General features: G+C 63.3%; 28 protein-coding genes (1 of these 28 running past the window's edge). 15 read left to right on the top strand and 13 right to left on the bottom strand.

All coding sequences use genetic code 11. The annotated features are described in order from the left end of the window. Window positions 1-181 precede the first annotated feature (181 nt). Window positions 182-889 (top strand): hypothetical protein, encoded by a 708-nt coding sequence (locus tag ACFULV_RS27915; RefSeq protein WP_378661729.1) that lies wholly within the window; start codon window positions 182-184, stop codon window positions 887-889. A gap of 15 nt (window positions 890-904) precedes the next feature. Here ACFULV_RS27915 and ACFULV_RS27910 read toward each other — a convergent pair whose 3' ends face one another. Further along, window positions 905-2455, bottom strand: coding sequence for a CBS domain-containing protein (locus ACFULV_RS27910; RefSeq protein WP_378661726.1), 1551 nt, complete (start codon window positions 2453-2455; stop codon window positions 905-907). Window positions 2456-2473: 18 nt separating this feature from the next. Beyond that, window positions 2474-4435: a UvrD-helicase domain-containing protein gene (locus ACFULV_RS27905; protein ID WP_378661723.1), complete on the bottom strand. Its 1962-nt coding sequence runs from the start codon at window positions 4433-4435 to the stop codon at window positions 2474-2476. Between the two features lie 245 nt (window positions 4436-4680). Between ACFULV_RS27905 and ACFULV_RS27900 the strand changes: the two genes are divergently transcribed. Both ACFULV_RS27900 and ACFULV_RS27895 read left to right on the top strand, forming a co-directional pair. Next, window positions 4681-5649, top strand: a complete 969-nt coding sequence (locus ACFULV_RS27900; protein WP_378661721.1) for a hypothetical protein — start codon at window positions 4681-4683, stop codon at window positions 5647-5649. Between the two features lie 102 nt (window positions 5650-5751). Then, window positions 5752-7128: a DoxX family protein gene (locus ACFULV_RS27895; RefSeq protein ID WP_378661718.1), complete on the top strand. Its 1377-nt coding sequence runs from the start codon at window positions 5752-5754 to the stop codon at window positions 7126-7128. Between the two features lie 31 nt (window positions 7129-7159). Here the strand turns inward: ACFULV_RS27895 and ACFULV_RS27890 are convergent, their stop codons facing one another. Both ACFULV_RS27890 and ACFULV_RS27885 read right to left on the bottom strand, forming a co-directional pair. Next, window positions 7160-7432 (bottom strand): MoaD/ThiS family protein, encoded by a 273-nt coding sequence (locus ACFULV_RS27890; protein ID WP_378636379.1) that lies wholly within the window; start codon window positions 7430-7432, stop codon window positions 7160-7162. A 4-nt stretch (window positions 7433-7436) separates the two neighbouring features. Then, window positions 7437-8534: a WD40/YVTN/BNR-like repeat-containing protein gene (locus ACFULV_RS27885; RefSeq protein WP_378661716.1), complete on the bottom strand. Its 1098-nt coding sequence runs from the start codon at window positions 8532-8534 to the stop codon at window positions 7437-7439. Between the two features lie 185 nt (window positions 8535-8719). Between ACFULV_RS27885 and ACFULV_RS27880 the strand changes: the two genes are divergently transcribed. Beyond that, window positions 8720-10054 (top strand): hypothetical protein, encoded by a 1335-nt coding sequence (locus ACFULV_RS27880; protein ID WP_378661713.1) that lies wholly within the window; start codon window positions 8720-8722, stop codon window positions 10052-10054. 41 nt (window positions 10055-10095) lie between these two features. Further along, window positions 10096-10935, top strand: coding sequence for an EamA family transporter (locus tag ACFULV_RS27875; RefSeq protein ID WP_378661711.1), 840 nt, complete (start codon window positions 10096-10098; stop codon window positions 10933-10935). Here the strand turns inward: ACFULV_RS27875 and ACFULV_RS27870 are convergent. Then, the gene (locus tag ACFULV_RS27870; protein WP_378661709.1) at window positions 10880-11587 is read right to left on the bottom strand and encodes a phosphoribosylanthranilate isomerase; all 708 of its coding nucleotides are present in this window, start codon (window positions 11585-11587) and stop codon (window positions 10880-10882) included. The two genes, ACFULV_RS27875 and ACFULV_RS27870, sit on opposite strands and share 56 nt — an antisense overlap. A 1061-nt stretch (window positions 11588-12648) precedes the next feature. Between ACFULV_RS27870 and argS the strand changes: the two genes are divergently transcribed. Continuing rightward, on the top strand, window positions 12649-14265 hold the full coding sequence (argS, locus tag ACFULV_RS27865; protein WP_378661706.1) for an arginine--tRNA ligase: 1617 nt from the start codon (window positions 12649-12651) through the stop codon (window positions 14263-14265). Window positions 14266-14275: 10 nt separating this feature from the next. Here the strand turns inward: argS and ACFULV_RS27860 are convergent, their stop codons facing one another. Both ACFULV_RS27860 and ACFULV_RS27855 read right to left on the bottom strand, forming a co-directional pair. Then, window positions 14276-14656: a hypothetical protein gene (locus ACFULV_RS27860; protein WP_378661703.1), complete on the bottom strand. Its 381-nt coding sequence runs from the start codon at window positions 14654-14656 to the stop codon at window positions 14276-14278. Window positions 14657-14678: 22 nt separating this feature from the next. Next, window positions 14679-15233, bottom strand: coding sequence for a DUF3558 domain-containing protein (locus ACFULV_RS27855; protein WP_378661700.1), 555 nt, complete (start codon window positions 15231-15233; stop codon window positions 14679-14681). Between the two features lie 487 nt (window positions 15234-15720). Between ACFULV_RS27855 and ACFULV_RS27850 the strand changes: the two genes are divergently transcribed. The 9 genes from ACFULV_RS27850 (at window position 15721) to ACFULV_RS27810 (ending at window position 31873) form a co-directional block, all read left to right on the top strand. Continuing rightward, window positions 15721-16095 (top strand): type VII secretion target, encoded by a 375-nt coding sequence (locus ACFULV_RS27850; protein WP_378661698.1) that lies wholly within the window; start codon window positions 15721-15723, stop codon window positions 16093-16095. After that, entirely contained in the window at window positions 16095-20615 is a 4521-nt protein-coding gene (locus tag ACFULV_RS27845) for an RHS repeat-associated core domain-containing protein (RefSeq protein WP_378661695.1), read from the top strand. The genes ACFULV_RS27850 and ACFULV_RS27845 overlap by 1 nt, the downstream gene beginning before the upstream one ends. 7 nt (window positions 20616-20622) lie before the next feature. Beyond that, window positions 20623-20898 carry a DUF6959 family protein gene (locus ACFULV_RS27840; RefSeq protein WP_378661693.1) on the top strand — a complete coding sequence of 92 codons (276 nt, stop codon included), beginning with the start codon at window positions 20623-20625 and terminating at the stop codon, window positions 20896-20898. Between the two features lie 958 nt (window positions 20899-21856). Next, on the top strand, window positions 21857-22819 hold the full coding sequence (locus tag ACFULV_RS27835) for an ADP-ribosylglycohydrolase family protein (protein WP_378661690.1): 963 nt from the start codon (window positions 21857-21859) through the stop codon (window positions 22817-22819). Between the two features lie 415 nt (window positions 22820-23234). After that, window positions 23235-24731, top strand: coding sequence for a DUF2397 domain-containing protein (locus ACFULV_RS27830; RefSeq protein ID WP_378661687.1), 1497 nt, complete (start codon window positions 23235-23237; stop codon window positions 24729-24731). Beyond that, a complete protein-coding gene (locus ACFULV_RS27825) occupies window positions 24728-25882 on the top strand; it encodes a TIGR02678 family protein (RefSeq protein WP_378661685.1) in 1155 nt (384 codons plus the stop codon). The genes ACFULV_RS27830 and ACFULV_RS27825 overlap by 4 nt, the downstream gene beginning before the upstream one ends. Window positions 25883-25892: 10 nt before the next feature. Then, the gene (locus ACFULV_RS27820) at window positions 25893-30020 is read left to right on the top strand and encodes a TIGR02680 family protein (RefSeq protein WP_378661682.1); all 4128 of its coding nucleotides are present in this window, start codon (window positions 25893-25895) and stop codon (window positions 30018-30020) included. After that, the gene (locus ACFULV_RS27815) at window positions 29972-31240 is read left to right on the top strand and encodes a TIGR02679 domain-containing protein (RefSeq protein ID WP_378661740.1); all 1269 of its coding nucleotides are present in this window, start codon (window positions 29972-29974) and stop codon (window positions 31238-31240) included. Before ACFULV_RS27820 ends, ACFULV_RS27815 begins: the two co-directional genes overlap by 49 nt. Window positions 31241-31297: 57 nt before the next feature. Next, the gene (locus ACFULV_RS27810; RefSeq protein WP_378661680.1) at window positions 31298-31873 is read left to right on the top strand and encodes a Uma2 family endonuclease; all 576 of its coding nucleotides are present in this window, start codon (window positions 31298-31300) and stop codon (window positions 31871-31873) included. A gap of 358 nt (window positions 31874-32231) precedes the next feature. On the opposite strand, the gene ACFULV_RS27805 is transcribed toward ACFULV_RS27810, so the two are convergent. The 6 genes in view from ACFULV_RS27805 to ACFULV_RS27780 are tightly spaced (each overlapping or abutting the next) and all read right to left on the bottom strand, a layout consistent with a single transcriptional unit that may run on beyond the window. After that, window positions 32232-34337 (bottom strand): DEAD/DEAH box helicase, encoded by a 2106-nt coding sequence (locus ACFULV_RS27805; RefSeq protein WP_378661677.1) that lies wholly within the window; start codon window positions 34335-34337, stop codon window positions 32232-32234. Further along, a complete protein-coding gene (brxD, locus tag ACFULV_RS27800; protein ID WP_378661674.1) occupies window positions 34338-35633 on the bottom strand; it encodes a BREX system ATP-binding protein BrxD in 1296 nt (431 codons plus the stop codon). Continuing rightward, on the bottom strand, window positions 35630-38422 hold the full coding sequence (pglZ, locus tag ACFULV_RS27795) for a BREX-2 system phosphatase PglZ (RefSeq protein ID WP_378661671.1): 2793 nt from the start codon (window positions 38420-38422) through the stop codon (window positions 35630-35632). Before pglZ ends, brxD begins: the two co-directional genes overlap by 4 nt. Continuing rightward, the gene (locus ACFULV_RS27790; protein ID WP_378661668.1) at window positions 38419-42168 is read right to left on the bottom strand and encodes a phage resistance protein; all 3750 of its coding nucleotides are present in this window, start codon (window positions 42166-42168) and stop codon (window positions 38419-38421) included. The genes pglZ and ACFULV_RS27790 overlap by 4 nt, the downstream gene beginning before the upstream one ends. Beyond that, entirely contained in the window at window positions 42168-45773 is a 3606-nt protein-coding gene (pglX, locus tag ACFULV_RS27785) for a BREX-2 system adenine-specific DNA-methyltransferase PglX (RefSeq protein WP_378661665.1), read from the bottom strand. The genes ACFULV_RS27790 and pglX overlap by 1 nt, the downstream gene beginning before the upstream one ends. Further along, a protein-coding gene (locus tag ACFULV_RS27780) for a protein kinase (RefSeq protein WP_378661662.1) crosses the window boundary here: on the bottom strand, window positions 45773-46522 show its final stretch. Its footprint extends 3363 nt past the window's final position; the window shows 750 of its 4113 coding nt (coding positions 3364-4113); its start codon lies beyond the right edge, outside the window; it ends in the stop codon at window positions 45773-45775. Before ACFULV_RS27780 ends, pglX begins: the two co-directional genes overlap by 1 nt.

The raw sequence follows: 46522 nt of genomic DNA, 5'->3' as shown, positions 1-46522 counted from the left end.
TGCGCCGATGGTACTGCACTCGACAGGGTGTGGGAGAGTAGGACACTGCCGGAACATCATTGCGAAAGGCCCTCCAACTTCGGTTGGAGGGCCTTCTGCGTTTTCCAGCAGGCGGTCCCCGCGGTTCGGTCAATCTTGGCTTCTCCCAACCTGTCTGGCCGTCTGGGACTAGCCTGTGCGTGTGAGTGCAGAACTCCCGCCCAACGAGGGCGAGCCGAAGGCGCACGTCCATGGTCGTGCCAGCCTCGATGCGCAGCATCGCAGCGCACAGAACGAGTCGTACACCCGTCAAGTGCGTTCCAGTACCAACTTCGGTGTGTGGCGACGTGATGCCGAAGTGAGCAGTAAGGGTACGAAGGAGAAGCGCCGCACCGTCCAATTAGTGGTGGCCGGTGGGTTTCTCGTCGCGGGGGTCGTCGGCGCAGCACTGGTCTTCATGGCGTTTCAACCCGACGCCAACGGAGATGCCCCGGTGAAGGGCGGTTCCGTGACATCGGTCGCCCAACCGGCCGCGCCGGTCGATGTCACCACGACGGTCGTACCTACCGCGGTGAAACCGACTGCGAGTGTGACGATCTCGGCGCGCACGCCGACAGCGATGCTGTCTCAACCGTGTCCCGCCGACACCGTCTGCTGGTGGGGTATGCCCGACTTCAAAGACTTGCTTCATTCGTTGCCGCACGGTGAAGTGCCGGCGATCGGTCCGGACAGCTGCCTGGAGCTGGGCGTAGCCAGTCTGGGTCCGAGAGGCGCCGGCTCTATCGTCAATGGCAGTAGTGTCCCGCAAACGTTCTGGGAGAACGGTGACTGCAGTGGGCAGTCGTTCGTGCTGAAGCCTGGGGAGCAACTGGCAAAGCTGCCGACATTCCCATTCTCCGTCAGCGGGTAGCGGCCGGCCCTGTGCTCAGGGATTGGGTTCGGCGGTGCGCAGGAGTTGCAGCAGGCCGTGCACTGCGGCCTCCTGCCCCGCCGACAGCGGATCAGTGGCGAAGTGCATCAACTCGTTCCGTACATCGCGCACCTGCTCCACCAGCTCCAGGACCTGACTTTGATCGAGGCGCCACCCGAGCTTGCGCCAGCGAACCGGGTCGCGCAGCAGGTACACGTAGCCACCGAAGGTCAGGTGCGCCGCTTCGGTGGTGTGGGCGCGCCTGTTCTTGGGGGCCGCGGCTTTGATGTCGTCGGGATCGAGATGATCGTTGGCCGCGCGACGCAGCCGGTTCTCTGCCTCCTCGATCAGCACGAAAGGCTTTGCCAGCATGCCGAATTGGTAGGTGAGATCCGATGCGGTGAGGATGCCTGTCACCCGAGCGCGATCAGGGCTGCGCACGAAGATGAAACCGTTGGCGTAGATGGCGTCGATCTGGTCGAGCAACGGAGCGTCGTGGTCGACGACGACGGCGGGCACGGTCGCCTCGGCCAGGGTCGGGTGGTCACCGGAGATATGGGCTCGGCCGATCGATTCCCAGGTGATCGCACCGTGATAGGTCCCGTCGTGGTCGATGACGGCGAGTTGCGAGAACTGATGACGCACCATGGTCGTCTTCGCCACCGTAAGGCTCACGTGCGAGGGCACCGACGTCAGCGCCGCGGGCAGATCCCCCAGCCGACGGGTCATCGGTTCCGGATCGGAGACGTTCTCCACCGCGCTGGAATCCCGTTGCCGGACTTCGCTGTCCACCGCGTGATCGGTAACGGTGCCGGGTTCGGCATCGAGCGGCACGATGGTGACGATGTCGCTGAGCGCACCCTCGGTGAACGGCGGGCGGGTGGTGAGTCCGTTCTCGGCGAGGGCGGATTTGATCACCTCGATCGCGGCCGCGGTACGCCGCTCGAACTGCCAGTGCTCGAGCAGACTGCGGATGGTGAGTTGACGGGGATTGCCCGCAGCATGGGAACTCGCCTCGGCGAGCAGTTGGACCGAATCGGTGGCCACCTCGTCACTGTCGAATCCGGGATCCGTCCCGAACTCGGCCAGATGGGCGATGCGAGCGGCCGCATGATTGCGGTGGATCCCGCAGACGGTGAGCAACGAACCGAGACTGGCGCGCAGGTCGGGTCGCAACGCCTCCCACACGATGTCGGTTCGCAGCCAGTCGACCTTCCTGACCTGGCGGAATTCCTCGGGCTCGGTCTCGCGATATTCGTACTGGCCGACCACCCGTCCGATCGCGACATAGCCGGTTTGCAGCTTCAGTGGCATGACAACCAGGTCGTCGTTCGCGATGTCGGTGCCGAATTTCCAGAGTTGCCCAGCCCAGTTGCCGACCACATTGGGTGTAGCGAGGGGATACTTCTCGCGCAGTGCTGCCTTGAGCTCTTCCCAGGTGCGATAGCGGCTGAGGTCGCCCATTTCATCCCAGCCGATGATGGCCAGGCCCTCGTCGAGCGCGCGGTGTTCGCGCTGGCCGTCGCGGCCCGACCGGATGAGCCACGCGCGCGGGTTGTCGTACACAGTTCTGATCCTCCCAGTTCAGTCCGACAGGTAGGCGACCCAGAGATAGTCGCGGGCGCGGCTGGTGGCGACCAGTAGCTGCCTGGCGAGCATCTCGGCTCGATCCCTGGCGCCGCCGGACAGCGCGTCCAGGTCGGTCGGTGGTTCCTCGGTGATATGAAAGACGGCGGCGAAGTCCATCCCTTTCGCGCGGCGTACCGTGCCGACTTTGACCGGTTCGATCTGCGAGCCGTCGTAGTTCTCCAGCGAGACAGCCTTGATGCCCGCCCGGCGCAGCACCCGCAGGTATCGCGTGACCTCGCTCGGCCAGTTGACGATCACGGCGATCTCGGCACCCGGCGGCAGGTGTGCGTCACGGAGCACGCGGGGGAGTAGCCCGTCGATGTCGCGACGGGGGACGCGAACGTCGGCTGCCCGACCGTCCGGCAGCGTGGGATCGCTGTCACGAAGGATGACGCCGGCGCCGCCATCGAGATCATCGACGGTGTTGCCCGCCTTGATACGTTGTGAATACCGCAGCACCGCTTCGCGATTGCGGTAGTTCTTCCGCAGCACGCGACCACGCCCACCGGCGAGCGGGATCCCGGCCTCGGACAGGGTGCAACCCCCGGCGTAGACCTGCTGCTGTCCGTCGCCGACCAGCAGCAGCTGTGCGTCGGGACCACCGCCCGCTATCTGATGCACCAGCTGCAGTTGCCGGAGAGTGAAGTCCTGCACTTCGTCGACGACGACCATGGCGTACGCCTCGGTGCTGTCGAGCGGACGGGCTCGAAGTTCGTCGACGGCGAGCGAGATGACATCGTTGAAATCGTGGGCATGCCGCGCGTCCAGGACTTCCTGGTAGGGCTGATACCAGTGTTCCCAGACGAATTGACGGCGGGTCGATCGCAGGCTGATTCCCTCGCGACCCACCCGCTGCACGCGCTTGTACGACTCCAGATCGGTGATCCCGCGGCCCTTGATGACCCGATTGATCTCGTCCTGCCAGTAGCCGTGGTCGGTCCCCTCGACCCGCCCCAACACTCCGCGGGCACCTTGCCACGATTTGGCGAACGCGGCATCGACGGCTTTGTCGTTCAACCGGAATACGACATCACGGCGGTCCAGGAACGCCATCGCCCACGCGTGCAGCCCGGTGAACTCGGCGCGCCCGGCGGCGTGTGGCGCGATCTGCGCGAAGCCTCGCTCATGGTAGGTGGGCAGGCTCTTGACGAACGTCGTGAAGAGCAGTCGCCCGGGGTTGCGCTTGGCGAAGTGCGCCATTCGTTGCAACGCGACGACCGACTTTCCGGTGCCCGCCGGACCGCTGAACCGGGCAGGGCCGGTGAAGGTGGCGTGGACGAGCGGCACCTGATCGGGGTCGAGGAACGTCATCCAGTCGCTGAACGGTCTGGCAAGCGCGGAGGACCTCGCGTCCTCGCGGAGGTCGTCCTGGTCGAATAGACTACCGGCATCGATGGTTTCGGCTTCGGGGGCATCGGCGGCACAGAGGTACCGATGCGTGGGGAGCTTCTCCGCAGCGGTCGCCGCGAGCTCGCTGACCCGTTCAGCGCGCATCCGCTTCTCACGACGTGCCAGCGTCTCGACGAAACCGGCCTCGTCGACGACGAGATAGCGGCCGTCCGAGGTAGCCCGCGCGCCGCGCGGCATGAGCAGTACGACATCGACGGAATGCGGTACGAACTGGGCGCCACCGACAACGAGCCTAGCGAAGGTTCGCTCGGCCTCGCAGCGGATCTTCAGGACCTCGGCCGAGCTGGGCAGCGTGTCGGTGAAGACGAGTGCGAAAACGCCCGTGCGCCCCAGTGCGTACGCCGCGATCCGATCGGGCACGGGCGAACCGCTGTCCACGAGCAGATGCCAGCCACGCACCGTGAGCAGTCCTGCCAGGAACCGACGCTGCCCCGGTGTCAACTGTCGCTGTTCGGCGAGTGTGCGCTCCGCCCACCGTGCTACCCGCTCGCGATGAATATTCGGCATCGATCCCCCTCCGGATGCGCGGCTCCGCGCAGCTGTTGGAGCCGTAATGCGTTGAGTACCAACATAGTTGACATCGGCTGTGAAGGCAGGTGGATCGGAGCCCGCACGGGGACGGGGTTTCCCGCTGATCTATTGCGCTGTCGTGAGTCTCGGCCCGACCGCGGTCATGCGATCGACGTATTTCCAGAGGTGTGCTCCGTCGTGCAAAGCTGTCCGGTTCGATTCCGTACGAGGGGATTTCATTCATGCAACGTCATCTGGCACCTGTCGCCGTCTTGGCCGTTCTGGCCGGTGTAACCGGGTGCGGGAGCGTCGATTCGCCGACGACACCAGCCGCCACATCCGCGGCTGGTTCCGCGCCGACATCAGGTCTCGGCACACCGTTCGCGTTCACCGACGCGTCCACGGGGGCGAAGGTAGGCACCATCACGTTCACCGAAGTAGCCCTCGCGCCCGCTGACTGCGTGACCGATCTGGGTGCGGGCCGCGTCGCGTTGGCGGTTCGCGCCCAGATCGAGAGCATCGGCACCAGCCGGCTGTCGCGACCCGACCAGTGGCTGCTCAGCACCGTGGACCGCGCCGGGATCACCCAGCGGACCGAGCACGCCATCCTCACCGACGCCTGTTTCGACGCGTTCACCTACAGCGCGTCGCCTAAACCGGGAACCACAGTCGAGGGCTGGTCCGTGGTCCAAGCATTACCCGAAATCGTCGCGCTGCAGTTCGTTCCGCTGGTCCAGGACGAAAGCGCCCCGATGAACGCGCCGCGCTTCGTCACCCCCGCACCGGCGAAAGTCACCATTGCGCTCGCGACCGCTCCGGCACCCGTCACCGCCCTGGCACCCGCCGCAGCGACCACTACGCCCTCGGCCGCCGCTCCATTTCCCGCCACGACCCCGGAGCTCGCGCCCGAAAGCACCACTACCGCAGTGCCTACCACGGTGCCCACACCGAAGAAGACGACGCCCGCAGTCGGTGTCGCGTGCACCCCGCCCGGCGACGACTACGCCACCGCGGCTGACGGAAGCACCCTCAAATGCACCAAAGCAGGGGGCCCGAGCGCGAAATGGGTGCAATCAGTGCCCCTGCTCGGTACTCGCACTCCTGGTGCACCCTGCGAGGTGGGCTCGGGTGTAGCGACATCGCCCGACGGTGAGGAGATGTTCTGCCTCGGCGAGGGACCCGACACCAATGTGTGGACCGTTGTGAATTGACGCCTGACCCGAATGCTCGGGGCAACGACTTTGCTGGATTTCCGAGTCACGCCTGCTGCCATAGCGTCTCACCCGCACGGCTTTCGACCGTAGGAGTGACGGATGGTTTCAGGGGTGTTGGCTCAGCGGGAGCCCGAGGTCGATGGCATCGAGCGGGAGGCTGTGGAGCGGTGGCACCCGGCGGTCCGTGTGCTCTTCCGGTTCGGGTTCATCGTTGTCGGTATCGGGATGGCGGGGGTGTGGCTGCTGCACGCGCTGCTGCGCACCCTCGGTGTGCCGCAGGAGATGGTGAGCGAGGTCGCCGAATGGATGGCATTGCATCCGCTCACCGATTGGGTCGGCACTCAGATCTTCGATGTACCCATCGATTACACGGTCACCGGTAGCGGAGACACAGCGGCGAAATGGGTGGCTGTTTTCACCCTGCTCCTGGTTGCCGTGCCGGTGACCGCCGTCTGGTCGGTCCTCGACCGGCGCCGCCCGAACTACACGCGACTGTATGAGTGGTTCCGGCTGCTGTTGCGAATCTCCCTGGCGAGCGCTCTTTTGCTGTACGGGATGATCAAGGTGCTGCCGTCGCAGATGTCGTTCAATCTCGAGCGATTGGTCGAACCGTTCGGTCATATGAGCCCGATGGCGGTGCTGTGGGCCCAGTCGTCGCTGTCGGAGCCGTATGAGATGGCACTGGGTGCGGCGGAAGTCGTCGCGGCGCTTCTTCTCATCCTGCCGGTGACCGCGGGGATCGGGTCTGTTCTTGCTGTCATTGTGGCGTTGCAGGTACTCCTGATGAATCTGACGTTCGATGTGCCGGTGAAGCTGTTTGCCCTGCAATTGTTCTTGTACGCAACAGTATTGGCCGCGCCTGATGTGATCCGGGTCGGTCGGGCCCTGCTCGGCCGCGCCGTCGTAGCTCGAACGTCGACACCCTTGCTGTCCACTGCGCGTGGCAACCGAATCCTGCTGACAGTCCAGGTGCTGATGGGAGTGTGGCTGCTCGGTGCCACGACCGTCGAGGCATACGACGGCTGGCACACCTACGGCAACGCACGGCCCAAGTCGCCGCTCTACGGTATCTGGAACGTCACCGAGTACTCGATCGCGGGGGAGCAGGTGCCCGCACTGGTCGACTTCCGCGAAGCACCGTCCAGCAGCGGAATGCCGAGTGCCACCGAACGATTCCGCCGCATCATCTTCGATATCCCCCAGGGCATGACCGTGCAGCGGCTGGATGATTCACTGGTCTCCTTCCCCGCTCGGGTCGACACCGACCAGCACACCATCACGCTGTCGAAAGACACGGGGCATCAATGGAAGCTCGCGACGTTCAGTTATGCGCAGCCACAATCGGATCGGTTGATTCTGGAGGGCGTACTCGGCGGACGTCCGGTACGAATGCAGCTGGATCAGGTCGACCTCGCGCAGTTCCCGGCTGTATCGCGCGGGTTCCATTGGGTGCAGGCAACGCCCTATTTCCGGTAGCAGGATTCATTGCACTCCAATGGAATAGGTCTCATCCGCCGGCAACCGACGGGATGATCATCACCTCGGTACGTGCGCCGACAGCGGTGTCCTGGCCGTCGAGGAGACGGCATTCGTCACCGTCGATATAGAAGTTCACGTACCGGCGCAGAACCCCGCGTTCATCGCGGAGACGGCGCTCCAAACCGGGTGATCGTTCGCGCAGCGCATCGAGGACCTGTTGCAGAGTCGCACCGTCGACATCGAGTTCCTTGGCGCCGTCGACATAGGTGCGGAGCATGGAGGGCAGGCAGACGCGAGCCATCGCGCTATCCGATGACCGCGGCGCGCACGCACAGCACGTCGGGCAGCTTGTCGGCCACGAGCCGCCAATGGTCGCCTTCGTCCGCGCTGCAATACACCTCGCCGTTGCGGGTGCCGAAATAGATGCCGGTCGGTTCGGCATCGTCGGCGCACATGGCATCGCGCATGACCGCAGCCCAGAACGGGACCTCGGGGAGGCCGTCGTTCAGCTTCGACCACGTCTCGCCGCCGTCCGCACTGCGATACACCGCGCAGACCGCATCGGGCGGAAAGCGGAAGCGATCCATATCCGCCACCAGCGGGAAGGTGTAGATCACCCCCGGCTTACGCGGATGCGCGACGATCGGAAAGCCGAAATTGGACGGCGGTAACCCACCGTCGATCGACTGCCAGCTCACCCCCGCGTCGGTGCTCCTGAACACCCCACCGTGGTTCTGCAAATACATCGTGCTCGGCGACTCGGCATCGAGAGCGACCTTGTGCACGCACTGCCCCCATTCCGGCAACTCGCCGGGCATGAAGTCCGCGGTGACACCCTTGTTCGTCGGCGTCCACGATTCCCCGCCGTCGGAAGTCTGATAGACCCCGCCAGTGGACATGGCCACCGCGAGTCGCTGAGTATCGACCGGATGCGGCAGCACAGTGTGGAGGGCCAACCCGCCGCCGCCCGGCTCCCACCGTGGCCGATGGGGATGGTCCCACAACCCCCTGACCAGCTCGAACGTCCGGCCACGATCAGTCGACCGGAACAATGCAGACGGCTCGACACCCGCGTACACCACATCCGGCTCGGCCTCGGTAGCAGGCGCGATCTGCCACACGCCACCCAACGCAGCCCCGGTGTCCTCGGGAAACGCCAGCGGCGCGTCATCCGGCTCGCTCCACGTCTCCCCGAGATCATCACTGACCACCAACGTGGGCCCGAAATGACTGTTCAACACCCCGGCGAGCACCCGCGGCGTCCCCCGCCGGGTATCAATCGCCAAGGCCTTCACATCCGCCACCGGAAACTGCGGCGGCGACACGGTCCAACTGGCCCGCCCATCCCGGCTACGAGCCAAAAACAAACCCTTACGTGTTCCGATCCCGAGCAGCACGTCCATCGCGAACCTCCGGTTGGTCACCCGCAACGCCGATATGCGTGACACTACGCCGCCCCACCGACAGGACCTGCGGATTCCCAGAGCGTTCGCCACGGTGTTCGTGAACTCCTCGGGCGTCTGGGAGCATCTAGTAAGTGAAAGAACCTGGGCTGGAATGGGTTCGACACAGATCGGTAGGTGGGGACATGTCCAATCTCGATGAACGCATGAGACTGGCGGTCGAATGGTTCGAGCGTTACCAATTCTCTGATGGCGCGGGCGGGGCCGGCTGGGGCTGGGTCCATGACGTGCCGCCGAATCCGCAGAACACCGCGGAGGTGGTGTGCGCGCTGACTGCGGCAGGCATTCCCGTTCCCCGGGCCGACGAGGTGCTGCATCTGGTACGTCGGCAGATGATCGTGCCGCCCACCGCGGGTGCGGGGGAGTTCACGGGGCCGATCGATATCGCGTGGCAACTGCGGGCGATGCACTGCCTCGGGGTGGCCGACGACGATTCCGACGTCCGCGAGTGCATCAGGACGTTGATCCAGGAACAGGATGCCGAATCGGGCGGGTACCGGATGTCCGGATCTGTCGGCCCGGTGTCTCTGACCGCGACGACCGCCGCCATGCACGCACTCGCCCCGTACGCGGCCGACGACGTGGAAGTGGCGCGGGCGACGCTGCGCGGCGTGACCTTTCTGGCGCTGACGATGCTATCCGACGACGTCCGCGCCGAACCGCTGTACTCGGCGGCACACATCGCCACGGTGCTGGCCCGTCCCGAGTACGCGTCGGTGGGCGGCAGGCGGGCGCGGCGGGCATCCGAGCTGGCGATCGAACGGATGCTCGACGGGCTCGCCAGTGGTGCCAACTGCAATGGGGACGAGCATTTCCTGCGTGGCGATGTCGCCCATATCTGGACCCACCTCGGGCTGCATGCGGCAGTCGGTGCCGTGCTGGTCGCCGATGGCACGTTGATCTTTCATCCTGCGGTCCGGGCGGCGTTGACTGCGTTGTTCGATTTGCAGGTGATGACTCAGCAACTGCCGAGTCGCGGCGGATTCCGGACATCGAGCGAGGGGTTCATCACCGCGTACTCGACGACCCTGGCCGTCGAGGCCATGGTGCACGCGCGAACCGCGGTCGCCGAAACCGTCAACCCGGGAAGGGTTTTCGACCTGATCTGTCAGGTCGACGGCGCGCACCACAGCGATGGTCGGGTGGTGACCGAATGGGGGTCACGTCGGCTGGTGATGAACAGCCATGCCGGCTTCGCGATGTTCGTATTGGCATTGGCCGCCGGACTGACGATCGTGGGGCTCGGAGCCCTGTTGAAGGCGGGCTTGGCCGAGGAGGCCCCGCTCCCTGAGCGTGCTGCCGCGGGTGGCTTGATCGTGTGGGGCACCTTCGTACTCGCGTTCGGCACACTCGCCTGGCTGACCAGCCGATTCCCCAACTTCTCCCAGCGGGCTATTGCGGCGGGCGTCTTCGGCGGGTTCACTGCTGTGGTGCTGCCTATCGTGACCTACATTTTTTGACCGCAGTCCGGTCATCGCTCACACGATCGTCGCCGTGGATCATGCTCGCGGCGACCTTCGTGTGGGGCATGTCGAGTGCCGCGCTGGCGGCGCTCGAGGGTTCCCTCGCCTCCTCGGCGCTGGTCGCCGCCGGGGGCGGAGTGACCTTGCTCCTCGTCGCGGGCGCACGCCGCCAAGGTCCGATTCGAACATTGCTGGAGTCGCCCGGCCTCTATGTGCGATTGGGCGCGCTCGAGGCAGCCAACTTGCTGCTGTTCGTCGCAGCGTTGAAATGCGGACCGTTACCCGTGGTGGTGGCGTTGCACCTGATCGCGCCGTTGCTGTTGCTCGCCGCCGAGATAGTCCGCGGGCGGCGCCGACCGACGGTGCTCGTCGGCGTCGAATTCGTGCTGGTCGGTGCCGCGGTGGCAGTGGCGGTACCGGGCAGCTCGGCTGAAATCGGTATGGACAGAGCGCTGTTGGGCTGTGTCCTCGCGGTCGGTAGCGCGGTGTGTGTCGCGCTGCTGGTCAGCCTCATCGCCCGGGAGTCGGCACAGCGACCGACGATCGCGTCGGCGGGATGGCAGTTGGTGGTGGCCAGTGTGCTCGGCGGCGGACTGATCCTGACCGATCCACCGGACGCTCGGACCGCCGGATCGCTCATCCTAGTCGGGGCGCTACTGCTCGGACCGGGTTTCTGCCTCTATTGGCTGGGCCTGCGGGGCCTGGACGCGACGACGGCGAGCATCATCGGGCTCAACGAAGCCGTTTTCGCGGCCGTGGTGAGTGCGATCTTCACCAATACACCGATCACGCTGGGGGCGGTGATCGGCGGAGCGCTGGTGCTCAGTGCTGTTGTGCTGGACGACAAGTCGAGGCGAGCTCCCGGGTCGCGGCTTTGACGAATTCAGCACATGCCGCCTTGGACTTGTTGCCGCCGGCGTCGTCGACGCCGGTATTGACGTCCACACCATAGGGCTGCACGAGGTCGATTGCCTGACCGACGTTGTCCGGGGTGAGACCACCGGCCAACGCCACATCCTTGCGCCCGGCCATCGCCTCGACGATCTTCTTGCTGATGTTCCAGTCGTGCGTTTGCCCGGTTCCCCCGAGACGGCTGGGCGTGCGCGAGTCCAGAAGGATGACGTCGCAATACTTGGCGACATCCTCGACGGCGGAGAAAACGCCCTCGTCGGTGACATGTACCGCCCGCAGGATCTCGCGATTGCCCCTGTGCTCGTACACCTTTCGCAAGTTGGCTCGATTCACCAAGCCGTGCACCTGGATAGCCTCGACATCGACCGTCTGCGCAAGCTGCAAAATCGCGTCAGCGTCTTCGAGGTGGGTGACCAGCACACGCTTCACCGAGTGGGCGCCGACTCGGCTCGATACCTGCGCGGACAAGGCCGCCGCATTCTCCGGTGTGAGCGCGTCCTCGCTGAAGTGCGTGATGCCAGAGATGAACCCCACGGCATCGGGCCGAGCACTCAACGCCGCAGCGAGGTCGAGTTCGGACCTGATACCACAGATCTTCACCTGGACGCGTTTTTCCATATGGTCAACCCTAGTATCAAGGTGCTTCATGGGTGGGGTACGGAGGGTCTGGTCACAGTAGATGCGGTCTCGCAGATACACAGCGGGGCGCAAATCTGTTGGCTGTTCTTCCTCGTCCCAGAGGTATGGACTATGGAACGGGCGCAGCGATTTTATCGACAGCTCCTCACTGCTCCGCTCGACATTGCTCTACCGATTTCACAGCGATGCATTCCATCCACTTGCGTTGAACCTCACCAGAAGTCGGTGCCTCACCACACTGTGTGCCGCACCGCCGATAACCCGGGACCGGAGAGCCATCGGGGTAGGTGCAGTTGGTTCCTTGCGCATCACACTGGTAGTCGCGACCATGCGGGTCTTCGTTAGCGGTGGGCTGTGGACAGCGTGGATCCCCGACTACGTACGACTGATCGCTGTAAATCGCGGTGCCGTTCTCGCAATACAAGAAGGTCGGCTCTGATTGCTGGATCGCGGGTGAGGATGCGGGCGGTGCTGGTGAGGCGTGCGGGGTCAACTCAGCCGAAGGGGTCGGGGTGGTGGTTTCTGGGAGGTGGGTCGACGACGTCGCCGCAGCGGGCCCCTCGGACAAAGGCGCGGACGCCGTCGTACTCGGCGATACCGACCCGCTAGGTGCGGTCGGCGGCGGGTTGCCGTCGCATCCGGCCAACGCCAGTGTGGCCGCGGCAATCAGTCCGACAGCGAACCGAACAGCAGTGACGGTCATCAGCACACCTTTCTGGAAGCGTTGGTCCTCGCAGGTCAGCGTACGTCTGTCGGTGGTATGTGCTTGCTCCTGCCGGCTTCCCGACCATCGCTCATTGAAGGGGAGACGCGATCGGCTGAGTCGCGGCCGATATTCCGCTTGATGTGCTTGGGACAATGAGTTCACCATCCACGCGAAAGGAACCCAAGGTGAGCTCTGCCGGTGTTGTGCCGCTGCTCGGACGTGTCGCTGCCGCTGTGTCGGAGGCGATCGCCCGAGTCCGTCCGGAAGCGGCGGATGCGGACCCGGTAGTGCGACGTTCCGATCGCGCCGATTCCAATCCAATGCCGCGCTGCCGTTGGCGAAGCGGGTCGGTATCCCGCCGACGAAGCTCGGCGCTGAGCTCGTCACTCAGATCGATCTCGCCGATGGTGTGATCGCTGATGTACAAGTGTCAGGCCCAGGGTTCTTGAACATCACCCTGGCCGATACAGCGGTGTGGCAATCCGTCGCAGCGCGCCTGGCCGATGACCGGCTCGGAGTCCCCACCACCGAGGACGGGCAACGGGTCGTCATCGACTACTCGGCGCCGAACGTGGCGAAGGAAATGCACGTCGGACACCTGCGGACCACCATCATCGGTGACAGTCTGGCCCGGGTCTTCGGGTTCCTCGGCGCCGATGTCATCCGTGCGAACCACCTGGGCGACTGGGGTACACAGTTCGGCATGCTCATCCAATACATCGACGAGCACCCCGAATCTCCTTGGCATACAGAGGAACTCGATAAAGACACCAGCTCGGTGTCGGCGCTGGACAGCCTGTACAAGGCGGCCAGGAAACAATTCGACTCGGATTCAGGCTTTGCGGACCGGGCCAGGACTCGTGTGGTTGCCCTGCAAGCCGGTGACCCTGCAACGCTGGCCCGTTGGCGGGAGATCGTCGCGGAGTCCGAGAAGGCATTCGGCGCGATCTACGACCGGCTCGGTGTGCTGCTCACTCCGGACGACTACTTCGGAGAGTCGTTCTACAACGACAAGCTCGCCGACACCGTCACCGAATTGCTGGACAAGGGCGTCGCGGTCGAGAGTGACGGTGCGGTCGTCGTGCTGTCCGAACAGGTCAAGGGCCCCGATGATCAGCCGGCGGTCCTGATGGTCCGTAAACGCGACGGTGGCTACGGCTACGACAGCACCGACCTGGCCACCATCCGGTACCGCATCACCTCACTGCACGCCGACCGACTGCTGTATGTCACCGACTCGCGGCAGGCTCTGCATTTCCAGCTGGTATTCGAAGCGGCACGGCGGGCAGGCTGGCTCACCGAGGCGATCGAGGTCGCTCACGTCGCCTACGGCACCATCCTCGGGCCGGACGGCAAACCGTTCAAAACCCGTGCGGGCGGGACGGTCCGGTTGATGGACCTGCTCGATGAAGCTGTCGGGCGTGCACGTGCGGTGGTCGCCGAGAAGAACTCGGACCTGTCGTCTGCCGAGCTCGACGCGATCGCCGAGCAGGCGGGAACCGGTGCGGTGAAGTATGCGGATCTATCGACATCGAGGGTCAAGGACTACACCTTCGACCCGGACCGCATGACCACGCTCAACGGCAACACCGGTGTCTACCTGCAGTATGCCCACGCTCGGGTCTGCTCGATCCTGCGCAAAGCCGAGGCCGTAACCCCGGCGGTCGCGGATATCGCCGGTCGAATGGAACCAGCCGAGCGGGACCTCGCTTTGTGTCTCGACGGCTACGGGACTGTCCTCGCCGAGGTGGCCGACACGTTGGAGCCACACCGGCTGGCGGGTTATCTCTACGAACTTGCCCGTGCCTACACCAGCTTCTACGACTCGTGTCCGGTCCTCGCTGCTGACGAACCGATACGTTCGAACCGAATCGCGTTGTGCCAGTTGACTGCCCGCACCCTGGAACTCGGTTTGGGGCAGTTGGGAATCGCTGCACCGCAGCGAATGTGACCTGCCTGGATCAGTAGCCGTTGCCCAACGCGTCCGTTGCTTGCGCTTGGGCTATTTGCTGGTCCTCGTACTTCTTCACCGAGATCTCGATGGTGTCGCGGATCAGTTCGAGTACAGCGATGTGTTCTTCGAAGGCCGTTTTGAAATCTCGTTCTCCGCCAATGGCTTTCATGCCGAGCATCTTCGCCAGCTCGTCGGCCGCGGTGAAGCGCCCGAGACCGGTCACGGTTGCCACGTGCTGAAGTTCATTCTTCAGTGTGTTGAAGAGGTCGATCTGCCTGTTGCTCGCATCACGGCAGCTCGTCGCGACCGAAGGATCGAGGTATAGACGGCCTGCTTTCGCCTCCTCGTTCAGATACTGCCAGCGGGACTTCTCATCATTCGAAGCCACGACACCCCCTTGCTCACAGAAGTCATTTGGGAAAGAGCGGAACGATCGCTTCTGCGATCGGCTGAAGCCGTTCGCATGGCGGTACTGACTTCGCTTTGGTGCCGGTGTTGAGGAGGTCCAGCTGTGCGAATCCGGTGGATGTCGGGAAAACGATCGAACAGTCTTCGTTCGCTTTGTAGTGGCTCTGTCGGAACTGCACACCATTGCGGCCAGCGATCACAACGTCTTTGAACTCGATGTTGGTGGGCTTGGCTCGTACCTCGTCGACGGTTCGGATCGTCGAGAACACGCCGATTCCGAAGCCGGACGGGAAGTTCGCATCGTCCCAGGAACAGATCTTCCACCCTGGCTCTTCAGCACCCAGGATGCCTGAACGTTTCGACGCAACGTCCAACCCCAAGCTGGTCAGCATCGAATCCGGGACTTGACTGCACGGGTCCCACAGCGCAGCGGTAGCAGCCGCCGGGTCGGCAGTACTCGGCTGAGCATTCCCGCTCTCTGTGCTGGAACACCCAGCCGCTGCAAGCACCCCACACAGCACCGCGCTCACCAACACAGACCGTCGCCGCACGAGCATCCTCCGTCTTCCCCGATCACCGAGCCACACCGTCCGGCCGAGCCCGCACCAACCCGCGGCCGCCCGCATGCTCCCCGCACCCGGCCACCCCGTCGCTCCGCACAGCCTACGACACCATTCCACCCGATTCACCTCACCGCCCCCGCCCCATGAAACCTCCGCAACTCCAACGAGTTCCGCCGTGCGCGGGTGCTACCAACCCTCGACAACAACCCACGGCGACGCCCGACGGTCACGAGTCACGCGGTCAGACGTTGATCCTCACCACCCCGCCGCATCACACTCAATCATCACTGAGATGGCACTGCTCTACACCCTTAGACGCACCGAAGCCCCTTCCGGTTCCATCGATTTCACCGCACGGACCAACCCTGTCGTATCCGCTACGCTCGGCGATTGGCACTGCGTGCCGCAGGTCTGACGTACCGGTATTTCCGGTGGATGGGACCTGTTCGATCAGGTTCGACATCGCAGGTCGCGGGCAGCTATGCCCGCGGTCCTGGGGTGGTATCACACGAGGGGCGGGGCATCGAATATGACAAGCGCGGGCGGGGAACTCAGCATCTCCCCGGACAAGATCAAGTCCCACGCCACCAACGTCACCTCAGCCGGTTCGGGGTTGACCGAAGCACTCGAAGCAGCCCAGGCGGTCTCGGCGCCCTCGGATGCGTTCGGGAAATTGTGTGCCTTCCTCGGGCCGTTGTTCGTTGATTCGGTCGAAACCGATGGCATCGATGCGATCCAGGCCGCCATCGATGCCTTCGGTGACACCAGCTCGAACCTGACCGCGGTCGCGGACGCGTTCACGACCCGTGACACCACTAACGCCGCAGCGCTCAAGACTCAAGAGTCCGGTCTGTAATGGCCGCCAATCCGTTGATCGCTGCGAAGGAAGACACCACCGACTGGTCCACCGGGATCAGTTTGGTCAGCTCGGTCACCGATCTGTCCGATGCGATCTCGGGTGGTTCCTGGATCGAGGTGGGTCTCGGTGTCGTCGGTCTCGGTGCCGAAGCGGTTTCGTTGGTCGTCGACCCCCTCGGGACGTTGGCCGGTTACGGCGTGGGCTGGCTGATCGAACACTGCCAACCATTGCAGGATGCTTTGGATTGGATCGCGGGTGACCCTGCGCAGATCGAGGCTTATGCCAAGACCTGGGACAACGTCGCCGCCCGGATCAGCGAGGTAGCGACCGCCCAGAACGCTGCGGTCACTGCCGATGTCGCGGACTGGACCGGTCAAACCGCCACCGCCTACAAGTCAGCGGCGTCGAACACCACGAACCTGCTCACCGCGGCCAACACCGCCGCGACCGCGGCAGCTTCGGCGATCCGCATGGCCGGGGGGATCGTCGCCGCGGTCCGTGAAACCGTGCGTGACCTGGTAGCCCAAACCGTTGGTCGCCTTGCGGTGTGGGCGGCGGAGTTGGTGTTCTCGGTTGGTTTGGCGACCCCGCTGGTCGCGGTCCAAGCCACCGCTTACATCGCGAAAACTGTCGCGACGATTTCGAAGTTGTTTTCGAAGTTGGCTAAGACGATGTCGAAGCTGAAGCCGTTGCTCAAGCAGTTGAAGTCGGCGTTCGGTGATATCGCGAAGGCGTTCAAGAAGACCCCGTCGAAGACCTCGAAGAACGCCGACACCACCACCACGAGCCCCGCGGCCGCGAAGAACACCGATACCTCGACAACACCGTCGACTACGAAACAGCCTGACACGCCCACGAATCCGTCAAGCACACCCGATACGCCTGCGAAGAGCCCTAGCCCGGGCGACACAGTCCCGGCCACCACTCCCGATCTCAACGCGAAGAAGCCGGAGTCGCCGTCCAAGACCAACGACGGCGCCCCGGAGAAAGCTCGTATCGGCGATCCCGCGACCACCCAGGACGCGAAAGGCACTTGTGGGCGCATCGAGCCGGTCGATATGGCGACGGGGGAGTACTTTGTCCCGATCGTCGACCTCGAATTGCCTGGAGTTCTCCCCATTGTTTTGTGGCGGCGCCACCGGTCCAACTACCGCTATGGCCGTTGGTTTGGTCCATCTTGGTCGACGTTCCTGGACATGCGACTGGTCGTAGATCATTCCGGAGTCACTTTCATCGCCGAAGATGGCATGCTTCTGTCCTACCCGCACACCACGCCAGGCGCGCAGGTCGTGCCGGTGCACGGTGACCACCCGTGGCCGTTGACCCTCTCCGTAAATGGTGGATACCGAATCTACGATCCTGAACGCGAAATAACTTGGCATTTCGCTGCCGTGGATCCTGAAGCTGAGGCACTCGGCGACTTCCCGATCACTGGCATCTCAGACCGCCACGACAACTGGATCCGCCACCACTACGACCACAGCCGGAATCCTAGCCACATCAGCTCATCTGGCGGATATCAGCTCACGTTCACCGTCGATGACGGCCGCGTAACTTCGATCACCGTCGACGGCACCAACGAAGTCGGCGGCCGAGTATCCACGCTGCTACGTGAATTCGCCTACCAAGCCGGTGATCTCGTCGCTGTTACAAACAGTGTCGGGGCGAATACTCACTACACGTACGATCGCGCCCACCGAATGCTCACCTGGCGTGATCCGGATAATACGCAATTCACCAACACCTATGACAACCTCGGCCGGATTGTCCGTCAAGAAGGCACAGACGGGATCCTCAACGCCACAGTCTCTTACGAAACACTGCCCAACGGCTGGGGAACCCGTACCCACGTCATTAACTCCACCGGCGCATCATGGTCCTACGAATTCGATTCCCACAAGCGGCTACTCGTAGAGACCGACCCTTACGGGGCAGCGACACGAACCGACTACGCTGACCCCGTCAGTCGACAACCGCACCGGATCATCGCCTCCGACCTCGCCACTACGGTCTACTATCGCAGCGAGGACGACAATCTCGTTCGCATTCAACGCCCGGACCGCCGATCGATCACGATCGACTACGTCGCTCGCAACCGCCCGAGCACGATCACCAACGCTGATGGTGCGGTCACTTGTTATGAGTATGACGGGGCCGGAAATGTTGTAGCCATCATCGATCCAGACGAAGTCGTGGTGCGCCGGGCATACCATCCCAACGGTGCGGTCGAGCGATTCGTCGAACCAGGCGGCGCAACGACGGTAATCGACGTCGACACGGCAGGCCAGCCGATCCGGCTGACCGACGCGAACGGCAACATCACTGTCATCACGCGCGATCACTTCGGTCGACCGATGACCATCACGGATCCGTTGGGTAACACCACTCGCTATACATGGTCACCAGAAGGGAACCTGCTCTCTCGGGTCGATGCCGACGGGTACGGAGAGAGCTGGTCGTGGAATGGCGACGGAAAACTATTGGAGCATTCCGATCGTGCTGCCAAGGTCCAGCGCTACACGTACGGCCCGTTCGGCCTCCTCCAAACCCACATTGCACCCGACGGTGCCGTCACTCACTACACCTGGGACACCGAAGAACGGCCGGTCTCAATCGCCAACCCGATCGGACAATCATGGTCGTATTTCTATGACAAAGTCGGCCGGGTGTCATCGGAAACTGACTACAACAACTCGACCATTGAATACCGCCACACCAGTACCGGCCTGATTGACACAATTACCCCGGCAACCGGGATACCCCGCTATCACACATACAATGAACTCGGCCAGCTGATCGGCATACGGGCGGAATCAGGCGAACATGTCACCTACACATACTCCCTGGCCGGACACCTTACTACCGCGACGAGTGGGGGACAGGCGAACACCCACACCCTCCGCTACACCCACACTTCCGGTGGACGCGTCCTGAGTGAGCAGCTCGACGGCCGTCTACCGACCTCGTACCGATACGACCGACACGGAAGATACGTCGGCCGCACCAATCCCAGCGGCAAAACTACTGACTGGGTTCATGACAGAGGCAACCGTGTCAAGGCTCTCGCTACAGCTGGCCGCACGATCGACTTCACCCACGACCCACTCGGCCGTCAGACTGGTTGGCGAGTGGGAGCATTCGAACACACCCAGACGTATAATTCTGTCGGCCAGGTCGTCGCGCGCACACTATCCCTCGCCGGGGCCCCAATCGAAGGTAATCGTCACGACGAATACATCTGGCGCGCAGACGGGTACATCACCCAACACAACACCTTTCGTGGCCAGAGCAGCAGTGCTGTTTCCCGAACGTACGATCTCGATCCGGTTGGCCGAGTTACCGCACTGACATCCAACGGAACTAGAACGCAGCGCTTCGGATACGACCAACTCAGCAACATCACATCAGTTGGCGATGCCGATCTCACATCCCCGTCCTCTATTCCAGTCAATAGCGAGGGCGTGCAACATGAGTACGATAGAAATTTGTTGACTCGGCGCGGCCGCACGAGATACCACTACGACGCTGCCGGACGGCTGGTCCGGAAAAGTACTAGTCGGATATCCCGAAAACCCTCACTCTGGCATTTCCGATACAATGCCTTCGATCAACTCACCGATGTTTTCACGGCAGACCAACAGTGGTGGCGGTATTCCTACGATGCTCACGGTAGGCGTGCAACAAAGACCTTGCTGGCGGACGAAAAATCGGTAATCAAGCTCCACGAATACACCTGGGATCGCTCCCTTCTCGTCGAAGAATCAACACCGACATCGATCAGCTCCTGGGATTACCAGCCGGATACATACACTCCTGTCTCTGAAACCATTATCCCCATAGGCCAGGTTGACCAAGGTTGGCATTTTCACGCGATAGCCACTGACATCGTTGGTACTCCTACTGAAATGGTCGATGTGGAGCGGAATGAAATTTCTGCATCCGCGGAAGTCGACCTTTGGGGAAGGACTCAATGGTCAGGTATGGGCGGAACTTCAATCCGATTTCCTGGTCAGCAGTTCGATGATGAAACTGGGCTACATTACAACTATCAACGCTACTACGACCCAACGTCCGGCAGATACCTGACCCAGGACCCTCTGGGATTGCAGCCGGCGCCCAATCCCAATACTTATCCCCACAATCCAACCAGCTGGATCGACCCGCTGGGGCTTTCCTGTTCAACTGCGGGCGGAGGTTCGCAGTCTGAACCTCGACCACCCTCTTTTGGCAACGGCGGACATATTGACAATATTTCGCCAAACGATGCTCGCAGAATTCAGAATGCGGCAAATTCGAGAGGCGTCGAGATCAACGTTGTCGGTAGTCGGGCTGCAGGAACTGCGGGTGGATATTCCGACTGGGACTATGTGATATCTGATATCAATTCGCGGACGAGGAGTAGGATACAAGGGTCGCTGCCGCAGGGATCTCACGAGTTGGGCGTAGGGCGCAGGGTTGATATATTTACCGGAGGCCTTGTTGAGGGCGCACCGTACGTAACCTTCTATCCGAACTGAGGATCAAATGACGCATTCCGCTGAGATCATCGAAACGCAGGGTGATTTTTCCCTGGTGAAGTGGGCGGGTCGAAAGTTTCCCGGATTTCTTCTGCAGGGTGATTCCTTGAGTATTATCGTGTCCGATCTTCGCGAAGTTGAAGAACTCCTTTCTGGTGATGACATCGAAGAAGCTAAATTCGTCGCTCATGAATTGCTTTTGCAATTTTCCGCAATGCAGAATTCATATGAGGATATGATGAAGAAAGCTGGCCTACAGCTTCCCTATGCGCCGCGTGACTGAATGGTGATATGAGATTGTTAAGTCTCCCAGATCGAACGGGCATTCCGGGACTGGCTCGCGTCAATGGCACCGGTTTTTCGTTCCTCGGTGAGGATGCGGCCGGACGGGACGAATCTTGTTCACGGAATCCCTTGTGTGCAGTGTCATTGGCTCTTCTGTGCGTGAGAGGACTGTCGTGGCAACGTTTCTGGTCCAGGCGCATCATGCGAGCCTCGGAGGCGGGTCGTACGTGAACGACGAGCAGATCTTTGCGAGCGGAGTGCGGCAGATCTCATCAGCGATAGTGCGATCGGCGACTACGCAGTCGGCCCAGATGCGGTTGGCAAGTACGTCGAACGGCTCATAGTTACCGCGGCGCTCGCGGGTCATGATGAGTGCATTCGGTTGCTCGGTACGGCATTGCTTGACCTCGGGTGGTTGGCACGGGGGAGGACTGACGCCAGCGTGGTGGATACAGCGGCGGGCGTTCTCTTAGCCCGGAAGCAGGTGCTGGGGTGAACGATGTTTGGGGAGATCCGCACAGTCGCAGGCCGGTACGGCTGTTGGGAGCGTGAGCGCCGAACTTGCCGAGCCTATGGTCGATCTGATTGCCTGATGGCTGATTGGCTGCCATCCCTGTGCTGGCCGGCTTGTTGGGACTGTAAGGACATCCGTATGAGCACACGGCGTCACTACTGCCGGGACTCCGAACGTACCGAAGACGAAGCTGGGGGTCGGTGCCGACGGCGTATGGCGACGAACAAATGGCTAGGCGGCGTAGATTGAGGCTAGCCGAGAACGACGCGCCGGTTGCCCACTGCGATAGCGAAGTCTTCTGGCTGCCACTGATGGTCCCCGAGTGTTCGATCCCATCGACAATCCGATCATCATCCCCTGGTAACACGGTGTCCGCGTACATCGCGATAAGTACAGTTCAGCTGGCCTGTGCAGCCGGACCCGGAGGTTTGTCGATACCGTGATGGGATGGAGAGGGCGTTCGGAACCCGCCATCGGTCGTGTCGAACTGATGCTCGATTCGCTCGATGGGCTCTCTGTCGGCGATGCGCTGGGGGCGCAGTTCTTCATAATGGGCAGGTCGCTCCCGAATCTTCGGTCGGGCAGCCCTCCACCAGGGCCATGGGACTGGACCGACGACACCGAGATGGCTTGCGGCCTCGTCGCGGAACTGCGCCGCCACCAGCGCACCGACCAGGATCGGCTGGCCGCGGGTTTCGCGCGCCGCTTCTCTCCGGAGCGTGACTACGGGCACGCGACGGTCACGACGCTTCGACGTATTCGCAACGGCACGCACTGGCGAGAGGCAGCCGCAGCGGCGTTCGAAGGTCAGGGTTCGTGCGGCAACGGTGCGGCCATGCGGGTCGCCCCGCTAGGTGCGTACTACTGCGACGATCCACAACGGGTTGTCACCGAAGCAGTTCGGTCGGCACAGGTAACCCACATGCACCCCGAAGGAGTGATCGGCGCGGTCGCGGTGGCGATCGCTGCGGGGCAGGCCGCTCACGCCCGCCGCACCCAAAACGTACCCACTGCACTGGAATTCCTCACCGCTGTCCTGGACCGTCTCGAACACGGCGAGACGACGCGCGGCGTCCGTCTTGCTCGTGCTCTGCTCGGCGCAACCATCGCCGAGGCCGCATACGAACTGGGCAACGGATCCCGGGTGACGGCACAAGACACGGTGCCGTTCGGATTGTGGTCCGCTGCTACAAATTTGAACGACTACCCGGCAGCCATCACCGCCTGCATCGAAGCGGACGGCGACATCGATACCACTTGCGCGATTGTTGGGGGAATCGTCGCCGCTTACACCGGCGCCGCAACTGGAACCGGGTTGCCCGAGGCGTGGCTCGCCGCCCGCGAACCGTTGCCGACCTGGCTTACGTCGATCAGCCCGTCGCGCCGCCGACTTCGAGGTATGTGAGCTGGTTCGCCATTCGCGGCGACAGCGGCTACTTCTATTTCCATCGCGGCGAAGATACTGCTGTCGGAGGAAGTATTCGATTTCCGCCAACGTGGTCGTCGGCGTCGCCAGTGCATCAAGGTATGTTCCGTGCAACCGATCGCCCAATTGGCCGACGCTATAACGGGATTGGGCCCGGGTTCCTGGCCGGGTCGACGACGCTGACGACTCCTCGACTCCTCGATTTCGATCGATGTTTGGTGTATGCATGAGGTTGCCCGGATGACTGGAAGTGGCTGCTGCGCAGCAGAAAAGCCTGGTTGGAGTCGATCCTGTCGACGGGGAGGACCAATGAGTCGACAATCGAACTTTCGCCGCCTGTCAGTGGTCCACTCTACGGTGACGCCAACAGCAACCCACCTGGATTAGGTTCGCCATGTCGAGTTCCACACCTGCGCATCTAGATCTCTTCCGCTACCTCTCCGCCGAGGAGCGAGGCGAATACGTCGCGATCATGACGCGATTCACGGCGTCCCTCCTGGCGGACATGTCGGCGACCACCGCGGCCGAGCAACTCGCTCGTGACGGCGTACTGCTCGACCCGGATGTCGTCGAGTCGCGGTGCCGGCAGTTGGTGCGGTGGGGAAATCTGGTGCCGTCGTTGCGTGATGCCCGGGTGACCACAGTGCAGGACTACCTGCGGGCGCGCTCGCGGTACCAGGTGTCGAGTCTCGGCGGTCGGGTCCATCGCAGCGCCGTGGAAATCATGGAGGCCGCCGATGGCGCACGGGAGGTCGCGCGGGAACTCCTCGGCGAGATCGCCGAATCGCTGTTGGAAGTCGTGAACATCGTCGGGCTCCCGAGGTCCCCGGATCGAGCCGATCGGTTGGCCGGCATCGTGACGACGATCTTCAACAATCAGCGGCTCTTCACTGCCAGTGTCACAGACTTCTACGCCTACCTAGCCGGAGTGCTGAGCCGCTTCGACCTACAAGGAGCGGAGTACGCACAGTTCAAGGGACTGCTGCTGGACTATGTCGACCTGATCACCGCGGATGTGAACCGGCACGCACCGTTGATCGCGCACAGGCTTACAGCGGTGTCGAAGAATCTGGATGAGATTCTGGCCGTGCTGGATTCGGTGCCCCGGTTGGATCTGGGCGATCTCGCAGCAGTAGAACGTTCAGGCGGTCGCAGCCGTTCGGACTGGGAGCAATTGCGGCAGTGGTACACCGGCTCAGGTCAGGATTCGGGCCCGGCACAGCTGCGTGCCGCCGCCGGTCAGGCGTTGGGCCAGCTGCTTGTCAACGCCAAGCGAATGCTGCACCCCTCCTCGACGGGCTTCTCCCGGCGTGCCGATCTGTTGCGACTGGCGGGTTGGCTCAATCAGTCCGGAGACAGCGAAGCCCATCGGATCTTCGCCGCAGCGTTCGGTGCCTGGTCGACACGGCATCTGTCACTCGGGCCGGAAGAACCCGACCCCAGGATCGGACCAATGACTTCTTGGGCCGCTTCGGACTCCATCGACGTGCCGGTTTCGTTGCGGGAGAGAGGTACTCGGGCCGTGAAGGGGCGCTCGGCCCGAGTACCCGATATCAGTGCCGACCGAGCGATGGTCGAAGCCGCCGTTCGTGTCGAAGCGGCGCGCAATGCCGAGGTGTCCGCTGAACTCGCCGCTGCGGGACAACTTGACGGTGGGAACTTGTCGCCACACGCCCGAACCGTGCTGCTGGACGAACTCGCCCGCCTCCTTGCGGCAACACCGGACCCTGCAGCGCCCGGGTCCATCATGAATCATGATCTCGGCGTGATTCTGCACGCGACACCGGGAGGTTCGACGACGGTTACCTCGACCGACGGCTCCCTGGTTGTTCATGGGTATCAGCTCAGGTTTAGTCCGGTCGACGAGATTCCGTGGGAGCAGGCCCAATGACCAGCTCGGACAGAACCCTTGCCACCAGCAGGCAGGATGCCGCAGAGATCCGCGAGGCAGCGCGGATCTTGCTGCGGACGCCGATCGTCACTGTCGCGCGATCACCGGAGTCGATGTCGGTAATTCGCAAGCACGCGGCGACCCTTCGAAAATTGTTCGCTACCAACGTCGGATACCACCTCGTGGTCGAGGCAAGTTTCGCGCGGCTGGCGAAATCGCCGCCGGAACACAGTGCCGCGCAGCGAGTGGTGAATCGTCGCAACGGGACCCCGTTCGGTGCCAGGGGCTACACGCTTCTCGCCCTCGCGTGCAGTGCACTGCTAGCTCCTGGGGTAGGCGAGCAGATCCTGCTGTCGGCTCTTGTCACCCAAATGCGCACCGATGCGGCCCAGCAAGAGATCCCGTTGTCGGACAGTATCGCCGATCGTCGACTGGTGGTCGCAGCCTTAGCGGTGCTGCTCGAGTGGGGCGTCTTGACCGAGGTGGACGGCACTGTTGCGCAGTGGGGCGAGTCGGCGGAGGAAGCGCTGCTCACGATCTGTCGTCCGCTGCTGCCGCACCTGCTGACGCGACCGATCGGCTCAGGTGCCGACCGCCACGATTTGTTGACACCGGAGCCGGACTCGCCTCGTCGCAGGTTGAGGCGCCGTCTGGTGGAGGAACCAGTTGTCCTGCGGTCCGATCTCGATCCCGACGAGCTCGACGTTCTTTCCCGTGAGCGGTCCGAGCTGACTCGAATGTTGGGTGACGCGTTTGGTTTGGTACTCGAGGTCCGCGCGGAAGGTGCACTGGGATATGACCCGGCGGCATCGTTGTCGGATATCGAGTTCCCAGGGACGGGAAGTGCCAAGCAGGCTGCCTTGCTCCTGATCGGCGCGTTACTCGACCTAATGGACGACAGCACCGCAGGCAGCATGGAATTCGCCTGGCCGGTGGTCGATTCCGTACTTGCCGATCTGGTCCGCGCATACGGGCGCGCCTGGAGATCCGAATATGCCGACGCGCCGGAGGTACTGCGCGATGACACCGTTGCGCTCCTGACGGCGTTGCGACTGGCCGAATCGACACCGGATGTTCTCGTACTGAATGCCGCCGCCGCCCGCTACCGCCCACAGCCCAAAGCCGTTGGCACACAACTGACTTTCGACTGAGGGGAATTCGATGACCACAACCGGTTCGAAGGATTTCGAGAACCGCTGGCGGATGTCTCGCGCGGGCATGGTGAATGTTTGGCACTACATCGACACCGAGTTCACGCTCTCCGGCGGACGCCTGATCCTGCGTGGCTCGAACGGCTCCGGCAAATCCCGGGCGTTGGAGATGCTGTTGCCTTTCCTGCTCGACGCCGACCGCCGCCGCATGGATGCGACTGGTTCGCAAAAGGTCAGTCTCGACGAACTCATGCACACCGGAATCGGGAACCAGACCAACCGGGTGGGCTACCTCTGGCTCGAACTGTCCAGGCCCGGAGCATTTCTCACTCTGGGCGCGCACATTCGATACAGCGCGTCTGCCAAACGCAGCGAGGTCAACTACTTCACCACCGAGCGGCGCGTCGGGCACGACCTGAACCTTGTCGCCGACAACCGGGAACCGCTGGCGCGTGATCAACTCGCCGAGCTGGTCGGTGCGCACCGACTCGGCGATGCCGAGCAGCATCGGGAGGCCGTCCGCACCAGGGTGTTCGGCCTGCACGGAGAATTCGGCCGGGACCGGTTCACCGGCCTCATGCAATTGCTGCACACTTTGCGGTCCCCGGACGTCGGCAATCGCATCGACGAGGGCAAGTTGCCGCAGATCCTCTCTGATGCGTTGCCACCGCTGAGCGAGCAGATGCTGGAAGCCGCTGGTGACCGCCTCGATGATTTGTCCGAGACCAGGCTGGCTCAATCGCGACTGTCGGACACGCTCGAACACGCACGGGAATTCCATGACGTGTACCGGCGGTATGCGGCAACGACGCTCACCGCGGGTGCTGCTTCTCTGGAGGGGGTGATCGACGCGGTCGACGGGGCGGTTGGTGCCCATAGGGATCGAATCACCGAGGCTGCCGAGCTGGCCGGTGAGCAGACTTCAGTCAATCAGCAGATCAGCGAACTAACCGAAGAGCGGGACACCCTGAAGGGTGCTATCGAGGTCCTGAGCGATCGTCCTGAATTGGCCGACGCTGACGATCTGAAGTTGCGGGATGAGCAGGTTCTGTTGCTGCGCAGAATCGCCGACACGGCCTTGGTTGATGCGGAGCGTGCGCGCGGAGCCGAGCAGGCCCTGGTCGAGTCCGTTGAGCGGGGGTTGGGAGCGGTTGACACCGCGGTCCGTGAAGCTGTGTCCCTGCTGAGTGCCGCGAAGGACGGTCTAGTCGACATCGGACTGACCACTGGTGAACTGCCCGACACCTTCAATTGCGATCGGGCCACTGCCGGTGCCGTAACGGCTGTGGTGATGGATTCCTTGGATGGTCCGCCGGTATCGATCACCCGACCGAGCCTGCCTGCTTGGACACTGGAGCCGTCTGACCTGTCACATGCGGCTGAATCCGCGAGGCGGTCCGCGGAGGCGGCATACCAGCGTGGGCGCCTCGTCGAGCGTCGAATAGCCGAGGCCCGCCGGCTCGACTCGACGCTGGCACGGGTGCTGGACCAGGAGAATCGAGCAGAGGAAGCGGAAGGGGCCGCTGAATCCCAGCGAAATGGCGCGACCCGAAGCGCGCAGGAGCGTGACGAACTGGCGATCGATCTGAATAGACGCTGGCGAGAATGGGTTTCGGCACCTGACACGACGCGCATCATTCCGGGGGCCGCATGGCCACCGGCAGTGTCGGAGGTGCTGACTGTCGATCTCGAAGCGCTCTGTGGGGATTCGGAATCCGATGACGTTCTCGACGAACTCGATGCCGCACCTGAGCGTGCCGCCATACCGGTCAGAGAAGAACTAGCTGTTCAGAGCCGGGGCTTGGTTGACGAGCAGCGTGCCGACGATCTCCGCCGAGTCGACCTGTCCACTCGCCGCGGTGAGCTACTGGACGAGCACGACCCCGAACCTCCGGTTGGGCCGTTGCACCGTGTGCACTCCGGAGTTCCGCTGTGGTCTGCCGTCGACTTCCAACCACATCTCACCGCCGAGGAACGCGCTGGAATCGAAGCCGCGCTGCTCGCCTCCGGGTTACTCACTGCGACAGTCGCACTGGACGCTACGGTCCAGGCCGAAGACGGCGAGATTCTGCTGACACCGATCGAGACGGTCGCCAACTCACCGTTGTCGACGGCACTGTGCCCTGATCCTGCGGCCGATGTTCCCTCCGACCTGATCGCGTCGATTCTGGCCCGTGTCGGTCTTCACGATCAAAATAGCCGGGCCACGATCGGCACCGATGGCAGCTGGCAAAACGGATCTCTGTCCGGACGCCACACGCAACCCAAGGCGCTCTACATCGGTGGTGCCGCGCGCGCCGCGAACCGCGAGGCAGAACTCGCGCACATCGAAATCCAACTCGATGAGCTCACAACTGCGGCGGAGGACCGCAAGGCGGCCCACGCCGAGATAAACCGGCGCAGGGGCGAACTCGATTCACACCTCGCGACTGCTCCACGTACACGCAAGCTGGCTTTGCAAAGGCAGGCCGCACGGCTGGCGGAGCGACGCGCGGCTGAAGCTGAGGAGGACGCACACACGCAACGGCGCACGGCAACCGAAGCTCGGGCGGGATGGAGCAAGGAATTTCAGACACACAGCAGACAGTGTGACAGTGCCGGTCTGCCCGTTGCGGTCGAGCAGCTGGCGGCCATCGAAAAGCAATGCCGAAACGCTGAGCAATCCTGCCGCGCACTGGAAAAGTCGATCCAGGAGACAATCAAAGTGGCCAACCGCCTCATTGGCCTGCCTGAACAACACGCCGACGCGCAGACTCAGCGGGAAACAGCGGAACTCGAGGCAGAGAGTCGGCGGCGCGATTGGGTGAGGGATGCCAGCGATGTCGCCGCTCGACATGCGGCGCTCGACCTCTCGGTGCGGGAAATTCTCGACGAGCTGGGTCGTAGCAAGAAGGCACAGAAAAATACCATGACCAAGCTCGACGATCTCGGTCGTAGGAAGACCAGCCTAATCTCGAAGTGCACCTTGGCCGAACATAATCGCGACCTGGCCGAAGAAGAAGTGCGCCATCGAATTGACGAGTTGCGCACGACTGGAATCGCTTTCGACGCCCGACTTCGGTTGCCCGGTCTGGCGGCGGCAGCTTCGGAGGTCGATGTGGAGCGCGTCGCTGACGTTACGGACCGGGAGCGCATCCGCGGGGTCATTCGCGTAGCGCGAACCGCGTGGAAAGTGTCGAAGCCTGTCGGGCTCAATCAGCTGATCGCCGCGCTCAGGCGTTTCGAGACGGGGGTGAGCGGGCAGCTCGACGTCACCCATCATGTGGAATCGGACGTCTACCTCGTGCACATCGAAGGTGCGGAGGAGCACCACGATTGCACAGCGGTCCTCAATTATCTGATCCGTCGTGACGAGCAGGGCAGGGCCGCGTTGTCCGAACGGGAGCGAAAGGTGTTCACCGAGTTCGTACTCGGTGGCGTCGCCGACGAGCTCCGCCGGCGGGTCGAGCAGGCCGACGCGTTGATGAAAGCGATGGATGGCAGCCTTGCAGGTGTTCGGACCAGCCATGGCATCGGTGTCTCGATCGCATGGTCACTCGACACGGCCGACCCCGAGCTGCAGCGTCTGATCGGACTGGTCAAGACAAACGACGCTGTTCGTTCCGATGACGGTGACGAGGAACTTGTCGCTTTGATTCGCCACCGCGTCGAACAGCTGCACGCCGCGGACTCGTCGGTCGGCTACACCGCGCATCTTCGGACGGCCCTCGACTATCGCGTATGGCACGCCGTCGAGGTGACCATCCTCGGCCCCGAGTCCAACCAACGACGCCGAATCTCCAAGCGCGCCAAAATTTCCCAAGGTGAGACACGCTTCGTGTCCTACGTGGCGTTGTTCGCCGCGGCTGACGGCTTCCTGTCCGGTCTACCGTCGAGTGATCAAGCGCTGCGGCTGGTCCTGCTCGATGATGCTTTCGCCAAGGTCGACGAGCGTGCGATCGGTGAGCTGATGGGCCTGCTTGTGCGTATGGACATCGATTTCGTGATGACCGGGCATGCGCTGTGGGGGACCGTGCCGGAGGTGCCTGCGCTCGACATCTACGAAATTCGCCGCATCGGTGGTAGCGCGGTGATCCCCACTTGGATCCAATGGAATGGACGGAAGAAGACCTTCATGCAGGTGGTGCGACCCGCATGACTATGCCGGAGAAGACCCGGCAGTACCTGTCCGACCCAGCTTTGGCCGACCTGTGGATACGGGTACGAAGGCGGTTGGAAACCACCGGGCACAAGATCGCGGGAACGGTGACTGTCAACTTGGATGATGAGGCCGCACAGCGACTCTCAGGCCTCCTCGGGCAGCGTACGCTCGCGGGTCGCCGAAGGTTGCGGCTCGATGATCTCGACGCGGCACTACGAAACAGCGCTGCCCGCAGTGGGCTGGTTCCAGTCGTCGCCCAACTCACCGGTGGTTCGTTGCGGGATCGTCCGTCGGAGCGGTTGGCGCGCGGCGATACGTTGCAACAATTGTGGTGCGATGTCGAAACGTCACTGTCCGACAATGGTTTCGGTGCAGCGGCCTGGGCGCGGTCATGGGTCGAATGGTTGCACCATTCCACGTTGTTGGTTCGCGGTGGCGATCATGCCGTAGCCGAGTTCGACATCGCGGCCCGGGCGCTCGCGATTGTGTTGGCGGACCCACGATCCCGGCGGATGCTCGGTGAGTTGGCGAACACTGTCGGTGGCTCCTCGCACGCCCTCGATTCGGACCAGCTCGCCGGTCGGATGGCTGTGCGGGGCTTGAGTTTCGCGCTCGATATCGAGGATCCCGAGACGCCGCGAGACCGCATCGAACTGTGGGAACAAGTAGATGTGTCGGTGGACAGGATCTCGGGGACGGTTCTCACCTGGGGGTTCCGTCCGCCGGGCAACGACCCATGGTCCAGGATGATGAATGTTCGGGCGGATCTGGGCTTGATCAGCCACCTGACCTTGGCGGAGCTGGCGGTCGCGCCGCACCGGTTGGTTCCAGCCACAGCGACCATAAGCGGGTGCGAGAACCCTCAGGTGCTGCAGCGCATCGCCGAATCCGGCATCGCTCGGCCAGCGGTGTGTTTCAGCGGGAATCCGTCGTCGGCTGGTCAGCTCCTGGCCGAACGAGTGCGTCTCCGATACCACGGCGATTTCGATTGGCCTGGGGTAGCGATCGCCGGTCGCCTGATCGCCGCAGGCGCCGAGCCGTGGCGAATGGGTGCCGAGGACTATCTGCGCGCAGTATCCTCAGGCATCCCGCGTATTCCGCTCAGTGGTCGCCCCGTGATGACGTCGTGGGATCTTGGTTTACAGGTTGAAATGGAGCATGCCGACCAGGCGGTCCATGAGGAGTCGGTGATGGACGAGCTGTTGGGCGACCTCTAGACTTGCGGGGATCGGTTGAGGCACTCACAGGTCGGCCCGAGCGGAAGGAGCGTTTCATTGAGCACCGCGATTCCGCAGTGGATGTACCCGCCGCGCGACAGCGGCTGGGAAGCCGATGATCTCGATCTACTGCCTCCCGAAGCCCCCCGCCACACCGAGCTGCTCGATGGAGCGTTGATCTTCAACATGTCCCCTCAGCGGAGTTGGCACGACCGAGTGATTCGCAGGCTCACCGCCGCGTTGGAGCTGGTAGTGCCCCCGGAGCGGACTGTCGAAGCGCAGATGACCATAAAATTGAACAATCGGAGTCGGCCTGAGCCGGACATCATTGCTGCGCGTGTCCCCTACTCCCCGGACCGCACGCGCTTCCTGCCCGAGGAAGTCGAACTGGTTGTCGAGATTGTCTCGGCAGAGTCCGAAGACCGGGATCGGCGCTACAAGCCCCGTCTGTACGCCGAGGCAGACCTACGGCATTTCTGGCGTATCGAGGACGAAGCGGGACAGCCGGTAGTGCACACCTACGAACTCGATGACACAACCGGCTTCTACGTGGCCACCGGTGTGTACCGCGATCGTCTGACCGTTACCGTCCCGGTCATGCTGGACATCCGTTTGGCCGACCTTACGCGCTGAGGAACGACCATCCCGCCAGGCCGTTGGCCGGTCTCGAAGCCGATGTTGTCACCAATGCTGTCCACCGGGTCGAGCGTCCTCGACGCTGCCCACTACCACGACCGACGCACTACTTGCCTTCGCTGTCTGATCCCACTCCGCGTAGCGATCTTCACCTCCGCGCCGCCGCCGCGGTCATTCGGTAGCATCGCGGCATCGACACCTCGCGGCGGAATGTGGGACTGATCGCAAATGCTGCGCGAGTATGGAACAATATGTCGAGCTATTCGCACGAATAGATTTTGAAAAGTCATCTGTGCCAGGTGGTTTGGCCCGGCGGGGGAGCGGACCTCGGCTAAGTGCTGGATGGCACAGCCAGTCATGCTTGCGCGACTGCGTTGATCTCAGCCTTCTCACTCAGCACTACCAGCGCTCCTTCGGCATCCGACATCCGCGCGCCGAGTGTCGCGCAGGCAAGAGGCTCGGGAAGTGCCGCCGAGAACTTCAATCCGCGTAGCGCGTTCGCGTCCACACCAGGTAACGGCCGGTAATCGGACGTCCGGAGCTTATTCAGCCCTGCGTGAATATCGGCAACCGTGAGATCCGGGTGAAGGCGGAGTGACTCGGGGGCGATTCGCTGGCGAGACGGCACCAGCTCGGGTGCCCATGCCGCAATGGTCCGGTTGACCCTTGTTCCGGCCCAAGTCCACCATCGCCAATCATCTCGATGGTCTCGGGCGATGACAAATGCATCGTCGATGATGTGGTTGCTTCGTTGTAGTCGCAGGTCATCGAGGGTTGACGATGCGCGTTTGGTGAGCGTTACGCCTAACGGCCGAGCGCCGAGGAGCACCTCCCTGATCCCGCGGGTAACGGCGAATGAAGCCCCGTCAGGAGCGGAACTCCACTTAGCGCGACCGGGCGCCTCAGTCGTTTCGACGTAAACCTGTCGCCGTTTCCAGTCTATGTGGGTGACCTTCCACGATCGACCGGCTAGCAGTAGGATTCGTGGCCCACTGACATCGTCGGTCAGGACACTGGTTTCTACGAAGCCGACCTCCTGTCGTCCTGCGAGCACGGTGAACTCCGGAGCGGCGGTGAACACTGCAAGTAGGTCCATGAAATGTCTGCGGCCGAAATGCTTCTCTGCTTCGGGGCCGATGAATGCGGTGCCGGCGTCGTGTTCGAGGAAGCCTTCGGTGAGTAGGTGGTCGAAGATCTGTTGTCCGTCGTTCCCGAACAATGGAAGGGCTCCCCACGCCTGCTGCCAGTGTCGAAGCGGCACCCGGCGAGTCTGAAGTGCAGCCGCGAGCAATTGTTGGGCGGCAATATGTCGTGGTTCAGGCGTAGCGATTACGGGCTCGACCCAACCCGACGACCAGCAATGCAGTATTCCGAGTATGTCGAGGACGGCTTGGTCGGTGACACCGAGGAACAAGCAGTTGCGAGTTGTTCCAGCGCGGCGTCCGGTGCGTCCGAGCCGCTGAAGGAACGACGAGACAGTTCGCGGCGCATTGATCTGAATGACTCGATCCAGATCGCCTACATCGATGCCCAGTTCGAGAGTGGAGGTGGCCACGATTACGCAATCCCGAGCCTCCGCGAACGCCTGCTCCGATTCACGACGCTCAGTGGCCGACAGTGACGAATGCGAAATGAAGGTGGTGATACCACGATGTCGTAATTGGGTGCCCAGCTCCTCGGCGAGGCGCCGGGAATCTACGAACACCAAGCGCTTTTCACCTGCATGCAGCGCAGAAATTACTTTCGCTGCGTTTTCTACGCTTCCCACCGAATCGACGGTGATATCAGGGATCGCATTGCTGCCCGACACTGCGGGAGAAATGACGCGGCCATGCCCGGGGGATCCCCCCTGCAGCCAGCTCAGCAGCTCATCTGGGTTGCCTACAGTGGCCGACATACCGACTCGCTGCAACCGTCGCCCCATAAGGGTTTCGAGTCGCGCGAGTACTGCCAGCAGGTGCCATCCGCGGTCGTCCCCGGCGAATGCGTGCACCTCGTCCACCACGACAGACCGGACCCCCCCGAGCAGTTCGCTCGCGTCGACGCTTTCGGACACCAGCATCGACTCGAGTGATTCGGGAGTGGTGAGTAAGACGTCAGGTCGATCGAGCTTGATACGCCCGCGCACGGATTGGCTCACATCACCGTGCCAGATCATTGCGGAGCGGCCGACCCATTCGGCGTACTCGGCCAACCTTGGCTGCAGGTTGTTGAGCAACGCCTTCAAGGGGCAGAGGTACAGGACCGAGATTCCAGTCCATCGCTCGGTTTGCATGCGTGTGAGCAACGGGAATATCGCGGCTTCAGTCTTGCCGCCAGCCGTGGGCGCGAGCAGAACGGCGTCCCCGCCGCTGGCGATAGTCTCGACAGACTCGTCCTGGAGCGGCCGCAGTCCGGGCCACCCGAGCGTGTTGACGATGTGGTGCTGCAGCGCAGGATCGAGCCGGTCGAAGCCGCTCACCTAGAGCTCCACGTCGTCGGCGCTGACCGCAGCACGTTCGGTATCGGTGAGTTCCGTAGTCGCGACAGTCAGCGCGTAATGCTTGCGCGGATCGAAGTCGGGGAACTGATCCACTCGGTCGAGAACGTCGAGAACCAGCTTCTTCAAGAACAACCGCGGCGAGATACCGACTTGCCCACCGAGTTTTCCGGCGACGGCCGAGGCAAGATCGCGGAGGTAGACATCGTCGACCAGCACCCGAATCCGCTCGGGAGCGGACGCCCCGTCCGCGTACACCGTCCGAACGCGCATACCCACCTCCACGAGTCGGTCGAGATCGAAGCCTGCCAAGCGAACCTGCGGCGCACGAGGGTTGTCGAACCGGGCGTCGGTGGTGAAGTCGGTATGTAGCCGCTGCGCGAGCGGCGGCAGTGACTGGATCCCGAGCCGACCGTCGAAGAATGCCGGGGTACCGGTGATGAGCAGATACAGGCCGGGGTAGCGACCGGAGTCGAGTTCATCGATCCACTGCCGCAGCGCATTGAGTGCTTTGGCTCGACTGTCCGAACGCATCCGCTGTAGTGTCTCGACTTCGTCGATCACCAAGAGCAGACCTGGATGCCGTGCGCCGTCCAATACCGCGAGCAGCCCCTGCAGGAACCCCATCGCCAGGAAGTGGTCGACCTCCTGCCGTACCCCGGCCGCCCGCTTGGCGGCGGCACCCACGTGTGGTTGTCCGCCGAGCCACGCGACCAAGGCGTCGGCGGTCGCCGCATCGCCGTCGGCGAGGGCGGCGCGGTAGGCGCGCAGCACCATCGGATACACCGGAGTCGCCGAGGCGACGGTCGCGAGGCGCTGCTCGAGCAAGGCATCGACCTGCGCGGTGGTCGCCTCGTCCACACCGGCCGCTGCAGCCGCGTCTTCCTCGACGCCGAACAGCCAGGCGTCGAGCACATTTCGGAATGCCGAGGGCGCGAATGCCGCGGTACGGAGTGATTCGGTGGTTCGTCGATACACCGTTTCGAGCTTGTGCAGCGGGGTTTCGAGTTCGCTGATCTGTACCTCGGCGACGGCGAGCCCGCGGCGCATCGCCCGCTGTTGAAGCCATCGCGCGAAGAACGTCTTGCCGGAGCCGTACTCACCACGCACGGCCTTGAACATCGACCCGCCTGCCGCGACGGCGTCGAGATCCTCGTCGACGGTCGGTGCGAACCGGTCGATGCCGACGGCGAGCACGTCGAGGCTCCCGGCAGGGACGGTTCCCTGTCGCAGTGCCTGCAGAATCTCGCGCCGCCGCACCGGCGAAAGTCCCGTCACGGCGCCACTCCGTACTGTTCGAACATCAACCCGGATTCGAGCTCGACCTCGATCCCGGTGTCGGACAGCACTACCACACCATCGGTGTTGAGTACCTGCGCGAGGACGGCGATCGCGGCACGTGCGCGCGTGGCCTTGACCCCGAGGACCTCGGCCGCGCGACTCGACGGCATTCGATTGTTGCTGTCGATGAGCTCCTGCAGGAGCCCGCCGATCGTCGCTTTCGTGAACTTCGGCCGGAACAGCTGATACTGCTGTTTGAACAGTTCGCTGCCGAGCAACTCGGCGACCCGATCCCGTTCGGCAGGCGCCGGCTTAGTTGCTCTCGTCGGCGTGCCCACCTCGAACAGTCCGTCGGTGTGGGCAGCCGAATTCGGCGAGGCGGCCGGTTTCGGGCGCTTCACTGGCTTGCTCGTCACCGGAGCCGGAGTCGGTTCGGTGATCAGGCGCTCGGCCTCCCACCACGCAGGCTGCTGCGGCGGGACCACCTCGAGCCCGAGATGCTGGGGCACCGAGCCGTTCACCAGGATTGTCACCGGGATCACCACCTCGGCCGGCGCCGCGCCACCGTGATAGCCCGCTTTCATGCCGGTGTAGCGAAGCTGTTCGTCCACGGCGAGGATCGCGCGATGGTTCCCGGACAGCACGCGGTTGCCGGTGACGTGCACCTCGTCTTCGCGCGCCTCCTGATCGGCATCTTCGGCGGTCCGATAGCGCGCCGAGACCTGCTGTCCGCGTTGGACACTGGGTTGTTCACGGCGTTCCACGACGTGCCCGTGATCGCTGACCAGAACGACGGTCCGACCGACCGCGGCGGCCGCTTTCAGCAACGAATCCAGATGTTTGAAACTCGTGGTGCCCCAGGTCGTTCCGATGGGATCGGAGCGGTCCAACGCATCATCGATATCGTTGAGCACGCAGGCGACGACCGGCCGGCCTGCGGTGTCGTCGATCGCCGTACGCACGTTGTCCGCGAGCGAATGATTGCGGACGATCAGGTCCATCTCGCCCTTGTGGAAGAGCACTGGGCCGCGCTTGTACAACCCGTTGTGCTGCAACCAGTTCGAAAATCCCGTTCGTTCCCTGTCCTGACCGCCCTCGGCGAGTGCTCCGGTCAGCAGCGAGCACCGCGAGAACCGAGTGGTAGTCGGAAGGGCGGCGAGGGCGGCATAGGGTCCGTCGGCATCGGCGAATCGGCATTCCTGCCATTGGGGCCGGTGGCGGCGCAAGGCGTCGACGACCACTTCATTCGAGACTGCGGCGCTCATCCCGTCGGCGATCACCAGCAGAACGGGCGAGGCATCCGGGGCCTCCTGCCCGATGCCACGGAGTCCGCCGGTCGGCCCAGAGACGGGCACGGTGAGCGGTTTGACGATGCGGTCGAGGACGTCCTCGATGTAGAGCAGATCAGTCGAGGTCGAGCGGTGGCCGCCCTCGATCCGAAGCTGACCCGCGAACAGACGATCGGCTTTCGCGCGCCGGGCGCGGACGACGGTGACGATTCGATTGGCAACCCTGGCGAGGTCGCTGTCGTCGGCCCCCACGAACGCATCGTTGACCGCGTCGTCCACCCATGACAGGTCCTGGCGGTAGTAGGCCACCCAGTCCGTGAGTCCGCCGGGCGTCGCCCAGTCGAGTCCACGGCGCCGTAACAGGCGCAGTGCGGCGGCACCGACCTGCACATTGCGCGGCGCATCCGGCGTGCCCGCATACGCGGCCCGGTGTGCGACGACATCGGCCCATGCGTTGTCGGCGGCATCGAGACTCTCGGAATCGACGGCAGCCGCCAGTGCTGACGCGAACTGGGAAAGCCGCGGCGCCAACGCCATCGGGAGCACATCCGACCGTGCGACGAGCGGCTCCGCGTGCAGTCGGCGCACTGCGTTCTCGGCCCGGCGCAATACATCGTCGGGGGCATTGGTGCCCGATACCGCGAGGGTCGCGGCATTGCCCCAGGCGGTGAGCTGCTGTTCGGTCAGGGTGCGCCCGCCGAGTTCGACCTCGAGCAGGGTGCGGACCTTGACCGTGATGTCGCGCGGTGCGGGAAACGATGCGCTGCTGTCGCCGAGCAGCGCCGCGACCAGCCCGAGCGGTACGAGATCGCCGGGGCCCTTGGCGCGCCAGATCGCGACGAGGGTCGGGCCGAGCGGGCCGAGCCGATTCTCGATCCAGGTGTAGAACTGCTCGAGCAGAGCAGGTTCGGTGCTCTGTTGCCAGATGTCGAATCGTGCGGTGGCCGCGGCGTCCATCGACCACAGCGCGATGTTGTGCGGGGTGTATTCGCCGGTACTCAGCGCGAAGTTGCGGGCGGAAAGGCTCGCGAACAGGTGGTCGTTGGTGAGCACGCCACGCGGGGCGGGCGGTAGCGTTCCGTCGAGGTCGCGCAGCACGGCTCTGGCCGCATCATTGCTCAGCGACAGGAGATGGAATTCCTGGCGGGCCGCCCGGAACAGCCCACGCAGTGCAGGCCATGGATCGAGATTCGACAGGCGACCGGCGATGAGGTGTTCGAGAATGCCCGCGGGGAGTTCAGCGGCTTCGCGATCAGTGAGGATCACGATCCAATCGGCCGAATGGCGCTCGGTGAGTGCATCGCGAATCGCGAGCACGCTGGGGGCCACCCGGACGCGCACCGTCTGGCCGTCGACGTCGAATTGCTCGGGGCCCGACCACACCGGCGATGCCGAGATCGCCAGCACGCCGTTCGGGTAGTTCTTGGCTTGCAGCCCGACGATCTGTCCGCGGACGGTCGCGATGTCCGCGTCGGGCAGCGCCGATGCTGCGGTCACGACTCGACCTTCGTGATGATGACGGTGAATGTGGCGTCCGGGTCGTCATTGAGCAGCTCGATGAGTTGTTTCTCGACAACGGAGAATCCACCGCGCCCTCGAATGGTGATGGTGCGCGGCGACGTCTCGGAGTCCGACGTGGGATCCGTTGTCGGCGCCGGCGGGTGCACAGGTTGTGGCTGGGGTTCCGACGTCTGCGTGACACCTGATTCCAGCCAGGCGTCACGTGCTTCCTCGGCGACTCGCAGCGCCTCGACGAGCGGGCGGGAGAGCTCATATTCGGTGAACGCGTCGGCGAGGGCTTCCAGGGTAGCTGCCGCCTGCCTGCCGCGAATGCCGCCTGCCTCGGCGGCATTGCGCAGGATATCGAAGCGCGACAGGTTGAATCGGCTCACGGTGTCGGCGACCGCGGCGGCGCTGCGCAGGCTTCGTCCCGCCTCGTGGTCGGTCCCGATGAGTGGGGTGGTGGCGATCGCATCGACCACGGCGATGTTGTCGAGATGGTTCAGCCGCGCATCCAGCATGGTGTTCAGTTCGCGGGCGAGGACCAGCCGTTCGCCGGATTCGATCCGGAGCTGGTCATAGGCGCGATCGAGCACATCGATGAGCCGTGACCGGTCCGCTCGTCCGATGGCCGCATCGTCACGCACATGCTGCACGAAGGCGGCGACATTCGTTGCGGTGAGGTAGTCGTTCACATGATGGCCGGTGAGGATCTTCCATCGGGCGCACGCCTGCGTCCACACCTGCCGGTCGGGCAGCGGTTCGAGGCGTAGCGCGATGCCCCGGCGGAACTCACCGATACCGGGTTCGTCGATGGGTGAGGAGTGCAGGAACCAGGACCGCTTGCCCTGCGCGGCCCAGGCACCGGCCACGAGGTCGACCATGTCGTCGGTCAGCCCGCGTTTGGGTCCGCTTTCGACGATCGCGCTGCGTAGTTCCTCGACGGGAACGTCGTCGGCTTCGTCGATCTGTGCGCGGGAGAGTTCCTGGGTGATCCGGTTACGCCACGTGGCGAAATACTCCGGACCTGCCAGCAGGTGGGTGTCGTTGGTGCGGGCGATGCCGAGCGATTCGACGATCCGCCGAACGATCTCGCGTTCGCCGCGTTCGAGCGGGTTCCGCCCGTCGACCACGGCCTGCGCCTCCCGTATCCGGGCGAGGACCGTGTTCAGCTGACGTCTGGTGATGAGTTGATCGGCCGGGGTGAACTCGGGGTGGTCCGGGTACAGCGCCGTGAAGGCGGCGTCGATCAACCGGTTCGCCGCTTCGCCGAGATCGTGGCCGATGGGCGGCTGGACAGCAAATCCGGCATGCAGCGAACGCAGCGGTGGCTGACCCTCGGGGAAGTTTGCACCGGCCGCTACCCCGTAGGCGACCTGGATGGCATTGCCCAACTGCGAACGCACCTGGGTCTGCTGCTGTTGCAGGATCGACCGAGCGGCAGCGCGATCGGCGTCGGAGAGCTCGTTGGCATAGGAGGCCCACCGGTCACCGGCGAGCACGTAGTTGAGGATGACCAGCCGCCCCAGCTGACGGGTCTGCTTCTCGCTGAGGAACTTCGGTAGCCAGACGACGGTGAATCGCTTCTGCTCGATGCGCAGCAGTTCGTCGACGCGGTCGTGGTCCTCACCCGTGGTGTGGCCCGGATCGTCGAACGGCAGATCCACGATCAAGCGGAGCGCACCCTCGCCCGACGGCCGGAACGCGTCGTCGGGCAGATAGCCGTGGTCACGAACGTTGCCGAACACCACCTCCACATGACGCTGTGTCCCGCGCCAGATCCGCTGCCGCAGCAGCGCATTGTCGACGGTGTGCTCGGCCCCGATCACGCCGAGCTGTTCGGCGAGCAGCTCACGAATCAGTTCACGCCTGCGACCGTCGGTATCCTCGGCCTGAGCACGGCGCACAATCCGTTCGTAGTCCACCGATTCCAGCGTCACCGAGATAATCGGGTTGGCGTCGGCGGTGACGGCCAGCTCCGGAATCTCCGCCGCCCACTGCTTGACCTTGCCGGTGATCTGGCCGATCTGGTCGCCCGGGATCAGGCTGATCACGCTGCCATGATTCAGCGATGCCAACCGCGAAGCGTCGATCTGCTTGAGCGCGGGCACATTTGGCGCCACTGCGGACATGAGCAGAGTCTTGGCGATGCGGATATCGGCCCGCAGACCCGGCGGAACATCCTTGTCCAAGGTGGTTTCGTCGACGCCCGCGTTGCGGAACAGCAAGGGTCGCAGCTTGTCCGTCCACAAGGTGCGCGCGGTCTTGAAGGTGTGCACGGCGGCATCATTGATGGGTGTCGCATTGGCGCTGTCGATGATGTAGTCGAAGGCTTCGCCCACCGGAATGACATTGTCGATGGTCAGCCGGTCGGCATTGTCCTCGAGCATTTGCTGCATCACCTTGAGCGCGGTGCGCTCGCGCTGCATCTGCCCGGACAGCTCACGCAATGTGGCGATCAGCGCCGGGGAGAACGGGTAGGTGAGCTTGAACGCGTCGGAGTCGGCCCCGCGATGCCGGTCGTCGGTGTTCACCCCGTCCAGCAGCACATCCCATACCTGGGGGCTGCGGTCCAGGCGCGAGAACGCGGCTTCCAGCGCCGCCTCTGCCTCGGTGTCACGCCGTTTCAGCAGTCGTTTGTGCGCGATGTAAGGCAGGTTCTCGTCGCCCAACTTCACCAGTCCGAAGCGGCCCTCCTGATGGGCGAACGCCCGCTCGACGGCCTGCTGGATCGCACCGGCGTCGGGTCCGGTCGCCACCCATTCGGCGAGATTGTGCTGGCGTGCGACAAAGGAGATCACCGGCACCGCGAGGCGGCCGCGGCTGGTTTCGACCAGCTTGGTGATCTTCTGGACCTCGGCATTGAAGCGTTCACGCTCGGTGATGAGGAAGGTCAGCCACAGCACGAGTTCGTCGAGCATCAGCACCACGCCGTCGTACTCGAGCGACTTGGCATGGTCGGCGATCACCGCGAGGCCGTCCTCGAGGGACAGCCAGTCGGTATTGCGCGAGTAGCTGGTGAAGTACGTGGAGACGAGCGCCTGCTGCAGATGCGACCGCTCGGCGGGCGCAGCATTTGGTGCGGTCGCGGCAGCGTAGGTGTCCGGAGTCCACGCTGTCTTCTTCTGGCCGAGTGCCGACCAATCGACGGTGGTGCTCGCCCGCGGAGTTCCGGTGGCGTTGAGCGCGCCGAAGAACTTCTCGTCACCCACCTCGCGCCGACGGTTGTCGGCGTCTTCGAAAAGCCCACCCGCGGAATGCAATATAGGCGGCAGCGTCTCTGGGTGCAGCGCCGCGATCTGGCGCAGGTACTGGTCGAACAACGCGGATTCGACCGTGGTGGCTTCCAGGAAATGGAACGTCAGGCGCAGCAGCTTCGCCTTGCCGACTGTCTCGTGCTCGGCAACGACCGGCTGCAACTCCGCTATCGACAACGCCTTGGGCACGCGCCCGAGAATGCCGTGCAGGATCGCCATGAAGTGCGATTTACCGGAGCCGAACGACCCGTGCAGGAAGGCGGCCGTGTTCTCCCCGGTGCGCAGCGCCTCTTCGACCACGTCGAGCGCCGAATCGAACGCGTGCTTCAGCGCGGGCGTGACCACATACGAGTCGACTGTCGCCGCAAGATGTTCCACTTCGACCGAATCGGACAGCTTCAGCACGTAGTCGTTCGTGCCGCGCGATGCGGAGATGTCGAAGGTTTCCCGCAGGGTACGGGCGGAACCGGAAGTGCCGGGGAACACTATTGACCTGCCTTTCGAGCAACTGCCTTACGAGCACGTGTCTTCTTCTCCGGCCGCCACGCGGCCAGATCCTGCACCGGCACACCGACCGCCGTCGACTTCTCGGCGAGTTGATTGCCCAGATACTCGGCGAGATCGACCCCGAGATTCGGGTCGACACCGGAATGCCACTGCTTGACCCACGGCAGCAGTTCGGCGATCCCGGCGACCACCGGAACGAGCGACGGCAATGCCATGCCCTCGGACTCCCTGGTCGCGTAGATCGTCGCCAGTGCCAAGCCTTGCTGGGCGTGATCCCAACCGGCCCAACCGAGTAGCGGCGTGGGGTCGGTGTCGCGACCGACATCCGGGTAGGAGATGAACCGCTCCTTGGGCACGTCGAGTTTCCCTCGGTGGGACCAGTACGACGATTTGAGGAAGTCGGCACTGCTGTACTTCGGCGGCACCGGGATGTCGGTGTCCTTGATCAGACCGGTATCCTCGTCACGCTGCATAGCCCACACGCGCTCCCACTCGGCGCGCTTGCGTAGGCCGGAGTCCTTGTAGCGGAGCGCGGCGAGGTGTGGAACGGACTGGTCGGCCAGGAGTTTCACGAGTGTGGCCGTGACAGGGGCATCTTTCTGGCCCGCCCACAGGTCGAGGGCCTCGATGAACTCAGGATCCTTCTCGACGTGCCCGGCAATTTCACCGACGGACCTCGGTTGCGGTGTGCCTTGTGGCGTGAACCACAATACTCGATCCTCGAGCTTGTCCAGCAGCCAATCCCTCAGCGCACGATGGAGTTTGGTGTTCCAAGAATCACCGGCCCAGCGACGCTTGTATTCGGGGCGTTCTAGAATGCGAATGAATGGATTTGACTCGACAGCCAACAACCGCTTCTCGACAAGTTCGCGATACTCAGCTGGCCAGTGTGCCGGGATCTCGGTGATAGGAGTGGACCCATGGCGTGCGAACCAGGCAGTTTCAGCTTCACCAGCAGCAACTCTGCGAGCGAGGACAATCTCGAACGTGCGCTCCCCCAGTACGATGCCGGGGGCCTGGCCCACCGGCAACGTAAGATCCTCCTCGATCAGGCCATATTCGCGGTAGACTTCCCAGTCGAGCTCATCTTGTTCCGCAATCATTTCAGCACGAATTCGTGCATGCTCGATTCGCGCGCGATCAACGGTCATGATCGTCGCGCCGGTGAGTCCGATTGCAGCTGCTGGTTCATTAGTGGCGAGATCCTGAGCAAGCGTCTCCAGGTTGCGAGCGCGGTCCAGAGGTTGCGCGGTTGTCAGGGGGAAATCCTGGAGCGTCGTGCCGGTGAACTCGAAACGAGGCTCCCACTTTTCGTCGCCGATTCCACCCCCAATCCCACCATTTCCTTTGTCATGACTGTTCTGCTTGAGCCAGAAGCACGCCGTCGAGCTGTTGAGGATGCCCAGCAGCCGCAGGTGATCGTCTTCGCTCGCGCCCTTCGGCAACTTGATCACCGGCGCCGAACGATTGAACACCTTGCCGCCGCGGTCGAGCACGAAGTGGTTGTGCGTTGCCACGAACGCGAAAGTGATCGAATACGGAGTGCGGTACCGGTCCGCCACCCATCGGTACCATGTCCACCAGCTGCTTCCAGCATCGGCCTGTGTTTGACCATCGAATCCAGTGATCCCGCCCACGGTGCGACGCAGTGGCCATTGTCTCCGATACCACGGGGCAGAGGCATCGAGAGTGATCTCGGCAAACTGCTCGTCGTATGGGGCGAAGGCAGATTCTATGAGCTGCACATCCCAGTCCCGAACCGCCTCGCCTAGAATGACCGTTTTGACCAGTGCGGAAGGGATTCCGGCGCGGCGTAGCGCAGCGGAATGGCCGAAAAATGCATCGTCCGCTCCTGGAAAGCTGGCGAACCCGATCTTGCCAGCAATCAGATCGCCGAGAACGTGGTCACGTTTTGCATCGACCGCTGCTAGGAGCTCGACTGCGCCGCCACCGCTTAGGCTCCACGGATGTTCGCGTAGGTTGGCGCGCGGAAGGTCGGTGATCGAGACCCACCGGTCTTCGTATCCAGCCTTGTCGATATGTTCGATAATTGATGTCCACACCAGGCCCTTCGCTGGATTCGTCGGGGCGCCCGGCTCCCCTTGGATGCCGAGGGCTGCTCGGACGGTATCGAGAAGTGTCCGATGATTGCGTCCTACAAGAATGACGGTCGGGGTTCCGTGGCCAGGGATATAAGCGCCAGAGGAGTCGACGACCAGCCGCAAGTCCTTGTCGGACAGGAAATCCTCGATCAGTGGAACACCGAATTCACGCTTCATGAACGAATTCGAAGTGATCTGCCCGATCCAGCCAGCGCGTTCGCCCTGTTTGCCCAGCTCGAAGAACGTGACCATGAACGGTACCGTCAGTGCATATTTTCCCTTGCAGTAACGGCTGAAACGTTGCCGGTAGCGGAAATTGAGCGCTTTGTCGGCAACCGTGATGTAGGGAGGGTTTCCAACCACGACGTCGTACTGTCCAGGACGCAGGACTTTTCGGAGAGTTTCCGCATCCTCAGTGCTGTAGGTGAACCTAGAGGCTGCCGCGTCGGCGTCGAAACGGAGGTCTCCGAGATCCAGCGGTACCGCACCGTCTTCCTCTGGCCCATGAAGTAGTGAATCGCCTGTGTACACGTTTAGTGTGAAACCGGGGAGATGGACGAGCGACTGTTCCTCGCACGCCTTCATCGCCGCAACCAGCAGCCGGAACTTCGCGACCGCCACTGCGAAGGCATTGAGATCCACGCCGTAGACCGACGAAAGCGCATTGTCGACGCGGGTGCGTAGTTCGATGCCGGGCGCATGGCGGTGCCACTCCTCCACCAGTCGCGCAAACGCACCGAGCAGGAAGTGCCCGGAACCGCAGGTGGGGTCGATCAGCTTGAACCCCTTGAGCGGACGGTCTTTCAGTGCAGGTTCCAGTGTCTGATCGAGGATGAACTCCTCGATGAACTCCGGCGTCTGCAGCAGCGCGTACTTCTTCTTCGCGAAGTCCGATAGGTCCTGGTACAGGTCGCCGAGGAAGCGTGTGGACAGCGTCTCGTCGCGGAACGACCATGACAGATCGCCAGAATCGTCTGTGCTCCGCCAGAATTCGAGTAACCTCTGCACAGCATCCGATGATGGCGAAACCAGGTTCAGCGCGGCGTGGTCGTCCACCAAAGCCTGCGTCGCCTGGTTGCGACGAAGCGCATCAAATGACTGCTCGAGCCACTCCCGATACGAGCAATCCTGGTGCTCCCGGTAGAAGGCGTTCTCCGCGTCCACCGCACGCTGACGCAGCAGCGGCGTCGGGCCCGCGATCCAAACCGCGGTTTCCCCGAGCAGCAGATTGTCCTCACAGAACCGCACGAACACTGAGGTGAGCAACCAGCCGACAGCGGCCTGGGTGAGCTGATCTTCCGACCACTCGGTCCACGAGGTCGCAGTGCGGTTGTCCCGCAGGGCTTTCTGGTGGGTCGCCTGCCACCTACTCAGCTCACCCGCATCATCATCGAGCCGCTCCCGCACGTCATCGACCAGCAGTTTCAGCTGCGGCTTGAGTGCGGCCGTCAACTGGGTACCCGCGATCGTGGCCAATGCCATCAGGCGTGCTCCTTCACTGTCGAATCGTCGCGATGCGCAGCGTTGAGCAGCACGGTTACCTCTGTATCGTCGATCTGCGCGAACTGTTCCGGGCTGTTGATCGGCAACCTCGTACCGTCGACCTTCGAACCGGGTCGCCCGCCCGCCTCCTCGCGCTGCGGGATCAATGCCCAGATCGCATGCGGGGGAGGGGTGGTCAGGTCGGTCCAGCGGCCGAGGATGTCGAGCTGGCCGTAGGCGGCCAGGGTCGAGAGATCGGTGAGCACGACCGGGCCGGAGGCTGCGTCAACGGCTTCGATCATAGTCGGGATCGCTTGGGCGACAAAGCCTTTGAGACCTTCCCGATCCGCCGCCGCGCCCGCGTCGGCGGCGAGGATCATATTCCAATCGATCCCTGCTTCGGTGGCCTTCGCACGCAGTGCGCTCAGCAGCAGGTCGGTCACGTCGATATGGGTGGCGCCGAATGCACTAGTCAGCGCCTTTGCCACCGCATCGGAGGTGCCCAGCGGGACGCCGAGAGCCCGGAACGTATGTTCCTGCCTGCTCGCGGTGAGCAGATACTCGGCGTCGGAGATCCCGTGCTCGCGGCGCACGGTGGCCGCCGCCGGGCGACTGTGCCGAGTCGGCACATACGATGCCGATGCCTGCTCACGCGCGAATTCGTACTTGGATGCGGTGTCGTTCCACTGCATGTCCGGAACGAGCGCCTGTACCAGTCCATCGAGCTCCGGACGCTTGGGCAGCGTGCG

Source organism: Nocardia sp. NPDC057272 (genome assembly GCF_042668615.1).
Taxonomy (GTDB): domain Bacteria; phylum Actinomycetota; class Actinomycetes; order Mycobacteriales; family Mycobacteriaceae; genus Nocardia.
Note: the sequence above shows the minus strand (reverse complement) of the source record. Positions and strands in the feature narration are given on the sequence as shown.

Excerpts from the sequence above, each read along its gene's own strand:
- ACFULV_RS27830 (WP_378661687.1), top strand. The coding sequence starts at position 23,235 with ATGTCGAGTTCCACACCTGCGCATCTAGATCTCTTCCGCTACCTCTCC.
- ACFULV_RS27880 (WP_378661713.1), top strand. The coding sequence starts at position 8,720 with ATGTCCAATCTCGATGAACGCATGAGACTGGCGGTCGAATGGTTCGAG.
- ACFULV_RS27895 (WP_378661718.1), top strand. The coding sequence starts at position 5,752 with ATGGTTTCAGGGGTGTTGGCTCAGCGGGAGCCCGAGGTCGATGGCATC.
- ACFULV_RS27900 (WP_378661721.1), top strand. The coding sequence starts at position 4,681 with ATGCAACGTCATCTGGCACCTGTCGCCGTCTTGGCCGTTCTGGCCGGT.
- pglX (WP_378661665.1), bottom strand. The coding sequence starts at position 45,773 with ATGGCATTGGCCACGATCGCGGGTACCCAGTTGACGGCCGCACTCAAG.
- ACFULV_RS27850 (WP_378661698.1), top strand. The coding sequence starts at position 15,721 with ATGCCCGCGGTCCTGGGGTGGTATCACACGAGGGGCGGGGCATCGAAT.
- ACFULV_RS27835 (WP_378661690.1), top strand. The coding sequence starts at position 21,857 with ATGGGATGGAGAGGGCGTTCGGAACCCGCCATCGGTCGTGTCGAACTG.
- ACFULV_RS27905 (WP_378661723.1), bottom strand. The coding sequence starts at position 4,435 with ATGCCGAATATTCATCGCGAGCGGGTAGCACGGTGGGCGGAGCGCACA.
- ACFULV_RS27825 (WP_378661685.1), top strand. The coding sequence starts at position 24,728 with ATGACCAGCTCGGACAGAACCCTTGCCACCAGCAGGCAGGATGCCGCA.
- ACFULV_RS27840 (WP_378661693.1), top strand. The coding sequence starts at position 20,623 with ATGACGCATTCCGCTGAGATCATCGAAACGCAGGGTGATTTTTCCCTG.
- ACFULV_RS27875 (WP_378661711.1), top strand. The coding sequence starts at position 10,096 with ATGCTCGCGGCGACCTTCGTGTGGGGCATGTCGAGTGCCGCGCTGGCG.
- ACFULV_RS27820 (WP_378661682.1), top strand. The coding sequence starts at position 25,893 with ATGACCACAACCGGTTCGAAGGATTTCGAGAACCGCTGGCGGATGTCT.
- ACFULV_RS27815 (WP_378661740.1), top strand. The coding sequence starts at position 29,972 with ATGGAATGGACGGAAGAAGACCTTCATGCAGGTGGTGCGACCCGCATG.
- ACFULV_RS27870 (WP_378661709.1), bottom strand. The coding sequence starts at position 11,587 with ATGGAAAAACGCGTCCAGGTGAAGATCTGTGGTATCAGGTCCGAACTC.
- ACFULV_RS27845 (WP_378661695.1), top strand. The coding sequence starts at position 16,095 with ATGGCCGCCAATCCGTTGATCGCTGCGAAGGAAGACACCACCGACTGG.
- ACFULV_RS27890 (WP_378636379.1), bottom strand. The coding sequence starts at position 7,432 with ATGGCTCGCGTCTGCCTGCCCTCCATGCTCCGCACCTATGTCGACGGC.
- ACFULV_RS27885 (WP_378661716.1), bottom strand. The coding sequence starts at position 8,534 with ATGGACGTGCTGCTCGGGATCGGAACACGTAAGGGTTTGTTTTTGGCT.
- ACFULV_RS27855 (WP_378661700.1), bottom strand. The coding sequence starts at position 15,233 with ATGCTCGTGCGGCGACGGTCTGTGTTGGTGAGCGCGGTGCTGTGTGGG.